We start from the raw sequence: 55,506 nt of genomic DNA on the forward strand, positions 1-55,506 counted from the left end.
CCCCCGCGCAGCTCTCATCGGCGCGATTGTCATAATATAACACAGAGATTTCTCCTGCGTCAACCCCCTTTTTTATATTTTTTGCTTTTCGTCAAAAATAACGTATGATATAATCATTCTACCACATAAACACGACAAAGGAAATATTGTCATGCATGAATACAAGCGCACTGTTACCCTCCCAACGCTTCATGTGACGCTGCCATGTGCACCATCGCAGGAGATTATCTGCATTGGCGGAGGACGTGCCCCCGAAATAGGTTGGCTCACAGGGCTGATACAACAAAGAAATATGTGCGGCTCAGGCACTCCCATCTGGGCGATTGATCGCGGTGTGAACATCTGTCACTCCGCCAACCAAGTGCCCACACATCTGATCGGCGATGGAGACAGTGCGAATCCTACAGCATGGGGTTGGGCAGAGGAACAGAACACAGAGATTCACACCTTCCCGCCCGAGAAGGATTTCACGGATACAGAGCTTGCGCTGCAAATTGCCGCAGACCAGTATACCCACCCGCTCGTCATTTTAACGGCGGCATTCGGCGGGCGGCTCGACCATCTCACGAGTACCGCCTCTGTCGCCGCACACGCGCCCATCCCCTGCGTACTTGCGGACGAGCGTGAAACACTTTTCTACCTCCATGCGGGCGAATCGCTCACCGTGACCTGTGACACGCCCCCGCGTGCCATCTCGCTCCTCCCCTTTACGGAGAAATGTACGGGCGTGACAACGCGTGGGCTGTATTGGGAGCTGCAGGATGCGTGTATCACAAATCGAGAGTCACTTGCAATCAGCAACGTACTCGCACGAGAAAACACCAAGAACACGTTTACCGTCTCCATCAAGAGTGGCGTTCTCGGTGTCTATCTCTGCCATAAAGAATAGAGGAAGTTTTCATTGAATATCAACATTCCACAGACCTATTTCAGCAAGCTCATGCGTGCCGTCGTGGAGTTCGAGCTGATCGAGCAGGGCGATCGTATCTTAATTGGGGTATCGGGCGGCAAGGACAGCATCTTTCTCACCTACGCCCTCGCCATCCTGCGCGAGCGTCTGAAAAGAGATTTTACGATCGCGGCATTCACCGTCAATCCGCAGTTTGACGATCCGTTTGATACCGATGCGATTGCAGCATTCTGCAAGCAGCTTGATGTCCCCTATGAGGTTGTGGATGTCGATATCGCAGGTGCGATTGCGGAACAGGACGACAAAAGCCCCTGCTTCACCTGCGCGTTCTTCCGTCGCGGCGCAGTCAACCGCTACGCCGCAGCGCACCAAATGAATAAGGTCGCCTACGCACATCACCATGACGATGCGGTGGAGACCTTTCTCATGAGCCTATTCTACTCGGGGCAGCTGAACACATTCCGCCCCAAGACGTATCTGGACAAGACGGACATCACTGTCATCCGCCCCCTCGTCTACTTCCGCGAGCAGGAGATCATCGACGCGATCCAGTACCACGGCTTCACGCCGATCCCCTCCCCATGCCCGCACAACGGCAACACAACGCGCCAGACAGTCAAGGAGCTGATCGCGCGTCTCGGCGCAGAAAATCCGAATCTCTACAACCACCTCGCCGCAGGAATGCGCGAGGGCGCGCTCGGCGAGCTTTGGCCTGCAAGCAAGACGCGCAAGGAGATGGAGCGCACCTACCGCACCTTTATGGCGAAGAAATAGCGCCTCTCCTCCTCAGACAACATCAAAAAAGCCGAACGATGAAGTTGTTTCACTTCGCCGTCCGGCTTTTTTCAATCACGTCCAAGCTTGTCGCGCAGGATGACATCGTGTGCGCCGCCCTCGACGATGCTGGTCGAGGAGACGAGGGTGAGTTTCGCCTTGTCGCGGAACTCGGGCAGGCTGAGTGCGCCACAGTTGCACATGGTAGAGCGGATCTTGGAGAGGGTGGTCTGGACGTTCTCCTTCAAAGGACCCGCATACGGGACGTAGGAGTCGACGCCCTCCTCAAAGGACAGCTTCTTGCTGCCGCCGAGGTCGTAGCGCTGCCAGTTGCGCGCGCGGTTCGACCCCTCGCCCCAATACTCCTTATAGTATGTGCCGTTCACCATGACGCGATCCGTCGGGCTCTCGTCGAAGCGCGAGAAGTAGCGCCCGAGCATGAGGAAGTCCGCGCCCATCGCGAGCGCGAGTGTCATGTGGTAGTCATAGACGATGCCGCCGTCGGAGCAAATGGGGATGTAGACGCCCGTTTCCTTGAAATACTTGTCGCGCTCGGCGCACACGTCGATGAGCGCCGTCGCCTGTCCGCGCCCGATGCCCTTCGTCTCACGCGTGATGCAGATGGAGCCGCCGCCGATGCCGACCTTGATAAAGTCCGCACCCGCATTCGCAAGGAAACGGAAGCCCTCTCCGTCGACGATGTTGCCCGCGCCGACCTTGACCGTATCTCCGTACTGCTCGCGGATGTGCTGAATCGTCAGGCGCTGCCACTCGGAGAATCCCTCGGAGGAGTCGATGCAGAGGACATCCACACCCGCAGCGATGAGCGCAGGCACGCGCTCGGCATAGTCGCGCGTATTGATGCCCGCGCCGACGATATAGCTCTTGTTATCATCGGTCAGTTCGAGCTCGTTCTCCTTGTTGTCGGTGTAGTCCTTGCGAAACACCATGTAGCGCAGACGCTGATTCTTGTCGATGAGCGGGAGCATATTCAGCTTGCGCTCCCAGATGAGGTCGTTCGCCTGTGTGAGGGTCGTGGAGTCCGCATCCGCCCAGATGAGCTTTTCAAACGGCGTCATAAAGGTGTGTACCTTCGTATCGAGCGACATGCGCGAGACACGATAGTCACGGCTCGTCACGATGCCGACGAGCTTGCCGTTCGCCGAGCCGTCCTCCGTGACCGCCATCGTGGAGTGCCCCGTCTTCGCGAGGAGGTCGAGTACGCCACCGAGCGTCGTGTCAGGGCTGATGTTCGAGTCGCTGCTGACAAAGCCGGATTTGTAGTTCTTCACGCGCGAGACCATCGCCGCCTCTTCCTCAATGGACTGCGAGCCATAGATGAAGGAAACGCCGCCCTGCTTGGCGAGAGCAATCGCCATTGTGTCATTCGAGACCGCCTGCATGATCGCGGAGGTCATGGGAATGTTCATCATGAGCGCCGGCTCCTCGTCGCGATGATATTTGACGAGCGGCGTCCGCAGCGTGACATTTGCAGGGAAACACTCCGCCGAGGAGTAGCCTGGGATGAGCAGATACTCTCCAAATGTGTGCGATGGCTCAGTGTAGTAATGTGCCAACGAAATCCTTCCTTTCTGTATCCGACCTGAGATGATCCGTCCTAAAATTTTTCTGTCTAATATACGCGCTTCCGCCCGCCGTGTCAACCCGTACGGAAGCAATATATGCCGATATGTTGAAATTTCCCGATTTTGCAAAAAATCCCTAAGAGTCTGTGTCCACTCTTAGGGAAATCGTCTGCTATGGTGCCGAAGGCCGGGGTCGAACCGGCACGTTGTTGCCAACGGCAGATTTTGAGTCTGCTGCGTCTGCCAATTCCGCCACTTCGGCATGGGTTGTATTATAGCACCCCTGCGGCGGATTTGTCAACGTCAGCGCAGGTCGGCTTCGAGCTTTCGGATGAGCTCCATGTCCGCCTCGAACCACGGGACGCTATAGAGATCAGCGCGTCCGAGCCAGCGCCCTGCCGAGTGGACGGAGAGCTGCGGCTCGCCCGCAATGTGGCGGCAGATGTAGAGCCGCATGTTCATATGGTACTCGGGATAGTCGTGATCCACAATCCCAAGCAGACGCTCAACGGCGATCTCGACGCCCAACTCCTCGCGAATCTCACGCACGAGCGCCGCCTCGTCCGTCTCGCCCGGCTCAACCTTACCGCCCGCGAACTCCCATGTCCCCGCGTATGCACCGTAGCCGCGGCATGCGCCGAACACCTTTCCGTCCTTCAAGATCGCCCCCGCAACGACATCGATATGCTTTCGTTCACTCATGGATTTCCTATTCCTTTTCACTCTTTGTTGCACGCAGGAAAAGCTGCATCAGCTGATCACGCGGATCGCGCCCGTGCGTGACAATCTCATAGACGGTCGCGGAGATGGGCAGGTCGACGCCGTACTCCTCTGAAAGCGCCATCAGGGCCTCGGCAGTGTAGACGCCCTCGGCTATCTTGTGGAAGTCCCCCGCCGTGCCGCGCACAACAGCCTCACCGTACCGGCGGTTGTTGCTGTGCGGGGAGAAGAGCGTCGCCTCGTAGTCGCCAAGGTGGGAGAGCCCGTAGATGGTCTCCCCGTCGCCGCCCATCGCACGCACGAGGCGCACGAGCTCACGCGTGCCGCGTGCCATGAGCGCCCCCTTGAGGCTGCTGTAGCCGAGCCCATCGAGCATCCCCGCCGCGAGTCCGACGACGTTCTTCGCCGCTGCGCCGACTTCCGTTCCGAGGAGGTCTTCGCCGTAGTAGAAGCGGATGAGCGGGCTGCCGAGCGCGTCCACGAGCTCACGCAGCGCCTCCCGCTCCTCTCCTGCGAGCACCATGCAGTTCGGAATGCCGCGCACGAAGTCTTGCACGTGACCGGGTCCGACCCAGACGACAGGATGCACAGCACTGCCCAGTTCCTCATGCACCACCGTACTGAGTCGCTTGCCCGTACCGATCTCCAGCCCCTTCATGCAGAGGATGATGCGTCTTTTGCCAAGCTCCGCCCCCAGTCCGCGCGAACAGAGATCGCGGAGGAAGGTGCGCAATGCCTGCGCGTGGATGGAGATGATGACGACCTCTGCCGCCCGAACTGCCTCCGCGAGATCGTCCGTCAGATGGATGTCCGCTGGCAGCGTCAGGAACTCATTCGTCCGCGTCACACGCAGCTCTTTCAGATGAGCAGAGCCCGCACGCCCCCAGAGCGTGACTGCATGCCCGACGCGCTGCGCATACCACGCATGAAATGAGCCCCAACGCCCGCAGCCCAGTACGGATATGTTCATGACGATACCTCCACTCGGATGTTCAAGAGATCACGCACGACTGCGCCCGCCATCATCAGCCCCGCCACAGAGGGCACAAAAGAAACGCTTGCGGGCACTGTTCGACGTCCTGCCGCCGGCGTCTCTTCTCCCGCCTCGGGTGTACGCGGGCGTTCACGCGAGCAGACGACCTTCAGATGCGGGATTCCCTTTTCCTTGAGTTTCTTGCGCAAAATGCGCGCAAGCGGATCGCCCTTCGTCCGATAGATGTCCATGACCTCGAACAGGCTCGGGTCGAGCTTGTTCGCTGCGCCCATGCTTGCGATCTGCGGAATACCGCGCCGATGGCACTGCACGGCGAGGTCGAGCTTTGCTGTCAACGTGTCCACGGCATCGAGTACATAGTCATAGCACTCAGGAAAGAACGCATCCGCATCAGCGGACTGATAGAATGCACGTATCTCACGCACATCACAGGCAGGGTTGATGGAGCGGATGCGCCGCGCCATTGTCTCCGTCTTCGGCATGCCCACGGTCTCGGTCAGTGCGTGAATCTGGCGGTTGATATTCGTCACGTCGATGACATCGTGATCAATGAGCGTCAGCCTACCTACCCCCGCACGTGCGAGTGCCTCAGCTGCATAGGAGCCGACCCCGCCGATGCCGAATACTGCTATGGATGCACTGGCAAGGCGCTCCACGCCCGCACTGCCCAGCAGCATCTCCGTCCGCGCAAAGCGCCGATCATTCATTGTCCCAACCTTTCAGAGTACATGCTAAAGAGCTGCGGCGAAAGCATACACCTCCGCTGCAGCTCCTTTCCCACCAAGTTATGATTGTGTGCCGCTCACTTGACGACGAGCACGGGGCACTTCGACTGCTCCACGACATACTGGCTGACACTGCCGAGCAGAACACCCTTCACCACGCCGAGACCACGGCTGCCCATGACGATGAGATCGATGTCGTTCGTCTCTGCAAAGTCGAGGATGACCACTGCGGGCGAGCCCGTATCCGAGAACGACTCCTTTGCAACGCCTGCAGGGACCATCTCGAGCGCACGGTCAAGGATGACATTCCCCGCCTTTGTCACGGAGTCGAGGATCGCGTCCGAAAGAACGGCGTTGATCGCGAGCTGATTGATGTTCGCGACGTAGAGGAAATTCAGCTTTGCGCCGCAGATCTCGGCGAGCATACCAGCCTTTTCAATCGCACGGTCAGCACCCTCGGAGCCATCCACCGGCACCAAAATATTTTTAATCATGGCAGTTCCTCCTCACTTCTCTATAGAAATGAACCATATAGACAAATTTATGCGCTTCCCGCGACCATGACGCTGGAGTGCGCGTGTTCCAAGACGGTCTGCGTGACGCTCCCAAGGAGAAATCCGCTCACGCGCGAAAGCTTGCGCCCACCGATGACGACGAGCTCCACGCTCATCTCATCGATGAATCGCAGGATCTCTTCCTCAGGTATTCCCGTGCGGTGGTGACGCTCACGTGCAATACACTCGGGCAGGAGCACCTCTGCCACGGCAAATATCTCCTGCGCCTCCTCTGCCGCCGGACGCACAATGCTCTTCGGGAGCCACGAGACATCGCCCTCGTCCGTGCTCGCGTCGAATGGAGACACATAGAGGAGATGCACCTCAGACGCCATCAGCGCAGCAAGCTCACCCGCCAGACAGACGGCACGCAGCGACACCTGCGACCCGTCCACGGGGACAAGGATATGCGCGTACTTTGACTGCTGCTCCATCACGCACCTCCGTCCCGCCTTGTTTGTTGTATTTATTCGCGAAATTCTGTCAAACTCCTTCTTTATTCCGACGATTATTCGCTCTGATGAAAATAAATTGACGTGCCCCACCGAAAATGATAGACTGACTCTATATATAAGGAATAAATGGAGGCAATGCGTTATGGGAGAAGAACAGAGAGTTCAGACGGATGAGGAAGTTGTCGCATCGACAGGGATTTCGGATATCTATGCCGCAGCAAAAAGACTCGAGGGCATTGTGCGAAAGACCCCGCTGGTACACAGTGAGTTCTTCTCCGACATCGCGGGCAATGCGACCTATCTGAAGCTCGAGAATCTCCAGACCACGGGTGCATTCAAGCTGCGCGGCGCATACAACCGCATCTCCATGCTTACGGAGGAGGAACGGGCGCGCGGCGTCATCACCGCCTCAGCTGGCAATCATGCGCAGGGCGTTGCCTACGCCTCGCAGAAACTCGGCGTGAAGGCTGTCATCTGCATGCCAGCGACAACGCCGATCCTAAAGGTCGAGGCGACGCGTGCACTCGGCGCAACGGTCATCCTCCACGGCAACGGCTTCGATGATGCCTATGCGCATAGCCTCGAACTACAAAAGGAGAAGGGCTACGTCTACATCCACCCGTTCAATGACCGCAATGTGATTGTCGGACAGGGCACAATCGCCCTCGAGGTGATCGACGCGCTCAAGGACGTGGATGCAATCCTCGTCCCCGTCGGCGGCGGGGGGCTTGCCTCGGGCATCGCGCTCGCGGTAAAGCTCGTCAACCCGCAGGTGAAGGTCATCGGTGTCGAGCCGGAGAACGCGGCGTGCATGAAGGCAGCGCTCTCCTGCGGACGTGCAATCACCCTCCCCTCTGCCGACACGGTTGCCGACGGCTGCGCCGTACGTACGGCAGGAAACCTGACGCTTGAATTCTGTCGCCGCTACCTCGACGAGATCATCACCGTCTCCGAGATGGAGATCATGAGCGCCCTGCTCTCCCTCATCGAAAAGCACAAATTCATCGCTGAGGGTGCGGGCGTCCTCTCCCTTGCCGCACTCGGCAAGCTGCGCATGAAGGACAAGAAGATCGCCGTGCTCGTCAGCGGCGGCAACATCGACATCTCTACCATCTCCGCACTCATCTCCAAGGCACTCATCTCGCGCGGCAGAGTATTCCGCTTCTCCGTCCAGCTCCCTGACAAACCGGGACAGCTGCTCACCGTCGCGCAGATCCTCACCGATCAGGATGCGAACGTCATCCGCCTCGACCACGATCAGACGATGGTGACGGACAGCTTTCAGAAGGTGCAGCTCACCGTCACCGTCGAGACGCACGGACAGGAGCATATCGACCGCATTGTCTGCGCACTCGCAGCAAACGGATTTGAGATCAACAAGATTTACTGACAGAAGAAAGGATATATCAGCGTATGACTGCCGCCCCAATGAAATGTATCGATCAGGATACGGCACAGCATCTCGCCGACCTCTTCAAGACGCTCGGCGATCCCACGCGCATCAAGATTCTCTCCCTACTCGCAGCAGCCGAGGAGTTGCGCGTCTACGACATTGCGGACGGGCTGGACATGGGACAGTCCGCCATCTCACATCAGCTGCGCGTGCTGCGTACCGCCCGCCTCGTGAAGTTCCGCAGAGACGGGAAAGAAGTGCTCTACTCGATTGACGACGATCACGTGCTGAAACTCCTCGGACAGGGTCTCGAGCACGTACAGCACGCATAGATCACGAAAGGATGCTCTCCATGAAACGCCGCGTCTTTCTCTCAACCGCCGTCGCCCTCCTCCTTGCAGCGGGCACGGCATTTGCCTCCCCCACCCTCCGCGAGGGCTCACACGGGCACGAGGTGCTTGTCCTGCAGCAGGCACTCCAAAAAGCGGGCTACAAGATCAAAAATGCGGACGGCGTATTCGGCAAGGATACCGAACGCGCCGTCGCCGAGTTCCAGCGCGACAACAAGATCAAGATTACAGGCGTCGTCAATAACGCGACGTGGCGCGCCCTCAAAAACTTACCCGAAAAACGCCCGTGGGGCATCGATGTCCCGCCGCCCGCAGAAAAAACACAGCCGCTTGCTCCGAACGGCAAGCCCATCCTTCCCGCGAGCAAGGTATCCGATGTCATCAAGACGGCGAAAGCCTACATGGGGACGCCCTATGTATTCGGAGGCACAACACCGAAGGGCTTTGACTGCTCGGGCTACCTCCAATACGTTTTCCAGAAACAAGGTATCTCGATTCCGCGCACGGCAGATGAGCAGTACAAACTCGGACTGCGCACAAAGAGCACGAAGGAGCTCGTACCCGGCGATCTCGTCTTTTTCGAGACGTATGAAAAGGGCGCGTCCCACTGCGGCATCTACCTCGGCAAGGACGAGTTCATCCACGCCTCCACGAGCAAGGGCGTGCGCATCGATGCGCTGTCGAACGACTATTGGAAGCCACGCTTCCTTGGCGGCAAGCATATTGTGAAATAAGTTGACTTTTCCCGTGCCGCTCATTATAATAGGGCGGTATCGGGATGTAGCGCAGTTTGGTAGCGCATCTGGTTTGGGACCAGAGGGTCGCAGGTTCGAATCCTGTCATCCCGACCATTGCACCTGTAGCTCAGTTGGATAGAGCAACGGCCTTCTAAGCCGTGGGTCGAGGGTTCGAATCCCCCCAGGCGCACCATCGAAATCTACCGTATCGTTGCGGCGGTACGGTTTTTTGTTGTCTTTTTTGAAACGCAACAAAAAAGATGTGAGATTCTGCTCTCACATCCCGTGCGGTCAATATGGTGGAGACAAGGGGGATCGAACCCCTGACCTCTTGCATGCCATGCAAGCGCTCTCCCAGCTGAGCTATGCCCCCGCGAAAGGTATTATAGCGTAAATCACCTATATGCGCAAGGGCTTCACGCAAAAACTTTTCAAAAGTGCATTACAAAACAAATCATATGTTCTATGATAAAAACAGGTGCTATCTACTCGGTGGACGGTCAATCTAACCCCGGAAGGGCGATGATTGTCTATGAACGAAACAAACATGACGCTGTTACTGTTGATCGTTCTAGTATTACTTCTCAGTAAAAAGTAATCCGCCCCCTAGCAGCAAACTATGGGCGGATTCTTTCGCAACCATAAGGGCTGACCGTTTACACGATAGCACCTTTTCTATTCCCTATTATAGGACTTTTCTTTGAAATCGTCAAGTGCCGTCACACGGACTTCAAGCCTCCGCATTGCGCTTCTCATACGCGCCGCTGAGAATATCCGCCCACCACGCTTCGTGCTCCTGATACCATGTAATTGTCGACTGGATTCCGTCGTCGAACTTCGTTGCAGGCGTCCAGCCGAGTTCGCGTCCAATCTTCGTCGGATCGATCGCATAGCGACGGTCATGTCCCTTGCGATCCGTGACATAGGAGATCTGATCCTCGCCCTTGCCGAGCGCGGAGAGGATCGTGCGGACAACCTCGATGTTCGAGCGCTCGTTGTGCCCGCCAACATTGTAGACCTCACCCACCGTGCCACGCCGCATGATTGCATCGATGGCGGAGCAGTGATCGTCAACATGCAGCCAGTCACGAACATTCAGACCGTCGCCATAGACGGGCAGCTTCTCCCCCTGCATCGCACGAATCATCATGAGGGGAATGAGCTTCTCGGGGAACTGGAACGCACCGTAGTTGTTCGAGCAGCGCGAGATCGTCACAGGTATGCCGTAGGTGCGCGCATACGCCTGCACGAGGAGGTCGGCTCCCGCCTTTGACGAAGAATATGGACTCGATGTGTGGAGCGGTGTCTCCTCAGTAAATAGAAGATCCGGGCGGTCAAGCGGCAGATCGCCATAGACCTCGTCCGTCGAGACCTGATGATAGCGCTGAATACCGTATTTGCGGCAGGCATCCATCAGTACGCTCGTCCCGATGATATTCGTACGCAGGAAAATCTCTGGATTTTCGATGGAGCGATCCACGTGGGATTCCGCTGCGAAGTTGACAACAATATCCGGCTGCTCGTGCTCAAAGAGCGCATAGACTGTTGCGCGATCCGCGATGTCACCGCGCACGAACGAGAACTGCGGATTCTCCTGCGCCGCGTCGAGCGTTGCAAGATTGCCCGCATAGGTCAGCGCATCATAGCAGATGATCTGATCCTCCGGATGCTCACACAGCTCGTAGTAGACAAAGTTCGCGCCGATGAATCCCGCCCCGCCCGTCACGATAATCTTCATAGTTTCCGCTCCTTTTTTCTTTCTTTAAATAGATGATTCGACATCTCCTTCATTATTCCTTCATTTACAAAACAAAAACATTTGTGCTATACTGTCTCATGGGAGGGATAAAGATGAAGGAGCGCACGTATATCGCCATCGATCTCAAATCGTTCTATGCCTCGGTCGAATGTATCGAGCGCGGCCTGAATCCAATGACCACGCATCTCGTTGTCGCAGACGAGAGCCGCACGAGCAAGACAATCTGCCTCGCCGTCTCCCCCGCGCTCAAGGCGCACGGCATCGGCGGACGCCCGCGCCTCTTCGAGGTCATCCGCGCCGCGGAGCAGGCAAACGCACGGCGCAAATACCGTGCGCCTGGAAAAACGCTCACGGGCGAGACACGGGATGCCGCAGAACTTGCTGCACACCCTGAGCTTGGCATTGCCTATCACATTGCGCCCCCGCGCATGGCGCTCTACATGGACTACAGCATGCGCATCTACGAGATCTACCTGCGCCACGTCTCTCCCGACGACATTCACATCTACTCCATCGATGAGGTATTTATCGACGTGACGAGCTATCTCCGCACGGAGCGCATCTCGGCACACGACTTCACCATGCGCCTCATCCGAGATGTACTGCGCGAGACGGGGATCACGGCGACAGCGGGCATCGGAACAAATCTCTACCTTGCAAAGGTTGCGATGGACATCGTGGCAAAGCATATGAAGCCGGATGCGGACGGCGTGCGCATTGCGGCACTGGACGAGATGAGCTATCGCCAGCAGCTCTGGACGCATCGTCCGCTCATGGACTTTTGGCGCGTCGGCAGAGGCTATGCGCGTAAACTTGAGGAAAATGGGCTCTATACGATGGGGGATGTTGCACGCTGCTCGCTCGGCAGGGCAAATACGAAATACAATGAGGAGCTTCTCTACCGCCTCTTCGGTGTACAGGCAGAGCTGCTGATCGACCACGCATGGGGTTTTGAGGCCGCGCGCATGGAGGATATCAAGAACTACCGCCCAAAGTCGCGCAGCACACATATGGGACAGGTGCTGCAGTATCCCTACACTGCGCAGAATGCCCGCCTCGTCGTCTGGGAGATGGCGGATGCCCTCTCCATTGAGCTGGCGGAGAAACGCCTCACGAGTGACCGCCTCGAGCTGACCGTCGGCTATGACATCGAGAACCTGACACGACCCGAGATCCGCGCCCTCTACCACGGCCGCATCCGCACGGATCGCTATGGGCGAAAGATACCGTGGCCGGCACACGGCAGAGTGCTCATCGACCGCGGTGTACTCCCGCACGCAATCATGAAGGCGCTGACCAAACTCTTCGACGAGATCGTCAATCCCGCCCTCCTCATCCGAAGACTCACACTCTCCGCACAACATTTAATGACCGAGGAGCAGCACGCCTCCGCCGCCGAGCAAATCTCCCTCTTTACGCCCGAGGAGACGGCGGCAACTGTCCTGACACCTGCGGAGATTGCTGCACAGGAAAAGGAAAAGGCGCTACAGGAAGCAATCATCGCCATCAAGAAGACCTATGGCAAGAATGCCATCCTGCGCGGATCGAATCTCATCGACGGCGCAACGGCACGTCTGCGCAACAGCCAGATTGGTGGACACAAGGCATAAATATGACAGGAGAACAATATGCAGCGACGCATTGAGGACTATACGGACATCATCCATCTGCCGCGCCCCATCTCGCGGACGCATCCGCCCATGTCGCAGCACGACCGCGCGGGACAGTTCGCCCCCTTCTCCGCGCTCACGGGACTCCATGCTGCCGCTGACCGCACGGCACAGGAAAAAGCTGCGCAATATGATAAATACACGCCGCCGGAGCATATTGCTTGACAAAAATCAAAAACATCGCTACAATACTATCCATGTCGGGATGTGGCTCAGCTTGGTAGAGCGCATCGTTCGGGACGATGAGGTCGCAGGTTCGAATCCTGTCATCCCGACCATCTTCATATGGATATGAGCCGGAGCCATTGGGCGCCGGTGTTTTTATTTCCGGAGGCAAATATGGGAGACGAACTCAAACGCTGCAGTTGGGTGAAACTGGATGATCCCATCTATGTGAAATACCACGATGAGGAATGGGGGCAGCCGCTTCACGATGACCGTGCGCTCTACGAGCTTTTCATTCTTGAGACATTTCAGGCCGGGCTGTCGTGGGCGACGATCCTCCACAAGCGCGAGAACTTCCGCCGTGCATACGAGGGTTTTATTCCCGAGCAAGTCGCGGCGTTCAATGCAGCAAAGGTCGAGGAACTAATGCGGGATGCGGGGATTGTGCGCAACCGCCGCAAGATCGAGGCGAGCATTGTGAACAGCCGCATCTTCCTCGACATCGTGCGCGAGTTTGGCTCGTTTGACCGCTATATCTGGGGCTTTACGGATGGAAAACCCGTGCGCGAGAGCTGCGAACTGCGTACAACCTCGACGCTCTCAGACAAGGTGTCAAATGACCTCAAGAAGCGCGGCATGCGATTCGTCGGCTCGACCTGCATCTACTCGACACTGCAGGCGATTGGTGTACTTGCGGCGCACACGGACACGTGTGCTTGGAGCAAGTCATGACACACATGGGCGATCCGCGCCTCGCAGCCCTGCGTGCCGCCTTCCCCTTCACCGTCCCCATCCTCGCCGGTTTTCTCTTTCTCGGACTTGCCTACGGCATCTATACGAACGTCTCGGGCTTCTCGTTCTGGTATCCGATGGCGATGAGTGCGCTGATCTTCGGCGGCTCGCTCGAATTCATCGCGACGGCACTCCTGCTGAGTCCGTTTGCCCCTCTGCAGACCTTCCTGCTCGCGCTGATGGTGCAGGGGCGACATATTTTCTACGGCATTTCCATGTTCGAGAAATATCGCGGCACGGGATGGAGGAAGCCATACCTCATCTACGGCATGTGTGATGAGTCATTCTCCATCAACTACACGACGAAGATTCCGCAGGGTATCGATGCGGGCTGGTTTATGTTCTTTGTGACCCTGCTGAACCAGATCTACTGGGTCGCGGGCGCAACCATCGGTGGACTGGTCGGCACGAGCCTCCCCATCAATACGGAGGGTATTGAATTCGCTATGACAGGACTCTTCGTCGTGATCTTTATGGAGCAGTGGATGAACGACCCGCAGCACTATACGGGAATCCTCGGACTTGCAGCTGCAGGCATCGCACTTGCCGTCTTCGGGCGTGAGGCTTTTATGCTCCCGACCATGTTCATCATTCTCGCGGGATGCCTCGCACTCCGTCCCTTCATCGAAGGGAGAGAGATGGCATGACGTTCACTGAACAGTGTATTACCATCGGGCTCTGTGCGCTTGCGAGTGTACTCACGCGCGCCCTCCCCTTTCTCCTGCTCTCGGAGAAGAAGCCAACACCGCCTATGGTCCGCTATCTCGGCAACGTCCTCCCGGCTGCCGTCTTTGGAATGCTTGTCGTCTACTGTCTCAAGGAGACAACATTGTTCAGCGGAAATCACGGTCTGCCGGAGCTTGCAGGAATTCTTGTGACGGCAGTACTGCATCTGAAATTTCGCCAGATGCTCCTCTCCATTGGAGGAGGGACGGCAGTCTATATGATACTAATTCAATGCATATTCATCCCATAAAAAAATTCCCCATAAAGGGGAATTTTTTTATGGTTACATATAGTCATCCGCCGTGCGGGTCTTTGCCTTCTTGCGGAGGCCAAGCATACGCGAGATACGGTTGACAATGACATAGAACACGGGAATGAGGAAGATACCGAGAATGGTGGCAAAGAGCATGCCGCCGACGACGGCGACGCCCATGCCGTTACGCGCCGCAGCCCCCGCACCGGATGCCATGCAGAGAGGCAGACAGCCAATGATGAACGCAAACGATGTCATGAGGATCGGACGGAGACGCAGCCCCGCCGCCTGAATCGCCGCTTTCAAGGGATCCATGCCGCGATCGGCGCGTACCTTTGCGAACTCGACAATCAGAATAGCATTCTTTGCCGCAAGACCGATGACCATGATGACACCGATCTGCATATAGACGCTGTTCTGATAGCCCGCCGCAGGAATGCCAATCGTGCCGAAGATCGTCGCGAGGATGTATTCGGAGAAGAGTGCCCCGAAGATGCCGGTCGGCACGGTGAAGAGCACGGCAAACGGTACGCTCCAACTCTCATAGAGTGCCGCAAGGCAGAGGAACACGAAGACAAGACAGAGTGCAAGCACCTGCATGGTCGAATCCGCCGACTTTTTCTCCTCGCGGCTCTGCCCCGACCATTCGATGCTGAATCCGGAGCCTGCATGCTTCTGCACGATCTCGGTGATGGCGTTCATCGCCTCGCCCGAGCTGTAGCCGCTGCCGGAACTTCCCTGGAACGTGATCGAGCGTGCGCCGTTAAAGCGGCTGATCTGTGTCGGTCCCGTTGTAAGTTTGGGTCTGAGTAGCGTATCAAGCGGCACCATGCCGCCCTGAGAGTTCTTGACAAAAACGAACTTTGCCGCCTCTGCCTCGGTGCGATAGGTCACGTCGGACTGCAGCACGACCTTGTAGGTGCGCCCGAACTGGTTGAAATCATTGACCTCATAGCCGCCGAAGTTGACCTGCAGTGCCGTGAATACATCCGAGAGCTGAACGCCGAGGTTCTTGACCTTTTCGCGGTCGATCTCATACTGATAGCTCGGCGCGTTGATCTTGAACGTCGAGCGTACACCACGCAGCTCAGGGCGTGTATTCGCCTCGGCGAGAATCGCATTCACGATGTCGTTGAGCTCGGTGTCGGAGTGCCCGCTCATATCCTGCAGCTGAAGCGACCAGCCGCCGACATTGCCGAGCCCCGGCAGTGCGGGCGGATTGATGGCAACGACAAGTGCCTCGGGTGCCTCCATCGCGCCGACGCGGAACATCGTACCGACCGCAGCAGCAACCGACTCAGCGAGCCCTGCACGCTGCGACCAGTCCTTCATACCAACGAACACGACAGCACCGTTGGAGTTCGCACCGCCCGCGAGGATGTCGAAGCCGTTGATGGACATGACGGCACTCTGCCCCTTGATCTCGCGCTGTGCCGCCTGCTGGATCTTGTCCACGGTCTTCTGTGTCTGATTCGTGGACGTGCCCGGCGGCAGCTGAATCGCGATCATCATATAGCCCTGATCTTCCTCAGGGACAAATGTGGTCGGCAGATTCCGATAGATGATCGCCGTAAGCCCGCAGACGATGAGCAGGAAGATAACGGCAACCTTCGATTTGCGGATAAACTTGCTGACGATACCAACATAGCCCTTGCGCGTCGCATCGAACCAGTTATTGAATCGGTCAAAGAAGCGGTCGAGTACGCTCTTTGTCCCATTCTCCTTCTTTGGTTTGAGCATGAGCGCGCAGAGTGCCGGCGTCAGCGACAGCGCGACAAAGGCAGAAATCGCCATCGAGATTGCAATCGTGAGCGCGAACTGCTTATAGAGCACGCCCATCATGCCGCCGAGGAAGGCAACGGGGACAAAGACCGCCGCGAGCACGAAGGCAATCGCAACAACAGGCCCCTGCACCTCTGCCATCGCACGCTCCGTTGCGTCAACGGGCGAAAGTCCGCTCTCCATATGATGCTCGACGTTCTCGATGACGACGATCGCATCGTCGACGACAAGACCGATTGCAAGCACCATTGCAAAGAGCGTCAGCGTATTGATGGAGAAATCCAACAGGACAAACGCGCCGAATGCACCGATGAGGGACACAGGCACGGCGAGCAGCGGGATCAGCGTCGCACGCCAGCTCTGCAAAAAGAGGAAGATGACGAGCACGACGAGCAGCAGTGCCTCAAGGAAGGTATGCACAACCTCCTTGATGGATGCGTTGATGTAGTCCGTGCTATCAAAGACAGACTTCATCTTGAGTCCGGGCGGGAAGGTCTTCTCCGCCTCCTCAAGAATCTTGCGCACCTCGGCGAGCGTAATCATCGCATTTGCATCGGAGGTCAGCTGTATGCCGAAACCAACGGCGGGATAGCCGTTAAATTTCGCAACAATATTATTTTGACGCTGACCGGTCTCAATACGTGCAACATCCTTCAAGCGGACGAATGTGCCGTCCTTGCCCGCAGCAATGATGACGTTGCCGAACTCCTCGGGCGTCGTAAGACGCCCCTGCACCTTGCCCGTGAACTGCTTCTCCTGCCCGTTCTGCGTCGGCATACCGCCGACCGTTCCCGCAGGAGCCTGTACGTTCTGCTCGTTGATTGCCTTTGTGATGTCCGAAACGGTCAAACCGAGCTCCGCGAGGCGATCCGGATTCATCCAGACGCGCATCGCATAGTCGGCACCGAATACCTGCACCTCGCCCACGCCGCTGACGCGCTTGATCGCATCGAGGAAGTAGAGCGTTGCATAGTTCTTCATGAAGGCGCGGTCATAGGTGCCGTCCTCGGAGTACAGCGAAACGAAGTACGCCATCTGCCCCGAGGATTTGCGCGTCGTAACGCCCGCCGACTGCACGGAGGACGGCAGGCTGGCATTTGCCCCCGCCGCATTGTTCTGCACCTTGACGGCATCCATATCTCCGTCCGTGCCGACATCGAACGTGACGGACAGGCTGTAACGCCCCGTATCATCAGAGGTGGAGCTCATGTAGTCCATCCCCTGCGTACCGTTAATCTGCTCCTCGATGACCTGCGCCACCGTCTCATTGACAACGGCAGCACTTGCACCCGTATAGTTCGCCGACACCGCAACCGTCGGCGGCGAGATCTGCGGATACTGCGCGATTGGCAGTGAGAGGCCCGCAATCGTACCGATGATGACGATCATCACCGCAATGACAATCGCAAAGATCGGTCGATGGATGAAAAATTTTGCCAAAGGATCTCCTCCTTACTTCGCGGGCGTGAGCTCACGCGTATTAAAGTTGGAGGTATCCCCCTCAAGCGAGAATCCCATGTCGCTTGCTGTCACCATCGTCACGGCTAGATCGCCGCCCTCCTGGAGCGTGGTCAGCCCCTCAACCACAACGATATCCGAACTGTCCAAACCTTCCTTAACAACGTAGTAGCTGCCAATCTTATCGCCCAGTGTCACCGTGCGTGCGACAGCCTTATTGTCCGGCCCTACGAGCATGACAAAGGACTTGCCGAGCAGCTGCTGAACAGCACGCTCAGGCACGAGAATCGCATTCGGAATCGTGTCGCCGATCAGGCTGACGCGCGCAAACATGCCCGGCAGGAGAAGTCCATCCGGATTATCAAAGAGAGCCTTTACCGTCAGCGTCCCCGTCTGAGCAGTAAGAGCGCGATCCGAGGTCACGATATGCCCGATGATCGGATACTTCGAGCCGTTGGAGAGCGTCAGCTCGACCACAACAGCAGCGATTCCGCCCTGCTGTGCCGCCTGCTCAACGAAGTTCAGGTACTCGTTCTCTGAGAGGCTGAACTGCGCAAAGATCGGGTTTGCTGTGCCCATCGAAACGAGCGTCGTCGTTCCCGCAGAGACAAATGTCCCCATCGCCACATCATCTACAGAGAGCTGCCCCGACATCGGTGCGTAGATCACCGTATCATCGAGATTCTCCTGTGCCTGACGCACGAGTGCTTCATTCGCAGCGACCGCCGCCTCATAGGCGTTCACCTGTGCCTGCTGCGTGGAGAGTGTCTGCTCAGAGACCGCTGCACTGGCATAGAGCTGCTGATAGCGTCCGAGATCCATGCGTGCATTGTTCAGCGTCGCCTCGGATTGCGCAAGCACGGCCTTCGCCTGCAGAAGCGCACTCTCATACTGGCGAGAGTCAATGCGGTAGAGCGGCTGCCCTGCCGATACAGACTGCCCACCCACGATGTATTTCTCGACAATGTTCCCGGAGACACGCGACTGAATCTTCACCTCGTCCGTGCCCACGATCTGTCCCGCATATACATGCGTGAGCGGCGTATCCTGCCGCAGTACATTCATCGCCTTGACAGACGTCGCACGCGCTCCGCCCCCCTGCTGACCGCTCCCGCAGCCGCTCAGAAGCATACCGAGCGCGAAGATCGCAGCGACGAGAACGCCCAGACCTTTTCTGTTCTCAAACAAATAAATAACCTCCTCTTTCCCATTCCCCACATCATGTGAAAGGTGTTAACATATGTATGAAGAAGGGCAGGTATCCGCACGGGAATCCCTGCCATAACAGATTCATATTAGCGAAGCACGGTGCAAAAGTCAAGAAATGATGTGTGCTTCAAGGTGAAGTTTAACCGATTTTTTAACCGAGTCCGATGCGGTCAAGAGCGGCTGCGGCAGCTTGCTGCTCCGCCTCCTTCTTGCTACGTCCCGTACCTTCCCCCATCGGCTCGTCACCAATAAGAACGCGGGTCGTAAAACGCTTGTCATGGTCGGGTCCCGTCTCACCAATCAGCTTGTAGGAAATCGACGCATGTCGCTTCTGCTGCACATGCTCCTGCAGTGTCGTCTTGTAGTCGCGCGCAACATGCGTCTTCTCTACAGAGAGGGCCTCAGCAGCAAGCTGATGTGCCACATAGTCACGCGCTGTCTCCCAGCCGCCGTCGAGATAGACGGCACCGACGACCGCCTCGAATGCGTTCTCGAGATTGTTCTGCCTATCTGCGCCCCCATTGTGCAGCTCCCCACGCCCGAGCAGGAGGTAGCTGCCAAGGTCGAGCTGCCGCGCAAGGCGCGCAAGCGTCTCACTCTGAACGAGGCTCGCGCGCATCTTCGTCAGCTCCCCCTCGGAGCACTCCGGAAAATGCGCATACAAATACGTGCTGGAGGCAAGCTCCAGCACGGCATCGCCCAGAAACTCCAGACGTTCGTTATGCGGTATATCATCCTTCGCTTCATTTGTATACGAAGGGTGGGTCAGCGCCTCATCGAGCAGCGAGAGGTCACCGAAGGAAACACCTATTTGGACAGAAAGGCGCACAAGTGCTGCGCGCCTTCCCTCTGTCATTTCGTGTGCCATTTGTTTTACTTCTGATACTTCTTGACGACGAGGCAGGCGTTGTGCCCGCCGAAGCCGAAGGAGTTCGAGATCGCCGCGCGAACTTTTTTCGCACGCGCCTTGTTCGGTACATAGTCGAGGTCGAGCCCCTCGTCCGGCGTATCGTAGTTGATCGTCGGCGGGAGCATATCGTTCTCGACTGCAAGCGCCGTTGCAATCAGCTCAACACTGCCTGCAGCACCGAGTAGATGTCCCGTCATGGACTTGATCGAGGAGACTGCAACATCCTTTGCAGCATCGCCCCAGACCGTCTTGATTGCCTCGGTCTCGCAGAGGTCATTCATATGCGTGGACGTGCCATGTGCGTTGACATAGTCGACCTCTTCCGGCTTCAGCCCCGCATCATCCAGTGCAAATTTCATGCACTTCGCCTGATACTCGCCATGCGGCGCAGGGCTCGTGATATGATAGCCGTCCGAGTTCGAGCCGTAGCCGACGAGCTCGGCGTAGATATGTGCACCACGCGCCTCTGCGTGCTCGAGCGTCTCAAGCACGACCAGACCCGCGCCCTCGCCCATGACGAAGCCCGAGCGGTTCTTGTCGAACGGACGCGAGGCATGCGCGGGATCGTCGTTGTGATCCGTGCAGAGTGCCTTCATCGCAGCAAAGCCCGCGCTTGCAGCCTCGGAGATGCTTGCCTCCGTGCCGCCCGCGATCATGATGTCTGCCTCGCCGCGCTGCATCACGCGATAGGCATCGCCGATACAGTTTGCGCCCGTCGCACACGCCGTCACAACACAGGACACAGGACCATGCAGGCCGTAGTTGATTGCGACCTGCCCCGCTGCCATGTTGGCAATCATCATGGGGATGAAGAAGGGGCTGACGCGCTCGGGACCCTTGTCAAAGAGGCGCTCATAGGTGCTATGCATCGTCTCGATGCCGCCGATGCCCGCGCCGACATAGGCGCCGATGCGATCGCGATCCTCGCTGTCCAGATTGAGCCCCGCGTCTGCAATCGCCATACCGGCGGAGACGACGGCGAACTGAGCGTAGCGATCCATGCGCTTTGCCTCTTTCTTGTCGATGTAGCCATCGACATCGAAGGCCTTGACCTCGCCTGCAATCTGCGCAGCGTAGTTCGTCGCATCGAAGCGGGTAATGCGTTCAATGCCGTTCTTGCCTGCAAGCAGCGCCTCCCAGAAGGCGTCCTTACCAATGCCGATCGGCGTGATCGGGCCAACCCCCGTAACGACAATTCTCTTCTTCAAACCAACCGACTCCTTTCCTAGAGTTCACACCCTAGTTCGCTGCCTCAAGCTGCTCTTTCAGCTCTTCAAATATCTCATGAACACTCAAAATCCGATCGATGCGCGGCATGAACTCGCCCGTAAAGACCAAGCCCGTCTCGAGATCTCCCTGCTGCGCACGCGAGAGTGCGCGGATGATGCAGAAGTGATGGTCACACTGCTTCAGGCAGCGGTCGCACACCTTCGGCGGTACTGGCCCCTCCATGATCCGTGCCGAGAACGGGGTGTGCACAGCACGCCCCGGCAGCCCCACGGGGCTGTGGATGATGACAATGTCATCCTTCTTGGATTTCAGGTAATACTGCTTCAGCGACGGCGCAGCATTGGACTCCTCACAAGCCGCAAAGCGCGAACCGAGCTGTACGCCATCTGCACCCATCTTGTGCAGATCCGCAATATCCTGCCCCGTCAGGATACCGCCGGCTGCAAAGATCGGAATCTTCACCGCCGCGCGGACATCGGAGATGATATTGCGCACGGACTGATCCGTGCCGAGATGACCGCCTGCCTCCTTGCCCTCGACAACGACCGCAGCCGCGCCGAGTTTTTCGGAGATCTTCGCCAGCTTCGCCGTGGAGACAATCGGCACAATCGGGGTGCCGGACTCCTTGCCGAGCTGGAACATATCGCGGGAGAATCCCGCACCTGCGACCACGAGGTCAATGCCCTCATCAATCGCAATTTTAACGGCATCCGCAAAGTCGCTTGCCGCGACCATCTCATTGATGCCGATGATCCCATTGGGAGATAGTGAGCGCGCGAGACGAATCTCATAGCGCAGTTCCTGCGGCTTCATGCCGGAGGCCGCGATGAGTCCGATTCCGCCCTCGTTTGCAACAGCGGCCGCGAGCCGCGCCGTTGTTATGCGGATCGCCATGCCGCCCTGAATGATGGGGATGGCGGCAACCTTATTGCCGATCCTCACCTCGGGTAGTCTCATATAAGCCCTCCAATCGGGAGAGTATGCCACACAGCAGCATCATGTTCATTGAACATTGACTCTCCACAAGAAGTTTTGGCTCCTCCTCCAACTCTCGTTCTATCGTCAGTCGGGAGGCACATGTATCACAGCAGGGTGCTTCCCACCCTGATTGTATGCAAATTCATAGATGTCTTTTGAGAAAAATCCCGTGCGCCTGAGCTGTCACGGGATTTCCCTAAAAGACCAGTTTTGTGCACGAATGCGACCAAAGGTCACTGTGTCTTACTTGTTCTGATCGATGTAGTTGACGACATCCTGAACCGTCTTAATCTTCTCAGCAGCCTCGTCGGGGATTTCAACATTGAATTCCTCCTCGAAAGCCATGATGAGCTCAACGATGTCGAGCGAATCTGCGCCAAGATCGTCAATGAAGGTGGACTCGAGGGTGACTTCATCAGCCTCCGAGCCAAGCTGTTCTACGACGATGTCGCGAACCTTGTCAAACGTTGCCATGCGTGTTCACCTCCTTTAAATAGATTGATTGTATGCTACATAACCATGCCGCCGTCTACATTAAGCGTCTGGCCGGTAATGTACGACGCTGCATCACTTACAAGGAAGAGAACAGCATCGGCAACATGCTCCGGTTTGCCAAGTGCTCCAAGCGGAATGCCCTCAGCAATCTTTTCGCGAATGCTGTCCTTGAGGACAGCTGTCATATCGGTGTCGATAAAGCCTGGCGCAACGACGTTGACCGTAATCCCGCGCGGCGCAAATTCCTTTGCCGCAGACTTCGAGAAGCCGATCACGCCCGCCTTTGCCGCAGCGTAATTCGTCTGCCCCACGTTGCCGATCTCGCCGACCACGGAGGAGAGATTGACAATGCGCCCGCTGCGCTGCTTCGTCATGAACTTTGCAGCAGCCTTCGTGCAGGCATAGATGCCTTTGAGGTTCGTGTTGATCACAGCATCGAAATCCTCATCCTTCATGCGGACGAGCAGCGTATCGCGCGTAATGCCCGCATTGTTGACGAGAATATCGAGACCGCCGAGTTCCTCATGCACGCGCGTGACCATCTCGGTCGCGGCAGCGCTGTCGGAGACATCCGCCTGAACGAGCAGTGCCGTACCGCCCTGCTCCTCGATGATCGCCTTGACCTCCTCGGCTGCAGCCTGATTGCCCGCATAGTTGACGGCAACCTTTGCGCCCTCCTGTGCAAGCCGGATGGCGATTGCGCGCCCAATACCGCGAGAACCGCCCGTAACAAGAGCAACTTTCCCCTCAAGAAGCATGGATTTCCTCCTTAATCGCACCGAATTCATTTAATCATTACTTCTTTAGTGTGTCAAGTGTTTTTTGCAGGGATTCCACATTCTCGACGTTCAGGCTCTTCAGCGTCTTGTCGATGCGCTTGTTAAAGCCCGCGAGCGTCTTGCCGGGGCCGCATTCGACATAGGTATCCGCGCCAAAGTCGCGCATCGTGTTGACGCACGCAATCCAGCGCACGGGATGATCTGCCTGTGCGACGAGGTTCGCCTTGATCTCCTCTGCCGTCTGCTGAAGTCCGCCCGTATAGTTCGAGACCACGGGGAACGCCGCATCGTGCAGCGTGACCTTGTCGAGCTCTGCCGCGAGCTTTTTCGCGGCGGGTTCCATCAGCGTCGAGTGGAACGGTGCGGAGACGGGCAGAATGACCGCCTTCTTCGCGCCCTTTTCCTGCAGCAGCTGCACAGCTGTCTCTACGCCCTTCGCCGTACCTGCGATAACAGTCTGTCCGGGGCAGTTGAAGTTGACTGCCTGCACGGCGCCTGCTGCACTCGCTTCGGCGCAGACCGCAATGATCGTATCATCGTCGAGCCCGATCACCGCAGCCATCGCCCCCTCACCCACGGGAACGGCTTCCTGCATATAGGCACCGCGCTTGTGCACGAGAACGACAGCATCCTGGAACGAGAGCACGCCCGCCGCAACGAGTGCCGCATACTCTCCGAGGCTGTGCCCCGCGGCAATCTCAGGCTCAATGCCCTCTGCGCGCAGGAGCTCCGCCGCGATCACCGCCACCGTGAGGATTGCGGGCTGCGTATGCTCGGTCAGCTGCAGCTGATCGGCAGGCCCCTCGAAGCAGAGCTTGCTGATGGAGTAGCCGAGCGCCTCATCCGCTTCGGCAAAGCGCTTCTTTGCAAGATCATAGGTATCGAAGAAGTCCTTCCCCATGCCAACGACCTGCGCCCCCTGTCCGGGGAACAAAAATGCAAGTTTTCCCATACCCCTGTACCTCAATCACAGGTCTTGCGTGCAGCGTCGAATGCGCCCGGAAGACCGTTTACAATGTCCTCGATGATCTGCTTGACAGGCTTCACGTCTGCAAGCATCCCCGAGATCTCGCCGATCATGACGGAGCCGTTGTCGACATCCCCCTCGTGGGTCGCACGGTGCAGGCTGCCGACGCCGAGCTGCTCAAGCTCCTCGTTCGAAGCGCCTGCCGCCTCCATCTCCTCATACTTGCGCGAGAGCTTGTTCTGGAGAACGCGCGCGGGATGTCCGAGCGAACGCCCCGTGACGACCGTCGAGCGATCCTTTGCCTTCAAAACAGCCTGCTTGTAGTTCGGATGCGCAATGCACTCCTCGCTGAGGACGAAGCGCGAGCCCATCTGGATCGCCTGTGCACCGAGCGCAAACGCAGCAGCCATACCGCGCGAATCGCCGATGCCGCCCGCACCGATGACGGGCACATCCACCGCGTCCACCACCTGTGGGAGCAGCGCCATCGTCGTGATCTCGCCGATGTGTCCGCCGGACTCCGTGCCCTCAGCGATCACAGCATCCACGCCCGTGCGCACGAGACGACGCGCGAGAGCGACCGACGCCACCACGGGGATGACCTTCGAGCCGATCTCCTTGAGTCCCGGCACATACTCACCGGGATTGCCCGCCCCCGTCGTGATGACAGGAACGCGCTCCTCGAGCACGACCCGCATGACTTCCTTCACAAAGGGACTCATGAGCATGACATTCACGCCGAAGGGCTTGTCCGTCCATCCCTTCACCTTGTGAATCTCATTCCTGAGCGCATCGGGCGGCATATGTCCGGCACCGATGAGTCCAAGCCCTCCGGCATTGGAGACGGCGGAGGCAAGCTCGGCTGTGCCGATCCATGCCATACCACCTTGAAAGATTGGATACTTGATGCCAAGCATCCGACAAATCGGATTGTTATCAAACATTAACCGTTTTCCTCCTTCGCCCACTTCATAATACACGATGCCCATGTAAGTCCCGCGCCGAAACCTGCGAGGGCGATGTTGTCTCCCTTTTTGAACTGCTGCGCGTGCGCCGCCTCCGCAAGGGCGACAGGGATGGATGCGGCAGACATATTGCCGTAACGATGAATATTTATAATAACCTTGTCCATCGGCATGTCAAGTCGCTTGGCTGCCGCCTGGATAATACGGATATTCGCCTGATGTGGGACGAGGTAGTCAAGATCCTCCCGCTGCATTCCTGCGCGTTCGAGAGAGGTCTCCACCGTCCGTCCCATAACCTTCGTTGCAAAGCGGAAGACCGCCTTGCCGTCCATGTGGACGAAGTTGAGACGCTGCTCAATCGTCTCTGGGGTCACGGGACGCAGACTGCCGCTCGAGGGAATGTCAAGAGCATCGCCGCCCGAGCCGTCACTGCCGAGATCAAAGGCACGGATGCCGTAGCCCTCCTCGACCGCCCCAAAGACAGCTGCACCTGCGCCGTCGCCAAAGAGGATGCAGGTATTGCGATCCTCCCAGTCCACGACCTTCGACAGCGTCTCGCCGCCAATCACAAGCACGTGGCGGTAGACGCCGCTCTCGATGAACTGCGCGGCGATGGAGGCCGCATAGACAAAGCCCGAGCACGCCGCCGAGAGGTCAAACGCCGCTGCATGTTTCGCCCCGAGGCGATCCTGCAGAACGCACGCCGTCGACGGGATGATCCTGTCCGAGGTGAGCGTCGCCATGATGATGAGATCCAGATCCGCAGCATCCACACCTGCATCCGCAAGCGCCATCTCTGCCGCACGCTGTGCGAGCACGGAGACCGGCTCTCCCTCTGCGGCAATGCGCCGCTCATGAATGCCCGTGCGCTCCACAATCCACGCATCGTTCGTCTGAACCATCTTCTCAAGGTCGAAATTCGTCAGCACCCGCTCCGGAACGTAGTAGCCCGTTCCGAGGATGCCTGCACTGATCTTAGGCACGATCCGAATCCCCCTCCTTTGCCAGAGCATCACGGATCTGATCCAGCACTTTTCCATTCACATAGTCCACAGTCACACCGATCGCACTCGCAACGGATTTCGCATCCGAGGAGCCGTGACCGATCACACAGCAACCGTTCACACCGAGGAGCGGCGCGCCGCCGTACTCCCTCACATCGAGCCGCTTGCCGAGACGCCGGAGCGTCGGCATGAGGAGGAGCGCGCCGAGCTTCGCCATCAGCCCCGCCCCACGAATCTCCTCCTGAATGAGTCCAAGAATTGTTTTCGCAAGCCCCTCTGCAAATTTTAGCACAACATTCCCGACAAATCCATCACAAATGACGACGTCGAAATTTCCCTTGGGCACATCGCGTCCCTCGGCGTTGCCGCAGAAGTGGATGTTCGGCTCGACTTTGAGCAGCTGATAGGTCTCCTTCACCTGCTCATTGCCCTTCGTCTCCTCCTCTCCAATGTTGAGGAGGCCGACGCGTGGGTGTTCGATACCGAAGACATACTGCGCGTAGAGCGAGCCCATGACCCCACTCTGGACAAGGTGCTCGGGCTTTGAGTCCACGTTCGCACCCGAGTCGAGCATGAGCGTCACACCGTCCGGGGTCGGCATCGGCGTTGCAATGGCGGGGCGTCCAACGCCGCGGATGCGGTGCAGGATGAGCTGTGCCGCCGCAACAGCAGCGCCCGTTGAGCCTGCGGAGAAGACCGCGTCGCAGCTGCCGTCCTTCACAAGACGCGTTGCAACCACAACAGAGGAGTCCTTCTTCGAGCGCACCGCCTCTGCGGGATGCTCGTTCATGCCGATCACCTCGGAGGCGTGTACGATGGAGATGCGCAACGACGCAGGATCTTCGCCGTGCAGCTCTGCACGAATCTGCTTCTCATCGCCGACCAGTACGATCTCGCAGTCGTATTTCTTCGCTGCTTCCACCGCACCGCGTACAATCTCCTTCGGGGCGAAATCACCGCCCATCGCATCGACCGCTATACGCATCCTGCGCTCCCTTCTCCCTTGCTGCTATTCCCTCACCGCTGGAGGGATACTACAATAAATTTTGCGCGAAAGACCTCTTTGTCCTCGCGGTACGTCTTGACCCAGACAAAGATCTTATTGCCGCGCACCTTTACGATCTCCGCATGTGCGATGACCGTATCGCCCTTCTTGATCGGCGTCTTGTATTTCACATTGGCGACACCCGTCATCGCGACAGGAGCGTCGATGATGGCGAGTGCGAGCGAGTTTGCCTGAGAGAAGAGTGCCGTCCCGCGCGCAATCTCCGAGTCCGCAAAGATGAGATCGTCCGTCACGCGCAGCGCCGATGTTCCCCGTACGCCCAGTTCGAGTGAGAGGAGATCGCCGATCACCTCGGTGTGCGGAATGGCGCGCACCTTCTCGCGCGCATTCTCTGCAAGCGTGCGCACGCGGGCGCGCAGTTCCGGAATCCCGAGCTCCGTGCGGTCAAGGCGCACCGTCTGCACGCTCACGGCAAGTTTCTTCGCCAGTGCCTCATCTGTCAGGAACGGTTCCTTCCGCACTGCCATGACGAGCGTCTCCTGCCGCCGTCGCTTCTTCTCCGTCATCACACCACTCCTCTCCCCGAACTTATGCGCAAGCTCCCGCATTCATAAATTCGTTATTTTTAGCACCTGCTGCTATCAGCATGAACGCATTATACTAGGTACTAAAAAAAATTGCAAGAGGAAATGATTAAAAAATAAAAGAGCTGCCGCAAAAAGTCCACAGACTTCTTGCAACAGCTCCGCATGGTTCTCATTCAGCCGCCTCGGCCACAGGCTTTCCGTCATAATAGCCGCATTCCATGCACACATGGTGCGGGAGCTTCGGCTCATGACACTGCGGGCACGATACATAGTGCGGCGCTTCGAGCTTCCAGTTTGCACGACGACGGTCGCGGCGCGCTTTCGATGTCTTTCTCTTTGGTACTGCCACTTTGGATACACCTCCTTAATCATTTTTCAATAGGCTCTCTAAAGCCGCCAGTCGGGGGTCTGGTACGAACGTATCACAGTCGCACTGTCCCTCGTTCAGGTTCTGCCCGCAGACCGGACAGAGCCCCTTGCAATCAGACTTACACAGCTCACGCAGCGGCTCAGCCACAAGGAGGGTGTCACGTACGAGGTCGTCCAAAACAATGGTCTCGCCATCGTAGAGTACCGCCTCATCCGTTTCTCCCGGAGTCTTCGCATAGTCCTCAGAAAAGTCAAGCGCAATCTCCCGCTCCCCCTCGGCGAGGCAGCGGTCACAGACGAAAGCTCGATGCGCGCGAACCGTTCCCGCTGCGCGCAGGGACGAGCCCGTATTCATCAGCGTGCCGTCCACGCGGATCTCTCCGCGAAAACGCCGATCTTCATCCCCCAGTTCGAGGGATTCCGGCGTTACTGCAAACGAGAAAGTACGGCTCTCCCCGAGGGGAAATGTCGCCTCCGCGATATCCAGCTTCATCATGACGCATGACCTTTCACATTATAGCGGCGGTTATCGGCATTGTCAAGGAGCGTTTTCAGAGTTCCGACACCTCATCCTGCGGCGCATTCATCTGTGCCTTTGCCGTACGGAGGACATTCATCGCCTGATTCAGCCCCATCTCCGCCTGCTGAACGCCCTTGAACGTGCTGCCGACATGGGCGATCAGCTGCTCGAACACCTGATTTGCATAGGCATCCGCATCACTCTGGAGACGTGCGGCACCTGTCTGCGCCTGCTCCATGATCTCACGCGCCTGATCCTGTGTCTGTTGCATGATCGCACGCGCGCGCTCCTTCGCCTGAATGACGATCTCGCTGTCCTCGAGCATCTGGTTTGCACGCGCCTGCGCAGAATCGACGATATCCTTCGCTTCCTCGCGCGCACGCGTGATGATGCTCTCCTGCTCCTGCATGATCTCCGCCGCGCGGTTCAGCTCCTTCGGGAGATCCATGCGCAGCTCCTCCACGAGGTGCACAATTTCATCGTCATTCACAAGAGCCTTGTCGCTGAAGGGGAGGTGAGATGCATCCGCGACCAGATCTTCGAGCTTTTTCAGCGTATCCACAACTGCCATAAATCTATCTCCTTTTCCTTCGCAGCCTCGAGAGTATTATCCCCGAGGAGGCTTTCCATACAGCTTCAATATCGCCCGCTCCACCGACGGCGGCACAATCCCCTGCACCGGCCCGCGGAAGCGGATCAGCTCACGCACGCCCGAGGAACTGACAAAGGTCAGGTCGGGGCGCGTCAGCAAAAAAATCGTATCGCTCTCCGGCATGAGGTGGCGCACCATTGACGCGTGATTCTCCTCATACTCGAAGTCCTTCACCGAGCGCAGACCTCGCACAACAACGCGCGCATTCTGCTGCTTCATATAGTCCGTCAGGAGACCCGAGAACACATCCACGCGCGCATTCGGCACGTGGGAGGTCGCCTCCCGCAGAAACTGAATGCGGTCATCCAGAGGGAAACAGCCCTCCTTCTGGACATTGTGAAAAATGCAGACAATGAGCTCGTCAAACATCGCGGCGGCGCGCTCTACAATATCGATATGTCCCGTGGTTACGGGGTCAAAGCTGCCGGCAAACACCGCACGTCTCATTCCTGCACCTCCTGCGTATAAAAACAGATGCGTGCTGCGCCATAGCACCGCTCACGCATGAGCGAGAGGCTGCCGCTCCGCTCGACGATCTGCTCCCCTGCGCCCTGCTCGAGCACGAAGAGCCCGTCTGCAGCGAGCAACGCGCCCGCATCCAGCGCAGCAAGCACGCGCGCATTATCTCCGCGTGCATACGGCGGATCGGCGAAGATAAGATCGAACGTGCGCCCCTCTCGTGCGAGCGCCGCGACCTGCCCATAGACATCGCCGCGACGAAGCTGCACGCGTGCCGCGAGCTTCGTCCGCTGTGCATTCTCCACGAGAATCGCATGTGTCGTGCGATCCACGAGCACGGCGTGCGCCGCCCCGCGCGAGAGTGATTCGAGTGAGAGCGCCCCCGTCCCCGCGAAGAGATCGAGCACGCGCGCATCATAGACGCGTGCACCCAGCATACTGAAGAGCGCCTCGCGCGTGCGGTCAGCCGTCGGACGCGTGCCATCCCCTGCAGGGGCTTTCAGACGTACGCCGCGCGCACTGCCCGTAATGATCCGCATTGCATTCCTCCCGTTATTCTACTGTAGGCTTTCCTATTTTACCACAATTTGCATTCGTATTTCAACCTATGGCAATGCAGGGAACGGAAAATGCTTTGCCGACAAAAGAAAAATCCCCATCCGTCAAGATGGGGACAGGCTCGGGCACGAATCCTCATGAACGCCCTTGCGCAGCTTCTGCGCAAACGACGCAACAAAGGCATCAATCCACATCCTCCTCGAGCGGCTTACCGTGCATCCACACAGCCTGCTCGCAGGCACGGCAGAGTGGAGCGATGAGGAGCAGCGGCACATTCGCCGTGCGCAGAAGGCGGAGAAGTTCGGTGCGCATCTCCTCCATCTGTACCGCCGATGCCCGGCAGGTAAACACGCTGTACTGCACGCGAAGTGCCCGTGCTTCGAGATACTTCACAACACGGGCACGGGCGCGATCTTCCTTGATGTCGTAGCAAATAATTTATTTCATTGGAAAATACCGTATATGGCATGAATGTGGTGCAATGGGAAAGCTTATGCCCCTCTCGGTAAAGACTTTTACGTTTCAATGCCGCACGCAGCATTATATGTGGTGCAACTCCGTCGCTCGCAGCCCTTGTCCCGCGCGGGGCGAGAGGGTGTTTTGGAAAGTCGTCGATTTTTTGTGCCGTTTCCCCCTTATGGGGCGGCATTTTCACCGAAAAATCGCGGCGTCAATCGGCGTCTTCCCTTGTGCGGCGCAGGGTTGCGCCAAAATGGAAAATCGCGACGGTAGAATGCGGCTTCGCGGCATCGCCGTCGCATTTTCCACTTTTTTGCACCATGTCTGTATCATAGCAGAGAATCCGTGATCTTGCAATCCGTTTTCACAGATTCTTTTTATTTTTTACGTCTCCTTCACCTCCAGTGCATTTGGCAAAATCCAACGATTTTGAAAGGGGTGATCGGGGTCGTCGGTGGTCATTGTCCGTGTTTTCTTCTCCCAATCGGGGATCGTGGTCGTCTTCCAGTCGAGCATGTGGGAGAGCTCCGCCATAGCGTTCCGATACCGATTGTGGACACCCGCATCCAGTCGCTCGCCCAGTTCCCGATCAAAGGCTGCGATGTAGGCATCCATCGGCTCCTCGCGCTCGGCTCTGTTCCAAACGCCCGTGCTGTCAAAGGCGTGACGATAGGAATCCTCCGTGTCGGTGCGGATCAGCCGTGCGGTGATGCGAACGCTGCCAAGCCCGATGGATTTCCCCTTGCCAATTTTACAGCAGAGGTCATTGCCGCCGATGCGCAGCACTTTCAGCAGGGCGCCAAGCTCGTCCTCGGACAGGCGCTCAAATCGAATACTCCCGTGGAACACGGAGCCTGCCTGAACGGGGGGTGATGCGCGTCTTTGAGACCTTGGTCGCTTGCTGCACGTCATTCTGCCACTTCGTTTTGTTCTTCTGATGCCAGTAGAGTTTATAGCCTCGGATGCAGGCATTGGGAGTGTCCCAATGGGCGAGCTGCGTGCCGTTCTCCTGTTCGAGATAGAGCTGCATGGAGGTCGGCTTCGGCTCACCGAGCACCTTCGGATAGGCGGCGGATTCTGAGCGCACCTCTCCTGCCGGCAGCGCATCGCTGAATGCAAGGCGTCCCGCCCAGAGTTCTTTGCGTCCGAAGAGTGCGTCGGTGTAGTCGATCTTCACTGTCCCCATGCCGATCACATGATCGCCGACACTCTGCCGATAGGGAATACGGTAGAACCGCCCGAAGCCAAAGTGCTGTACCCGTCCGTTTTCCTCCTGATAGAAACATGGTACGACGAGGTCGATCGCCGAGTCTCCTGTAAAGGCAGCGGCAGCGGCATCCACTTTTGCCACGGACGAGCCAAGGATGTTCACCCCGGCGCGGCTGATGTCATCACGATAGTCCTGTATGATGTTTGCGGGGACGGGGATGCGCTCCTGCCAGTTTGGTGCATGATGAATCGTGTAATGCGCTTTTCTCTGCATTTTTCCGGTGTAGCAGGTTACCTGTCCCTTGCGCGGCTCATCCCAGAATATGCAGCCGGCATTTCTTTTAACACTGTCCGCATCCTGCACTGTGTCGTATTCTGCAGGGCAGATATAATACTGCTGCTCCTCCTCCACACGGATGAGATAGCCCGCCTCGGTATACTCCTTCGGCGCGCGCTTCTCGTAGACTTTTCTCATAATAGCAGCGTTGTCTTTACCCCCCAGTGCACGAAAATAGAGATGCCGATCTTCGTAGTCCTCCCCGTCTCCACGCATGGCGCTGCAGGTGACGATCTTGAAGAGGTTCTTGATCGTGCCGCGGATGGTGCTGCCTGGGATCATGGGAACGCCGGTCGGCGAGAAGAATGTCTCCGTTTCAACGTCTGCGCCGACGAATACGGAGGTCAGCGTTTCGATTGTGAGGTCGATGCGCCCGCTGAGGCGGTTGGGCGCGAGAACGTGCTGCCGATAGTTCTCGATGCGCTCTTCGTCGCTCGCTGCATCGTTGTCGATGGGCGATGTGAGCACGCCCTTCGGCAGGGATACGAAGTTGTACGGCGCGGTTGCAATCCTGTTCGCCATGTTATTCCTCCCCTTTCATGTCCGCCGGCACGATGGCAAGGAAGCGGTCATCGATGTAGCCTGCCTGGGCGGTCTTTTCGTGGATGCCGATGTAGCTGCGCGTGACGAGTCCGACGTAACGACAGGACTCCGTCAGCGCAGGCATTGTGAGCTTGAGTTTGCGTTCGCGGTCACGCAGGGTCATCCATGCGCCCTGATCTTCGCGCTCTCCCATGAGCCGCGCCATGCTGTCGACGTATTCGACGGGCTCGCCTGTGCCGTCCTGCCGAAACCGCCCAAGGAGTTCGCTGTCCTCGCGGCGCAGACGAAGTTCACACGCGGAATCGAAGACGCGCAGTTCGACGAGCAGCGCCGCATCCAAGGGACGCTCATCCGCAAAGTGGAATGCGCCATTGCGCCACGTCCCACAGCGGATCTGATCGACCTGCCAGAGGATGACGGTTGCGTCCTGTATGCCGCGACGCACAAGTTCGCCCACAATGTCCTCCACCGAGATGCGGAGTGCACAGCTGTCCGATCTGCTCGTCCCCGCACAGATGCGCAGGGGGTTCAATGCAAGTTCCGCACTCATACGCCCGCCTCCTCGCTCAATGCTGTTACAAATGTCTGCAATTCCCGCGCCGCATTTTCATCGAGCGGCTGCCCCGGGGTCAGTTCCCATGTCCGTCCACAGTAGTGAATGGAGGCGCACAGTCCCTCGAGGGTGCCGCGCCCGATGGATTTCTCCCCGCCGATCGCCGTGCGCCCGAGCCAGAGGTCTTTGAGCAGGAGGAGGCAGAGTCCCGCCTCCCATTCGCTCGCACGGCGTGCGCCGAACCGCAGGGTAACGGCGCGCGCGCCACGCGTCTCCTGCCATACGGGCATGCTCGAGAAGAGCGCCGCAGAGATGGTGCCGCCTGTGAAGCGATTGCCTCGGATGCGCATTTGCCGATGGGTGTTCCCCTCAACGACCGCCTCCTCGACGATGAAGCGACTGCGCCGTTTCGTCTCGCCGCTCACGGTTCCCATCAGCTCGTCCAGTGGATGCGGGTCTTTGCCGAGCGCATGGAGGATGTATTCTGCACGGTGACGGAGCACGCCCTTGAGGCTCGTGCCGGGGATGATGTACTGCCCCGCCGAGTTCTTCTTCATGAGGGCATCGGGGGTCTTCTCGTTGCTATCCTCCACCATTTTATTTGCGTCCTCGTAGTCGCGCACGATGAGCGATCCCGCGAGGGCAAAGTCCGCCTCGATCATGAAGTCCTGCGGGATATAGACGGAGTGCGACGCTTCTTCATCGGGGAGCGTCACCAAGTGCTGCAATGCACAGCCGCGCTCTGGTCTCAGCCACGCTATGACGTCCTCTGGTTTGGAAAAATCGTAGCAGTGCACTGCCATGCCCTCAAGGCGCATTCTGCCAAAGCCCTTGGTGGTGAGTGCGCCGACGTGGAAGCCTCCGATGAGCCGCTCGCGCAGTCGTGCGAGTACGCTCCGCAGTGCCGACTCCTCGCTTTCATGCACGGCGCGCTGAACGATCTCGGCGTAGAATATGCCGGTCGCTCCGCTCTCTACGATCTCGTAGTCGTATTTGCCATGCGGAACGGTCGTACCCGTGATGCCGTCGATGCGGACGCCGTCGCGGATGCCGAGTTTCGCTCCCGTGAGCTCGACATCGTAGAGGGAGACGGCGCTCTGCAGTTCATCGATGCCCTTCGCATCATGCTCTGTGCCAAAGAGAAGCTGTGCAACACGCGGCGCATCCTCCTCAACGAGGCTGCGCAGTGCGCCCGCGAGCGATGTGCCGGGGATGAATGGCGTTCCATCCTTGCTGCGGAGCACATGGATGTCCCGATCGCCACGCTCCTCCCCGCTCTCTCCCTCGCCGATGAGGAGGGGAGTCTCGAGACGGAGTTTTCCCTTCACCGTGATGCGTTTCAAGATTCGTGCCGGATTCGCGTTCGTACTCATACCTCTGTTCCTCCTTCCTCAGTCTGCCCCGCCCGCTTGCGTGCAAAGCGGAAGAATGCGTGCCAGTATGCGTAAAACACCTGATCTGCACGCAGGATGCCCTCGATCCCATGCGCTATGCCAAGCTCGTCTGCGATATCTCCCACTTCGCTGCGCAGGAGCTCCTTTCCTCTGAGGAAATATGGCATGTCTGCGATGTTTTTCTCATGGAAGTAAGCAAGCAGCGATATCCCGTTCACCCGAATACCCGTCATCATCTTTCCGAGGGGCGTCTTTTTCCCCTGCATCGAGGCCGCAAACTCCTGCATGCGGCTGATCGCCCCATCCGATCTCGTGCCGAGCTCCTGCTCCAAACGCGAGAGCGCGTGCCGCGCACCGCTCGAAATGCGCGCTGTTTCGACATCCATGGAGGCAAACACGCGGATCTGCTCGACAATGTGTGCGGTGAGGATTGCTGCTGCGATCTTCTTCGCCTCTGCGCCAAGTTCACGCGGCTTTACGGCGTTGCGCTCCATCTTCTCCGCGCGGCGGATATCTCTGCCGTCCCACAAGCGCAGCTGACCGAATCCCTCTGCGCGACGGCGTCCGACGCCCTCATAGAGGACGGTGCACAGCGCCTCTGCATCGCCGTCCTGCCAGCCGCCCGCCTTCTCAAGCGCAAAAACGGTACCTGCGGCAAGCCCTGTCTCACGCGGACGCTTCATGCACCACTGGCCGACAAAGTTGTCGATCTCCGCTTCTTTTGCAAAGATGCTGCGCGGCTCTTCGAACAGGGAGAAGCCGCCGCTCGTCTTTTCGTTGAGGGCTGTGACGATCTCTGCGAGCATGGACGCGGCATCGCCTGGGATTCCTGTGCTCGGGAGGAGGGGGGTCTCGAGACGGATGCAGAGACGTTCGCCCTGCGGTGCATCCTCCTCAGGAATGTCCTGCGGCTGCGTGAGCGTGACCTCGCATTGCCCGTACTGGGTGTACTTTGACCGTCCCGCGTAGCAGGTGAACTGCGTCCCGAGCACATCGCGGAGCTGCGCGAGCAGCTCTGATGCTCCATAGATAACCCCCTCGAAACGCTGTCCTGCCGCAATGGATTCGTAGTTGTAGATGCCGCTGCTCCGGCTCTTTCCCGCGAGGCGTTCCATCCCGCTGTCATCCTTCAGGTCGGTGCGGCTCATGTGGAGGGTGATGTTCTTTCGCACCTTAACGGGACGGAGCACGCCGTCCGCTGCGGCAGCAAAGCCCTTCATCCCCTTGAAGCCGGGCGCGAGTTCCGTGCCCTTCTGCAGGAGGTCTCTGATCTCCCGCTCGTCTTTGCTGCGCTGCACTGAGAACGGCAATACGATCGCACGCGCTCCCGTCTCGGGATCAACGGGATAGGCATCGACAAAGCGCAGGTCACCGTAAAAGAGCCGCATGAAGTCCGCATCCGTATGCGCCATTTTGTCGAGTTTCTGCTTCTCTATGAATCGTGCCGCGAGGATGCCGCGCAGAACAGAGCCGCTGAAAAAGTCGTGCGTCGCAGTCATGACGGACGCATGACCGAGTGCGGAGAGGATGACGGGCGACAGTGTCTTGATTCGGATGTTCATTGCCTGCATCATCGTTTGCCCCCTTTCTGTCCGCTGTTTTTCAGCGCGCGTTCCACCAGCGGGGCGAGGATGTCCCTGCCCCCCTGTCTGAGCGTACAGCCAATCCTGCCGAAGCCGCGCGTGCGCTTTCCTCCGCACTGCGAAAGGTTGCGCGCAGCGAGCGCGAGGATGCTCAGCTCCGCTATGGTCCCGTCAAGGAGACGGAGCTCCCCGCGGAATGTCTTCCCCTTCTCGATGACGCGCATATTGTGCAGCGAGGTCGTCTTTGCCGTGCCTGTCTCACGATCGATCGCGGTCTGCCAGCGCAGCCCCGCATAGTGATTGAGGATGTCCGCCGGACGAAAGATGGACGGATAGCGCTCCTCAAGGTATTGAAGATCATCATGAATCCGCTCGTATTCGCTCAAACGGAGATTCGAGACAACGAGCTGCACCTTTCTTTCGCACCCACGCTGAAAGAGACAATCGAGCGCCACCCGATCAAAGAGCACGAGTCCCGATGCCTCTGCCATCTCGGCGACCTCGCGTCCGCTCTCGTAGAGCAATCCCTTGAACCGCTTCGCCGGAAAATACGGGAGTCCGACATCGTCCTGCACGACGTCCGCGTCAACATGGATGTCGGCGCGTCCTGCTCCGAGATGCAGGGGCGAAAACGTCTCGATGACGACCTCGATCGGCGCTTTTGCGTCTATGTCCCTGATCTGTGCGGCAGGTTCGTACTGGATAGCAGGAATGCGTATGGATTCATCCCATTGTCTGCGCTCTTCCGCTCTCTCGTCCGCCTTGTTTTTCTCCGCAGTCAGGATGCGATTCTGCTCACGTCTCTGATTCATTTCGCGTCGTCTGTCTGCCGCTTTTTTCTTCGCCATGCTCACACCTCCTCATCCACAAGGGTATAATCCATGAGTTCGATCGCGTCGACGTAGGGCGTCCTGCCTTCCGCCCAGAGCGTCTCCTCGTATGGCTGCCATGCAGACACGCTTGGCAGCCGCATCCCTGGGTCGCTCTTGCGGAGATGCGCAAGCTGCGCCATGAACTGTCGCTGCTCATGCTCTCCGTAGGCGAGAACGCGGCGAAGTTCCTTGACCTTGCTGCGCGGGAGCGCACGCATGCCCCGCACGCAGGAGAGCAGTGCGTCCAGACTCTCCTGTGCATCTGCCGATGCGTCGACACGATAGGGACCGAAATGCAGGTCGCCGCGCGCGCCGCGATACTCCTCGGCACGGAACTGATCGAGCGTCGGTGCCTGTTCACCGTGCAGGATGGCATAGTCGAGCCAGCAGGAATCTGTCTCCTGTCCCGCCGCTGCCTCGAGAGCGCGCATGCACTTCTTTGCCGCGCCGCAGAGTTCCTCCGCCATCTGGTAGCCGCGGAAGAAAGGATAGTTTGTATTCATGATGGTGATGCCGCCGCAGCTTGCAATGCCGCTGTCCCGCAGGCGATCCATGATGAATCACGTATAGCTTACGGCGACCTTTGCGGTACAGACAAAGGTCATGTCATCGCCGCCCAGTACGAGCGGACGAATGGGAAGGAATCGTCGCAGCTCTTTGTCGTATCTAATGGAGAGTTCGTCCTCATATACGTCAATGTTCGCAATGATATTCTGAACGAGTTCGGTGAACGCGGCAATGGTCTTGCTGCGGATCGCGCGCGACATATTCTTGCGCGCGGTCAGCGTGCGGCAGTCCTGGAATTTGCGCCCCATATTGTTGCCGTCGATGTGGACGACGGCAATGTCGTTCTCCGTCTGTCGCTGTCCGAGATCGGCAAACTCCATCGGGAAGACATAACCGTTTAGAAAGCCATCCCGATCGGCGGCAGGAAGGACGGATGAGAGCTTTTTCATCAGTTCCGCCTCTGCGGGCGCCTCTCTGCCGTCTCTGCGGTCAGCGCGCAGTTTCATCTCGACTTCCCATGCATAGAATCTGCGCTCGGTCTCATCCCATGCGTTCGCCGTCTCACCGCTCTCCTGACAGGTGAGGGTCAGCCCTGTGCTGGGGACGTTGACCAACGGGAAGATGGTGTTCTGTCCGTCCTTGAGCGCATGGACAAGCGCCGTGAGATTCTTCTCCCCCACAAAGCTGCCGTCCGCCGCAAGTTCGAGTTCCCCGATCGCTGCGCCTGTATGCAGTCCCGGCATACGGACGAGCAGCTGTTTCGTAAATGTGGCGACAACGGTGCGCAGTGTCTCCTCAGCCGTGTCCGCGCGGAAGAGGAGCAGGGCGTTACCGCCACCGATGTAGCCGACGCGCGCCGCAGTGGACATCTCGTCCCAACGTGGCTCTTCAACGCTCATCCATGTCTCGGCATCGAGAGCATCCTCGCCGAGCACGCTCCGCAGTGCTGGCAGAAGTACGTCGTCAAAGACACGCTCAACGAGATATGATGCGCCGATGTTCGTCTTGAGCTGATTGCCTGAGAAGATGTAGCTCTGTATGGAACGTGTATCAAAAAGTATTGCCTTATACCGCATTGCACAGCCTCCTTTGCAGCGCAAATCCATTTCTATGAGATAGATACATACGTCTCCCCCATTCCCTGTGCTGTCATGCGCCCCGTTCCGCAGAAGGGAGCAAACTGCGTGAGAAGCAGGATGATCTCCCGCTCCTCCTCCGAAAGTTCCGCGAGGCTGAACGAAAAATCCCCGACAAATGCAGGAACCCTCTTCTGATTGGTCAGCCGTACCCGCAGACTCTCTCCACGCCACGCGAGCGGAACAAGTTTTGCAGCGGCTATGCGCGCCGCGTCTTTGTAAATCACAGCAGGAAGTTCCTGCTGTGTCCACTTGTCGGCAAGTGAGGCAAAGATGCGTTCGGGCTGCGGGAATGCGTAATCATACCCGTCCGCACGGAATAGTGTCGGTGATCGGAAGTGGAGCCGGACGCTCCGCGCGCGCTCCATAGACAGTGCCGCCGCCGCGAGTTCGTCAGGCGCTGCCGCGCCGGTCTCCATGCGTCCGTCGGCGAGAACCTCCTCAAGGCTGAACGCAAGTTTACCTACCTGCAGTCTCGTTCCACGCGGCATAGCGGCAAGCGCCATAAGAGCCGCATCGTCGAGCGCCGTGACGCGCAGGAACACACTCTCTCCCTCAGTAAAAGCTGGTTCGTTGAAGGTCTTTTCTGTATTTGCGGAAGGTGCACGCCGGCGGTCGGCTCTTTGCAGACAGCCAATCGTAAACGGCTTGATCTGCCGCGCATGGAAGTCGGCAGAAAGCTCTGCCGAACGCTCTGAAAGATAGTGAAAGAGCGCCCCGTGGAGGAGTCTGCCCGGGAACATGGTAAAATGCCCGCCCGTCTCCACGCGCAGCCGATAAACAAGAACTCCTAACATATCCTTCTCCCCGAACGAATGCACCGCCCTCAGTAGGCGCGGAAACGACAAAATGCGAAGCGGGACTCGCGGACGGTCTCCCCCGCCTCGTTCACGCGCTCGCTCACATGGCGCTCGCTGCACGCGGAGAGGACAGGAGTGCCCGCTGCTTTCAGCAGATTGATAAGCGCATAGGTATAGGTGAACTCGCCCTGCACAAGGATGGCCGCAGGACTGCGTGCGAGGATCGCCCGCGCGTTCTCCTCCGCCAGACGCCGCACGACATCCTCACCCCAGTCAGCGGGGATCTGCGGAAAGGGCACGTCCGATATCGTGCCGTATGCCTCGGCTGCACGCCGCTGCGCCTCCTCCCAGCGGGCGGAGGGATGGTTGGTATGGTTGATGAACTCATGCATTGCCATATACCTCCCCTCCGCATGCGCGGCGAATATCCGTAAGCGCACTCCGCATCAGCGCGGTCAGCTCCTCTATGCCGGGGCGCCCCGTTTCTGCGCGCGCGTGGCTGGTGTGGTTGCGCTCGTCCTTGACGGCAAAATACTGCCGCAGGATACGCTCTGCCAGTGCATTGTCCCGCACAGTGAAGCCTCCCTCACCCATTCTGCGCACAACGGGCATCCATGCGATGTCGGAAAAAATTTGGTCGAGATCCGTTTCCAGAGCGTTTTTCCCAAGGAATTTGCCAAGCTTCATAACGACGCTTCTGTTGTTCTGTGCCATCAGCGTGTCCCAGACCTCGCTCTGCTCTGCGGTCTCCTGCCCCGTCTTGCTCTTCTTGGGGCGGCGCGCATTGATATAAGGCGTACGAACACGCTCCAAAAAAGCCTTGCCAATCGGCGTATCGCGCAGGGCAAGATTATCTTCTTCACGAAGCATCTGACTCAGCCACGTAAAGACATCGCACATGCGCTGGGCATCACCAAGACGGAATTGCGGTGTGTCACGCATTGCGCCGTCAGCAAAGGCAAAGATTTCATCTGCTGTCGTCTCCGCGCGGAATGCACACAGGAATTTCCGCCGGGTATCTCTCCATGCGGTCTGCACCTTGTGGAACTCCTCACTCGGAAGTTTTTCCCCTCGATATTCGTTGACGAGATAGAATCCGGCGTTTCGATGCATGGGGTCCTTTTCAAGACAGGCTAAGAAATTTTCCTGATGCTCTGGTTTTAGGCAGAGGAAGCCGGAATTCACGAGCAGTTCCGGCACACGCTCGGTGAAGAAGGTAATCGACTGCTGCAGGAAGCCGCGATCAATGCGCCACCCGATGAGAGCGATGTCGTCTACCTCCTCCGTGAGGATGGTGCTGTAATCTTCACGGATGCGCACAAGCATCTGCCGCATGAGATTGTCACTCTGCACCGCCTCTGCCGATATCGATGCCGAAGACTCATCGGGAAATGCCTCTATCCTGCGCCGAAGCTCGTCAATCGCAGTGCGCAGTTCGCCATAATGGCAGAGTGTCAATTCCTCGGCAAATCCATGCATCGCTGCCAGCAGCCGCTCCAATGCGGGACTCTTCTCCCGCGCGCGGAAATAATCCCGCAGCACCGACACCTCGCCATGACGTACGAATTCCTCCGCGCCCGCAACGAGGTCGAAGAATGCGTAGAGCGGCTTGACCTCCTCGACACGATGCGCATGATAGTTCGAGTAGATCACCTTGCCGATGGCAATGCGCTCGTACTGTACGAGCCGCATGAGTGCAATGAGGATCATCGACGCATTGCGCAGCCCGCCCGTGCAGTCAACGTGGAGAACAATCTCCGCAGTCGGATCATCTCTTCTGACATCCTGTGCATAGCGACGCACAGAGGAGGCAACCTCGATGAGGGTGTCCATATTCTCCTCGATCGGTGCCTGCTCGTCAAAGTCGATGGATTCCGCGATATCCTCCACATTGGGTACGATATCCGAGATTCGATGCAGGAAATAGCCGTAATGCGTCCACCCACGCCCCTCCGTATCCTCGTATCCGACAATCGGCCCTGCGACCATCTGCGTCCGCACGAGGAAGAGATGCGACAAACTGTCCACCTGTGCATGTCCTCCGCATAGGAGGTAACGGACGGCGGACTCATTTGTCGTGTGGCAGTCCTTTTTCGCGCCGATGTTCTGATACTCTGCCACCGAAATGCCGCCCTCACGGTTGCGCTTGACATCGCTCAGAAAGCACAGCATAATGTCTTTTTTCATATGATCCCTCTTTCTCGTGCCGTACAAAGGTCTCCACATAACTGTTTTTTTCATAAAATTTCGTCTCTCCTAAGCTGTCTCTTATTTTATCGTTAATCATGTCTAAAAGCAAGTAGCATGAAGCGTGCAGATGATCTTTCAACGCTTCTCCTCATCGGACGATTGCTGCAAAAAACGGATTGCACAGGCGGGTTCCATACAGTAAAATGATGACGCAGGAACGTGAGGAACGGAAGGAGGGCGCGGCATGAAGCAGGAACTATCCATCACCACTATCTTCCTAATCGTCGCGCTGCTCCTCTTTCACTTCGTATTTCATTCCACATATGTGGGAGATTGGCGCACGCTGTCCACTATGGCGATAGATGCAGGAGGGCGGCGCATCCTGCTTGTGCCGCTCGACTCGCGCCCGCCGTGCCGGGAGTTCGTCGTAAACGGCGGCAAGATTGTCGGATGGAATGTCATAACGCCGCCGATGGAGTATATGGACTACTATTCGAAGGCGGGCGATACACGCGCGCTGAGAGATTGGCTCGCGCACGAGGCGGGCGCCGCGGATGCCGTCATCCTCTCGGTGGATCAGCTGCTCTCGGGGGGACTCCTCGCGGCGCGCGAGGCGCATATTGCGCCGTCGGATATTGCGGAGCTGGCAAACGATCTGCGCACCCTGCACGCGGCGCATCCCTCTATTCCCCTGTACGCATTCTACATCCTGCCGCGCGCGATTCCACAGGACGGGCTCGAGGGCTGGCGCGAGCGCCGCGCCCTGCTCGCCTATGCGCGCCTCCTCGGACGCGCGGGCGAGGGTCTGCCCGTCGATGCGGCAGAGATGGAGCGTCTGCGCGGTGAGTTTCCGCCCGACTATCTGCAACGATATCTCGCACACTTCGAGGAGAGTACGGCACTCGCCTCCATGCTCATCGAACTCACGGAGGAGGGCGTGCTCGCGCGCCTCGTCCTCGGACAGGATGACGGCGAGGAGTATTCGGTCGGCAATCTGAAAAAGGCAGAGCTTGCCGCCCTGCTCGCGCAAAAAAATATCGCCCCCGAGCGGGCGATGATTGTGCACGGCGCGGATGAGATTGCGCTCTCCATGCTCACGCGGATTGCCGTGGATGAACTGCGAGCAAGTGGCAAAGATGCGCCGCGTATCTCCCTGCGCTATGCAGACGAAGCAATGGGGGCGATGGTCTTCCCCTTTATGGCGGTCTCGAACGACGCGACGGCGCGCGAGAAGATCACCATGCTTGGTGCCGTGCGCGCAGAGGATACGGAAAACAATGATTTGACGCTCTACATCTCTGCGGGTGACAGCAACGCAGATACGCTCGGCACGCGCGCCCCTGCTGCCGCTGCAATACGGAATATGATGGCGCGCGGAGTGCCCGTCGCGCTCGTCGATCTCTCCCGTCATTTTCACGCCGAGGAGATGCTGTTGCCCATACTGATCGAAAAGAACGTGCCCGTGAACGCGCTCACGGCGTATGCTGGCTGGAACACGGCAAGTAACGCCATCGGCACGGCGCTCTCAGAGGCGCTGCTCTATCACTGTGCCATGCAGCGCGCAGCGAGTAACGAGGAGCGGGAGGCATACACGTACGCGAATCTCGCATTCCTCACGGGACGCATTGCCGAGGATGAGTTCTATCTCAAGGAGACAATCGACCGCGTCAACAACACGCTCCGCATTGCGGGCTATCGGAATACCGCCGATCTCGACCTCACGCGCAACTGGCGCTGGGCGAACGACCTCCTTATGCACGACCTTGATCGCCGCATACGCAGCTATGAGAGTACAGCTGCATTCCGCGCACCATTTCAGCAGGGCAATATGCAGCTACGCCTTGTGCGGAGCAATATCACGGCATACTACCCGTGGCCGCGAACCTTCGAGATACGGTTGGAAACGCAGCCGATAATCGAACTATACCAGTAACGCAAAGAACGGAGCCCGACGGACTCCGTTCTTTCTGTTACACTGTATTCACTGTGCCGCAAGCCCGAAGCGCGTAATGCCTTCCTTGCGGAATTTGTCCAGCAGCTCCATAACGCCGCTGTAGTTGATGTCCCCGTCCGCGCGCACAACGACGGCAAATCGCGGGTTCTTCTGACTCTCCGCACGCGCACGGCGCAGGAGGGTCGCCTCGTCGATCTGCTGATCCTCGAGCCAGAGCGAGCCGTCCTGACGAATGGTGACGAGATAGGTCACGTTCAGCTGCGTCTGCGCTGTCTGCGCCTTTGGCAGGTTCACATCGACCGTCTTCAGGTTCACCATGTAGAGCGTGCTCATAATGAAGAAGACGAGCAGAAAGAACATGATGTCGATCATGGGGATAATCATGACCTCGGGCTTTTCAAACGCCCTTCTGTCGCGTAGCCTCATGCCTCATCACCTTCCGCCGCTTCTCCCGCATGCAGAGAAGTCTCGATCACGCCCTTGACACCCGCCGCACGCGCAAGCTCGATGCGGCTGTTCTCGGCAGCGGAGAAGCACATCTCCATATCCGTGACGATGTTCTCGATGCGCTGTGAGAAATACGCGTGCACGGTGAGCGCGATGATAGCGACGCAGAGACCCATCGCCGTCGCGATCAGCGCCTCGCCGACACCGCCCGTAATCGCGCTCGGCTCGCCCGCCTCGATGTTGAACACGCTGAACGTCGAGATCATGCCGCTGATCGTGCCGAGCAGTCCAAGGAGCGGCGCCATCGTGACAATCACGCTCAGATAGTACATGCGGTTGCGCAGCTTCGAGAGCGCAATGCCGGACTGAATCTCCATATAGGAAGTCATCTTGCGCGAGTTCTTGCTGTTCTTCGAGATCGCGCTGAACAGGATGTCCGCAATCGCGCCGCGATGCGTCTCGGTCAGCTGTGCTGCCTCCTTGAAGCGTCCGTTGGCAATATCCAGCATGAAGGCATGTGCAAACGCCCGCCCCGCATCCGCACGTGCAAAATAGAACGCACGCTCAATGCCGATAAAGACGACAAAGATCGATGCCGCGAGCAGGAAGTACATGACAATGCCGCCATGCCTGAAAAAATCAATCCCCTGTGCAATAAAATCCATCGTATAACCGTTCCTTTCCCAATAAACTACAATGACCCACCGCATCCCATGATAAGCGAGATTATTCTACTACATATTTGTGCCTGCGTCAACGATAACAAATATCATTATATTATTCTGATTGTTGTCTGATACCTTGCAGACCTTGTGAAAAAATACTATAATAAAGGCCGTTATCTCATCGAAGGAGGATACAGTTTGAAGTTCCCTCTCGCACGCGGCTTCTGGCAGCTGTTCAAAGGATATTGGAGTTCCCCCGAAAAATGGAAGGCGCGCGGGCTGCTTATTTCGGTCATTGCGCTCAATCTCATCATGGTCTATCTGCTCGTGCGGATAAACGACTGGTACCGCGTTTTCTACGACGCGCTGCAAGCGTATGACTGGGCATCGTTCTGGCCGCTTGTCGGCGAGTTCTCCGTGCTCGCATTCCTCTACATTGTGATCGCAGTCTATGCCGTCTATCTGAGGCAAATGCTGACGATCAACTGGCGTACGTGGATGACGGAGCAGTATCTCACGCGCTGGATGCACGGGCAGGTCTACTACCGTCTGCAGGTGCTGCGCAGCGATACAGACAACCCCGATCAGCGTATCAGCGAGGATATCAACCAATTCGTCACCCTGACGCTGACGCTGCTCGTCGGCATCCTCAAGCAGCTCGCGACACTCAGCGCATTCGCCGTCGTCCTCTGGAACCTCTCGGGCGTCATCACCGTCCCCGTCGGCGGCACAGAGTTCACCGTCTACGGCTATATGTTCTGGCTGTCCCTTCTCTACTCGGGACTCGGCACATACTTCGTCCACGTCGTCGGAAAGAAGCTCATCCGCCTGAACTTCGACCAGCAGCGCTATGAGGCGGACTTCCGTTTCAGCATGATGCGCGTGCGCGAGAACAGCGAGAGCATCGCATTCTATCGCGGCGAGATGGCGGAGACGGTCGGCTTCAAGGAGCGGTTCGCCAGCGTCATCAAAAACTACTGGGGACTCATGCGCCGCACGAAGCTACTGAACTTCTACGTCAATGGATACTCACAGCTCGCGATCATATTCCCGCTCGTCATGGCAGCACCGCGCTACTATGCGGGCGAGATGGCGCTCGGTGGGCTCATGCAGACGCTCTCGGCATTCGGACGCGTGCAGGATGCACTCTCCTTCTTCGTCGATTCCTATAGCTCCATCGCCGAGCTCGCCGCCGTGATCCAGCGACTCTCGGGCTTCACGGAGCATATGGAGGAGTCCGCACGGGTCACGAGCGATATTGTACGCAGCGAGGGCAGCGACAAGGCGCTCGTGCTGCAAGACCTCTCGATCGATCTGCCGGACGGCACACCGCTTCTCTCCGCCTGCACACTCTCCCTGCCCGCAGGCAGCCACGTCCTCGTGACAGGTGCCTCGGGCACGGGCAAGAGCACGCTGCTCCGTGCGCTTGCAGGCATTTGGCCGTACGGCAGCGGCAGGATTGAGCTGCCGCAGGGCGCAAAGAGGCTTTTTCTCCCGCAGCGCCCCTATCTCGTTCTCGGCTCGCTGCGCCGCGCGCTCTCCTATCCACGCACAGCGGCGGCATCCGATGACGAGATCGCACGCATTCTAAAACTCGTTGGGATGGATCATTTCGCCGCACGTCTCGATGACGTGGACGATTGGAGCCGCATTCTCTCGCTTGGCGAGCAGCAGCGCCTTGCGTTTGCACGTATCCTGCTCATCCGCCCCGACTGGATTTTCCTCGACGAGGCAACATCCGCCCTCGACGAACCGCGCGAACGCGCATTGTATGAACTGCTGCATCAGGAACTCCCCGCCGCGAGCATCATCAGCGTTGGGCATCGCTCGACTCTTTTTGTCCTTCATGACACGGAGCTCCGCCTCAAAGACCAATCGTATACCTATCAGGAGATCCCACATGAATCGTAGAGAATTCCTGCGCCGCCTCGCCCTCTTCGGCATCGGCGCCGCCGCACTCCCCTTCTTCCCCTCTGCTGTGGAGGCATCATGGTACATCCCGTCGGCACTGCCCGGCGTTACCGTGCGTCCGACGCATCTGCGGTTCGGCCCACTCGAGAACCGCTATGTCACAGACTGTATCGTCGTTCATCACATCGGCATGGCAAACAATGATGATGTCTCGGCGGAGACCGTGCATCAGTGGCATTTGAACAACGGATGGTCGGGCATCGGCTATCATTTCATCATTCGCAAGGACGGCACGATCGAAGAAGGACGTCCGCTCGGCACAGTCGGCGCACACGTCTACGGCGAGAACCGCCATACGGTCGGCATCAACCTCGTCGGCAACTTCGAGAACGCCGTTCCCACGGAGCCTCAGAAGGCATCTGCTGCTCGACTGATCGCGTCGCTCTGCACCGTCTATCAGCTTGACCCCATGTGGCAGAGCACGGTGAAGGGGCATCGCGATCTCAATGCAACCGCCTGCCCCGGCCGCCATCTCTACGCGCAGCTCCCCGACATCGTCCAACAGGCACGCATCTTCTACGCCTCTGAGGAACTGCAGACAGAACGTCTGCGCATCGTACAGCGTGAACGCGAGGAACAGGAGGCGCAGCGCGCACGCATTCGACAGCAGATGGAGGAAGCGCAGCAGAGAAACGGCATGACGCGTCCCGCACACCCGACACCGAGCACGCCGAATCCGCCCGTACAGCCGCCGCCCGAAAAACCGTCTCTCAAGCCGAACAAGCGTCCCGATCTGCCAAAGCCGAATCCGGCTCCCGCACAGCGGCGCATTGCAACCTGATATCAACGGAGGTGAGGAGTCATGGGATTCCACTATCGCTTTTTCGACCGCGATCAGGAAAAGACCGATGAGATGGGCATTCCTCTGACGCGTGCCGATATTGACGCACGCGAACGCTCGAAGGAGCCGGAGCGCATCTTTTCGCGCGGCGAGCAGACCGGCATCGTCCTCTCCTCGCTGATCTTTGCCTACGGCTGGACGGAGGGCGATCTCCCGCTCATCTTCTTCTGCCTTTCCTTCCTGATCTTCGAGCTGCGAAAGATTGTCGCACATTACTCCCGAACCTATGGAAAGAACATTGCAAACGCCATGCAGGGCTTCAGCTTTGCGCTCATACTTGGCGCACTCGCTCTGGTTCTCACTACCTAGGAGGAATCTACATGAAACAGCAAATGGGTATGGGTGTTGTGAAGGTCTGTGCCGCGCTGGCAATCGTTCTGCTCTTCGTCATCATCCACCTCCTCGCACCGGACTTCCTGCCCGAGCTCTTTACACTGCTCGCGAGCGGCGACATCCCGCGAACAGTGGAATACATCCGTTCCTTCGGCGACGGGGCTATTGTCTTTGCGTTTCTGCTCACACTCTTTACAAACACACTTGGCTTCCCTCCCGCCGTCATCTTCTCGACGGCAAATGTCATTCTCTTCGGCATCGTCCCAGGCATTGTCCTTGCCTGCGTCGCAGAGACCGTTGGTGCAACGATTGCCTTCATCCTCATTCGTTTCTACTTTCGTGAGTCGGCGAAAAAAGCAATCGCAAAAAGCCCCTTCCTCTCAAAAATCGACCAGTACAGCGGCACCAAAGGCTTTATTGTCATGCTCATTGGGCGCATGATCCCCTATCTGCCCTCCGCGCTTCTGAATGCGGTCGGTGCCCTCTCCTCAATCAAGCTGCGCGAGTATGTCATAGCTTCCTTCGTCGGCAAATTCCCCTCAACAGGGATCGAGGCCATCATTGGTCACGACCTCATCATGAAGCAGGAGGACAATACGCGCCTTGTTGTCGTCATCATCGCCGCCGGCATTCTCATCTATGCGGCGATTCGCTACGAAAAGCGTCTCATGCGTGAGGAAGCCGTATCACAGGAAATGGAGAAAAAAGAATGACCCGCCGCTCATTTTTACAGGCTGCCGCCAAGACCATTCTCGCGATGGGCTTCGGCGGTCTCTTTTCGTCCCGCAGCGCACATGCTGCCACGGACGGCATATATCATATGCGCCAGATTATAACAACAGATCCCGCACACACGCGCATGATTGAGTGGGACAGCCCGCAGCTGCTCGAAAACGTGTGCGTTGAGCTGCGCCGCGCTGACGGGAAGGCGGAGCAATACATTCCTGCCTATCGGTATCTCTCAATGGACGGCGAGACACAGTTTATCTATCATGCAGAGATTCCCGTATCCGACGGCGCATCGTACCGCGTGATAGAGCCGAATGGCGCAACGGCATGGATTCCGCTCACACGCAGCGCAAGTGAGATGACGCGCGCCCTCCTCTTCTCAGACAGCCAATGCGGCGAAAGCTACGATGTGTGGCGGGAGGTCTATCATGCGGCGTGGCAGCGTCATCCAAATGCAGACTTTGCCGCCATTGTCGGCGATCTCACGGACAACGGCGAATCTGCATGGCATTGGCGCTCGTTCTTTGATGTGATGGAGGGCGCGGATGCTCCTCTCGCCCGCCATGTCCACGTCCCCGTGCTCGGCAACCACGAATACTACGGGCTGAGTTGGACAGCCGTTCCTCCTGTGCGCTACCTATCTACATTCGCTCTACCCGACAACGGGAGCACGGATTTTCGAGGACACTACTACTCCTTCGACATCGGCAGCGTGCACTGCATCGTGCTTGACACGCAGTTCCTCGAACTCGAGGGGCGCGGCGAGGCACTGAAACGCGAGCAGATGGACTGGCTTATGCGCGACGCATCGGCAAGCACAGCACCGTGGAAGATTGTGCTTATGCACAAGGATATTCTGTCCTATGGGGAGTATCAGACAGAGCAAGAGACGCAGCACGGCATCAGCGACGTGGGGCAGGTCTTCTTGGACACATTCGACACGCTCGGTATCGACCTCGTCGTCTCGGGTCACGTCCACGCCTATCGCCGCCGACAGCTCCGCACGCGACAGACGGATGCACACGGTACGCTCTACCTCCTCGCTGGGCCTGCGGGAAATGAGTATTTCGATGTTCCCGCCGAAGACTATGACCTCGCGGCAGGGCCAAATCCAGTGCCGTCCAACTACCTCTATATGGAGGCGGATGCACAGCATCTCCACATCCGCTGTGAAACAGTGCGCGGCACAATACTTGATACTGCAGAACTGCATAAATAAAACGGGGACTTCCTACAAAATTTTCGTAGGAAATCCCCATTTTTGATTTTCGTATCTTCTTGCCCTACACTGTGACGATGCCCAGCACAATGGCAAAGAACAGCGAGATGATCGAGAGACCCCAGAGCCATGGCGCACAGAAACGCAGCAGCTCCTTGATGGAGACACCCGCAAGTCCGCAGCAGAGGAATGTGGTCGCCGCGTGCGGCGTGACGAGGACGGCGAAGTTCTTGCCGACGAGCATCGCGTTCGACATATTCTCCGGTGAAATGCCGTATTGCTCACCGACGCCGATCGCAAGCGGCAGCAGTCCAAAGAAATATGGGCTCGTGCCGAGCATCATGCCGATCGGCACGGCAAAGATTCCCATGATAATGTGGAAGTAGGGGCCGAGGACGCTCGGAATGAGCATGACGAGTGTCTCCGCCATCGCATCCATCATCTTCGTCCCCGTCAGAACGCCGAGGAAGACGCCCGAGGCGAGCAGGATCATGGGCACGCCCAGTGCCTCGCCCGCATGCGCCTTAATGCGCTTGCCCTGCATCTTCGGGTCTGGGAAGTTCACAATGAGGGCGAGCGATAGTCCGATCATGAATGCGGCGTACAGCTGGATCTTCGTGAAGCAGAGGAGGGCGATGACACCGACCGTGAGGAGCAGGTTGAACCAGAAGAGTTTCGGACGCTTCAGCGCAGCGGCTTCCTCATCGGAAATCTGATGCGCCGAGGACGCATCCTCATCCAGCTCCGCAGCCTTGCCTGTCGGATGCAGACCCGCGCCGCGCCGTTTTTCCAGAACGCCCATGAATGCCGCAAAGATGAGCACCATGATGATACCGACAATCTGCAGCGGAATGAGCGTATGCCAGAGTGCGTTGACATCGGTGTTCAGAATGACGCCGACGCGTGCGACCGGGCCGCCCCATGGCAGGAGGTTCATGATACTCATGGCAGCGCCGATGATGACGCAGAGGACGACGGGACGGATGTGCAGCTTCTTGTAGATCGGCAACATCGCGGGAATCGTCACAAGCAGAGTTGCGGCGAGCGCGCCGTCGAGATGAGCAATCGTTGCAATACAGGCGGTTGCCACTGTGACCAGAATGACGTTCGATCCCGCATGCTTCACGAGGAAATCGACGAGCGGATCGAATAGTCCGACCTCCGACATGATCGAGAAGTAGACGATGGAGAAGATAAAGAGCACGGCGACCGGCATGGTCGTTGTAACGCCTGTCTTCATAAACTCCGCAATCTGGGTGAAGTCAAATCCGCAGGCAACGGCGCAGAGGATCGGCACGATGACGAAGATCGGCGTCGGATGTGCCTTGGACTGCAGCAGCAGATAGATGATCAAGAAGATCATCACAAAGCCTGTGATGGCTAATAACATGAAAAACCCTCCATTCCAAAAGTTGTTTCACGTTTCCTTGAGCAGTTCGGACTGCTCTATTTCGTAGAGAAAATGTGTGAGTGCAACGAGATCCGCCGAACCGCCGGGGCTGACCCACGCGGCGATCAACTGCGCGTCAAATGCCTCGACTGCTGCGCTTCCCGCCACCGTCCCCATGCCCCCCAGCGTGAGGATGCGGGCGGCCTCCGCCTGCACGCGATGAAGCATCGCAAGATCGTGACGACCGAGGATATTCGTGTCCATATTGTGCGCCATAAGGACGAGGAGCACGTCAACGAGCACATCGTTCAGCGGTATATGCGCCGTCCTGCGCGTGCGGTAGAGCGGCAAGGCATACTCCCGTACGAGTGGGAAGCCCGCCTCCGCCTCGCCGCGCACACCCGTCAGACCGTAGGTGAGATATGCCGCCTGTCCCTTCGTCTCGGGCACGGCGTTCTTTGCGAGCGCGCCGTAGTCCGCGCGGCAGAGTCCCGCGCAGATCGTCCGTGCGGCATTGAGCAAGCGCTCCGCTGTCAGCCGTTCCCCATGTACGCCGAGCCAGCCCGCCGCACCGAGCAGGATGCCGAAGCTGAAGACCGCGCCCTTGTGCGTGTTCACGCCCCCCGTGCGTGCATACATCGCGGATTCTGCCGCTCGTCCGAGCGGGCGCAGGACAAAGAGCAGCGTCTCCAAACTGCCCCCATGCTCCGCACCTGCACGCACAAACGCCGTGAAGTACGGAGCAAGTACCGCCGCCGAGCGTTGAAAGGTGAAGAAGTCCATGTCGGCGTGCGCCCCATTATTCGCACGGTCGACAAGCCCCGGCTTCGGTGTTGCCGCCACCTCGACAAGCAGCGACTCAACGGCATAGGATGCTATGCGCTCCGCATCGCACCTGCGCCCTTCCAAGACCGTACTCAAAGCACGAGCGGCTTGATCTTGCGCACAACGTCGAGGATTGTTCCGTCACGCGCCTCGAGAACGGCGATGACCTGATCCTCCCATTCGAGCTCGTCCGGCTCGCCCACGAGGCTGTATGCCTTCTCCTGCAGCGCCTCGATGGTTGTATGCGCGATGCCTGCCTCATCCAGACATTCGATGAGCTCCGCGCGCGCGGGATTGACGGCGATGCCGTAGTCCGTCACAAGCACATCCACGCAGTCCCCCGGCGTGGTGACAGTGACGACCTTCTTGCAGACCGTTGCCATGCGCCCGCGCACGAGCGGCGTAACAATGATACAGCACTTGCTCCCCGCCGCCGTGTCCGGATGCCCGCCCGGCGCACCGCGCAGCACGCCGTCCGAGCCGGTCAGCACGTTGACGTTGAAATCCGTGTCGATTTCGAGCGCCGCAAGCACAACGAAGTCGAGTTTGTTCACATATGCGCCCTTGTTCGCGGGGTTCGCGTACTCGCTCGTGGAGATCTCGAGATGCTTGTCGGGATGCGTCGCAAGATGCGCAATCGCCTTCGTATCGAAATCCTGCGTGTCGAGGAGCTTGCGCACGAGCCCCTTGTCCATGAGGTCGCAGATGTTGCCGCCCATGCCGCCGAGCGCAAAGCCCATCTCGATATTGCGCTCGCGCATATAGTCCTCGAGATAGCGGTTGACCGCGAGCGAGGGGCCTCCGACGCCCGTCTGGAAGGAGAACCCGTCCTTGAAATACGGTGTCGCCGCCATGATCTTTGCGCAGTTCTCTGCCATCATCAAGTTGCGTGGATCCTCCGTCACGCGCGCTTCCTTCGTGCCGATCTTCTTCGGGTCGCCGATCTCGTCCACCACGACAACATAGTCCACGTCGATGGATTGAATTGAAACTGGTGAGTTCGGGAACGGTACGAGCGTGTCCGTCACAACGACAACGTGATCTGCACAGCGCGAATCTGCAACGGCATAACCGAGTGTTCCGCAATTGTTCTTCCCGCCCGTGCCGTTCGCGTTGCCGTAATCATCCGACGCCGATGCCGCAATGAACGTGATGTCGATGTGGAGTTCCCCCGTCTCAATCGCGCGCGGGCGTCCACCGTGACTGCGGATGATCGCAGGTGTCTTCAGCTTTCCTGCAGAGATGACCTCGCCGATTCGTCCGCGTACACCCGAGGACTGGATGCCGATGATCTTACCTTCCTCGATGTAATCCGCAAGCAGATCCTGCGCACTGCCGAGGGAGGTGGTCGCAACCGTCAGATCCTTCAGCCCCATCTCCTCCACGAGCACCTTCATGACCATGCTCGTCACATAGTCGCCGTTGCGGAAGGCGTGGTGAAAGGACACGGTCATGCCGTCATGCGCGCCGCATTTCTCACACGCCTCGCGGATGGAGGCGAGCATCTTGGATGCCTGCGGTTTCTCCGCGCGGCGCACGTTCGGCCCCGCCTTGTGGAAGGTCTTGCCGTCCATGTAGTATTTTCCCTGATAGACCTCCTTGCCGCCGACAAGAAGCTCCTCGGGTATCTCTCTGCCCACTGCGTTTTTCATCACTGCCCCCCCTTATAAATCCCCGTGATAGACGCCGCACGCCTTTGCAAGCGCAATCACGCGCTGCGCGTCCTCGATGAAGGGGATGTCGACCATCTTGCCGCCCACCGTATACACGCCGACGCCCTGCTTCGACTGCTCCTCGAAGCTGCGCACATAGAGCTCCGCCGTCGCGATTTCCTTCTCCGTAGGTGCGAAGGTCTTGTGCACATAGGCAATCTGACGCGGGTTGATGAGGCTCTTGCCGTCAAAGCCCATCGCGCGATCAAGCTCCACCTCCGCGCGGAAGCCCTCCTCGTCGTCGAGCGCCGTGAATACGGTGTCAAAGCACTGGATGCCCGCCTCGCGCGCCGCGAGCAGCATGAGGCTGCGCGCCGTATTGATCTCGATGCCGCTGCGCTCGGGACGGACGTGCATACTCTTGCGGAAATCGCCGCCCGAGATGGCGACGCCGAGCATGCGCTCCGACGCCTGGCAGATCTCGCGCGCATTGAGGATGCCCTTCGGGCTTTCGAGCGCCGCCATGAGCAGCGTCCGCCCCTCCTCAACGCCGAATTCCCTCTCTGCCGCAAGGACGTGTTCCTCGATCTGTCTCACATCGTCCGCACTCTCGCATTTGGCGATGCGCACGCCGTCCGCGCCGCCCGCGACGCAGACGCGGACATCCTCCTGCCAGTGCGGCGTCTCGAGTCCGTTCATGCGGACGAGCACCTCGGTCTCGCCGTAGTCGATGCTCTTCAGCGCGTGATAGAGTGAGAAGCGCGCCGCATCCTTCTGGTTCTCCGCGACGGCATCCTCGAGGTCGAGGATGATGCTGTCCACACCGTAGATGTAGGCATCCTTGATGAGTCCCGGACGCTGCGCATTCATGAACATCATCGTGCGGCGCAGACGGAACCGCTCCGGCCTTGGTCTTGGAATCATTGAATCACACCTCCCCACGGAACATTCTCGTCGGATACGCCGGCGCTGCGGAAGACCGCACACTCTACGCGCGCGCGAATCGTGCAGTCAAGCGCCCCCTTGTCCACGACCTGAACGCGCGCGGACGTTACATCGAGACGCTGCAGCGTTTCGAGTACGGTCTGCCGAATGGCGCGCCCGTACTGGTTCATCACGCTGCTCTCCAGATGAAGTTCGATTTCGCCCGTGCTCGGCTCGACGGTGACCTGCACATCGCTGGATTCTAGCGTCCCCGCCATCGCGGGTTTTTCAATCTGCATAGAGACTCCTCCTTGTTTATTTATGGTATCATAATAACAGGAAGAACGATTCTCTGTAAACGTACCCATTTTTCAATCCGTGCCATGCAAAAAAGGAATGCTTCTCTCACATTTTTCAATCGCAAAAGCGATGATTGTCATGATATAATAAACGCAAAGTATGTCTCTCGCACCACAGGAAGG

At 58.2% G+C, this 55,506-nt stretch carries 59 protein-coding genes and 5 tRNA genes; 19 read left to right on the top strand and 45 right to left on the bottom strand.

Features of this window, described 5'->3' with window-relative positions; all coding sequences use genetic code 11:
* Nucleotides 1-151: 151 nt before the first annotated feature.
* The gene (locus HMPREF9163_RS09905) at nt 152-889 is read left to right on the top strand and encodes a thiamine diphosphokinase (RefSeq protein ID WP_037346979.1); all 738 of its coding nucleotides are present in this window, start codon (nt 152-154) and stop codon (nt 887-889) included.
* A gap of 12 nt (nt 890-901) precedes the next feature.
* Nucleotides 902-1,684, top strand: a complete 783-nt coding sequence (locus HMPREF9163_RS09910; RefSeq protein ID WP_009441650.1) for a tRNA 2-thiocytidine biosynthesis TtcA family protein — start codon at nt 902-904, stop codon at nt 1,682-1,684.
* 71 nt (nt 1,685-1,755) lie between these two features.
* On the opposite strand, the gene HMPREF9163_RS09915 is transcribed toward HMPREF9163_RS09910, so the two are convergent.
* The 7 genes from HMPREF9163_RS09915 to HMPREF9163_RS09945 all read right to left on the bottom strand — a co-directional run bounded on the left by HMPREF9163_RS09915 (nt 1,756) and on the right by HMPREF9163_RS09945 (nt 6,697).
* On the bottom strand, nt 1,756-3,261 hold the full coding sequence (locus HMPREF9163_RS09915; RefSeq protein WP_009441651.1) for an IMP dehydrogenase: 1,506 nt from the start codon (nt 3,259-3,261) through the stop codon (nt 1,756-1,758).
* Nucleotides 3,262-3,445: 184 nt separating this feature from the next.
* Nucleotides 3,446-3,532, bottom strand: a tRNA-Leu gene (locus HMPREF9163_RS09920).
* 41 nt (nt 3,533-3,573) lie between these two features.
* On the bottom strand, nt 3,574-3,972 hold the full coding sequence (locus HMPREF9163_RS09925; RefSeq protein ID WP_009441652.1) for a (deoxy)nucleoside triphosphate pyrophosphohydrolase: 399 nt from the start codon (nt 3,970-3,972) through the stop codon (nt 3,574-3,576).
* A 7-nt stretch (nt 3,973-3,979) separates the two neighbouring features.
* Complete coding sequence (locus HMPREF9163_RS09930) at nt 3,980-4,960, bottom strand: NAD(P)H-dependent glycerol-3-phosphate dehydrogenase (RefSeq protein WP_009441653.1); 981 nt, start codon at nt 4,958-4,960, stop codon at nt 3,980-3,982.
* Nucleotides 4,957-5,691, bottom strand: a complete 735-nt coding sequence (locus tag HMPREF9163_RS09935) for a ThiF family adenylyltransferase (protein ID WP_009441654.1) — start codon at nt 5,689-5,691, stop codon at nt 4,957-4,959. The genes HMPREF9163_RS09930 and HMPREF9163_RS09935 overlap by 4 nt, the downstream gene beginning before the upstream one ends.
* Nucleotides 5,692-5,786: 95 nt before the next feature.
* Nucleotides 5,787-6,203 carry a universal stress protein gene (locus tag HMPREF9163_RS09940; RefSeq protein WP_009441655.1) on the bottom strand — a complete coding sequence of 139 codons (417 nt, stop codon included), beginning with the start codon at nt 6,201-6,203 and terminating at the stop codon, nt 5,787-5,789.
* A 47-nt stretch (nt 6,204-6,250) separates the two neighbouring features.
* Complete coding sequence (locus HMPREF9163_RS09945; protein ID WP_009441656.1) at nt 6,251-6,697, bottom strand: universal stress protein; 447 nt, start codon at nt 6,695-6,697, stop codon at nt 6,251-6,253.
* 163 nt (nt 6,698-6,860) lie between these two features.
* On the opposite strand from HMPREF9163_RS09945, the gene ilvA reads away from it, so the two are divergent.
* The 5 genes from ilvA to HMPREF9163_RS09970 all read left to right on the top strand — a co-directional run bounded on the left by ilvA (nt 6,861) and on the right by HMPREF9163_RS09970 (nt 9,391).
* A complete protein-coding gene (gene ilvA, locus HMPREF9163_RS09950; protein WP_009441657.1) occupies nt 6,861-8,108 on the top strand; it encodes a threonine ammonia-lyase in 1,248 nt (415 codons plus the stop codon).
* A 23-nt stretch (nt 8,109-8,131) separates the two neighbouring features.
* A complete protein-coding gene (locus HMPREF9163_RS09955) occupies nt 8,132-8,443 on the top strand; it encodes a helix-turn-helix transcriptional regulator (protein ID WP_009441658.1) in 312 nt (103 codons plus the stop codon).
* Nucleotides 8,444-8,463: 20 nt separating this feature from the next.
* Nucleotides 8,464-9,195 carry an NlpC/P60 family protein gene (locus HMPREF9163_RS09960; RefSeq protein WP_037346983.1) on the top strand — a complete coding sequence of 244 codons (732 nt, stop codon included), beginning with the start codon at nt 8,464-8,466 and terminating at the stop codon, nt 9,193-9,195.
* A gap of 40 nt (nt 9,196-9,235) precedes the next feature.
* Nucleotides 9,236-9,312, top strand: a tRNA-Pro gene (locus HMPREF9163_RS09965).
* A gap of 2 nt (nt 9,313-9,314) precedes the next feature.
* Nucleotides 9,315-9,391, top strand: a tRNA-Arg gene (locus HMPREF9163_RS09970).
* 104 nt (nt 9,392-9,495) lie between these two features.
* Here HMPREF9163_RS09970 and HMPREF9163_RS09975 read toward each other — a convergent pair.
* Nucleotides 9,496-9,571 (bottom strand) — tRNA-Ala (locus tag HMPREF9163_RS09975).
* A 357-nt stretch (nt 9,572-9,928) separates the two neighbouring features.
* A complete protein-coding gene (gene rfbB / locus HMPREF9163_RS09980) occupies nt 9,929-10,936 on the bottom strand; it encodes a dTDP-glucose 4,6-dehydratase (RefSeq protein WP_009441660.1) in 1,008 nt (335 codons plus the stop codon).
* A 113-nt stretch (nt 10,937-11,049) separates the two neighbouring features.
* Between rfbB and HMPREF9163_RS09985 the strand changes: the two genes are divergently transcribed.
* From HMPREF9163_RS09985 to HMPREF9163_RS10010, 6 genes are all read left to right on the top strand, one after another.
* Nucleotides 11,050-12,567, top strand: a complete 1,518-nt coding sequence (locus HMPREF9163_RS09985; protein WP_037346985.1) for a type VI secretion protein ImpB — start codon at nt 11,050-11,052, stop codon at nt 12,565-12,567.
* An 18-nt stretch (nt 12,568-12,585) separates the two neighbouring features.
* On the top strand, nt 12,586-12,792 hold the full coding sequence (locus tag HMPREF9163_RS09990) for a hypothetical protein (protein WP_009441662.1): 207 nt from the start codon (nt 12,586-12,588) through the stop codon (nt 12,790-12,792).
* A gap of 36 nt (nt 12,793-12,828) precedes the next feature.
* A tRNA-Pro gene (locus tag HMPREF9163_RS09995) sits at nt 12,829-12,905 on the top strand.
* A gap of 61 nt (nt 12,906-12,966) precedes the next feature.
* Nucleotides 12,967-13,524 carry a DNA-3-methyladenine glycosylase I gene (locus HMPREF9163_RS10000; RefSeq protein WP_037346988.1) on the top strand — a complete coding sequence of 186 codons (558 nt, stop codon included), beginning with the start codon at nt 12,967-12,969 and terminating at the stop codon, nt 13,522-13,524.
* Entirely contained in the window at nt 13,521-14,231 is a 711-nt protein-coding gene (locus HMPREF9163_RS10005) for an AzlC family ABC transporter permease (RefSeq protein ID WP_009441664.1), read from the top strand. Before HMPREF9163_RS10000 ends, HMPREF9163_RS10005 begins: the two co-directional genes overlap by 4 nt.
* On the top strand, nt 14,228-14,560 hold the full coding sequence (locus HMPREF9163_RS10010; RefSeq protein WP_009441665.1) for a branched-chain amino acid transporter permease: 333 nt from the start codon (nt 14,228-14,230) through the stop codon (nt 14,558-14,560). Before HMPREF9163_RS10005 ends, HMPREF9163_RS10010 begins: the two co-directional genes overlap by 4 nt.
* Nucleotides 14,561-14,593: 33 nt before the next feature.
* Here HMPREF9163_RS10010 and HMPREF9163_RS10015 read toward each other — a convergent pair whose 3' ends face one another.
* From HMPREF9163_RS10015 to HMPREF9163_RS10145, 29 genes are all read right to left on the bottom strand, one after another.
* Nucleotides 14,594-17,785: an efflux RND transporter permease subunit gene (locus HMPREF9163_RS10015; RefSeq protein ID WP_009441666.1), complete on the bottom strand. Its 3,192-nt coding sequence runs from the start codon at nt 17,783-17,785 to the stop codon at nt 14,594-14,596.
* Nucleotides 17,786-17,797: 12 nt separating this feature from the next.
* On the bottom strand, nt 17,798-18,934 hold the full coding sequence (locus tag HMPREF9163_RS10020) for an efflux RND transporter periplasmic adaptor subunit (RefSeq protein WP_157049447.1): 1,137 nt from the start codon (nt 18,932-18,934) through the stop codon (nt 17,798-17,800).
* Nucleotides 18,935-19,163: 229 nt separating this feature from the next.
* The gene (rnc, locus tag HMPREF9163_RS10025; RefSeq protein ID WP_009441668.1) at nt 19,164-19,880 is read right to left on the bottom strand and encodes a ribonuclease III; all 717 of its coding nucleotides are present in this window, start codon (nt 19,878-19,880) and stop codon (nt 19,164-19,166) included.
* Nucleotides 19,881-19,885: 5 nt separating this feature from the next.
* Nucleotides 19,886-21,130 carry a beta-ketoacyl-ACP synthase II gene (gene fabF / locus HMPREF9163_RS10030; protein WP_009441669.1) on the bottom strand — a complete coding sequence of 415 codons (1,245 nt, stop codon included), beginning with the start codon at nt 21,128-21,130 and terminating at the stop codon, nt 19,886-19,888.
* Nucleotides 21,131-21,161: 31 nt separating this feature from the next.
* Nucleotides 21,162-22,109: a nitronate monooxygenase family protein gene (locus HMPREF9163_RS10035; protein ID WP_009441670.1), complete on the bottom strand. Its 948-nt coding sequence runs from the start codon at nt 22,107-22,109 to the stop codon at nt 21,162-21,164.
* A 264-nt stretch (nt 22,110-22,373) separates the two neighbouring features.
* A complete protein-coding gene (locus HMPREF9163_RS10040) occupies nt 22,374-22,604 on the bottom strand; it encodes an acyl carrier protein (protein ID WP_006689543.1) in 231 nt (76 codons plus the stop codon).
* A gap of 35 nt (nt 22,605-22,639) precedes the next feature.
* Nucleotides 22,640-23,383 (bottom strand): 3-oxoacyl-[acyl-carrier-protein] reductase, encoded by a 744-nt coding sequence (gene fabG, locus HMPREF9163_RS10045; RefSeq protein WP_009441671.1) that lies wholly within the window; start codon nt 23,381-23,383, stop codon nt 22,640-22,642.
* Between the two features lie 37 nt (nt 23,384-23,420).
* Nucleotides 23,421-24,356 carry an ACP S-malonyltransferase gene (fabD, locus tag HMPREF9163_RS10050; RefSeq protein WP_009441672.1) on the bottom strand — a complete coding sequence of 312 codons (936 nt, stop codon included), beginning with the start codon at nt 24,354-24,356 and terminating at the stop codon, nt 23,421-23,423.
* A gap of 11 nt (nt 24,357-24,367) precedes the next feature.
* Nucleotides 24,368-25,315 carry an enoyl-[acyl-carrier-protein] reductase FabK gene (fabK, locus tag HMPREF9163_RS10055; RefSeq protein ID WP_009441673.1) on the bottom strand — a complete coding sequence of 316 codons (948 nt, stop codon included), beginning with the start codon at nt 25,313-25,315 and terminating at the stop codon, nt 24,368-24,370.
* A complete protein-coding gene (locus tag HMPREF9163_RS10060; protein WP_037346995.1) occupies nt 25,315-26,319 on the bottom strand; it encodes a beta-ketoacyl-ACP synthase III in 1,005 nt (334 codons plus the stop codon). The genes fabK and HMPREF9163_RS10060 overlap by 1 nt, the downstream gene beginning before the upstream one ends.
* Nucleotides 26,312-27,325, bottom strand: a complete 1,014-nt coding sequence (gene plsX, locus HMPREF9163_RS10065) for a phosphate acyltransferase PlsX (RefSeq protein ID WP_009441675.1) — start codon at nt 27,323-27,325, stop codon at nt 26,312-26,314. The genes HMPREF9163_RS10060 and plsX overlap by 8 nt, the downstream gene beginning before the upstream one ends.
* Nucleotides 27,326-27,357: 32 nt before the next feature.
* Nucleotides 27,358-27,912, bottom strand: a complete 555-nt coding sequence (gene fapR / locus HMPREF9163_RS10070) for a transcription factor FapR (protein ID WP_037346998.1) — start codon at nt 27,910-27,912, stop codon at nt 27,358-27,360.
* Nucleotides 27,913-28,102: 190 nt separating this feature from the next.
* Entirely contained in the window at nt 28,103-28,282 is a 180-nt protein-coding gene (gene rpmF, locus HMPREF9163_RS10075) for a 50S ribosomal protein L32 (RefSeq protein ID WP_006306287.1), read from the bottom strand.
* 15 nt (nt 28,283-28,297) lie between these two features.
* A complete protein-coding gene (locus HMPREF9163_RS10080) occupies nt 28,298-28,798 on the bottom strand; it encodes a DUF177 domain-containing protein (RefSeq protein ID WP_009441677.1) in 501 nt (166 codons plus the stop codon).
* A gap of 55 nt (nt 28,799-28,853) precedes the next feature.
* Nucleotides 28,854-29,393, bottom strand: coding sequence for a hypothetical protein (locus tag HMPREF9163_RS10085; protein WP_009441678.1), 540 nt, complete (start codon nt 29,391-29,393; stop codon nt 28,854-28,856).
* A gap of 36 nt (nt 29,394-29,429) precedes the next feature.
* Complete coding sequence (coaD, locus tag HMPREF9163_RS10090) at nt 29,430-29,921, bottom strand: pantetheine-phosphate adenylyltransferase (RefSeq protein ID WP_009441679.1); 492 nt, start codon at nt 29,919-29,921, stop codon at nt 29,430-29,432.
* Complete coding sequence (gene rsmD / locus HMPREF9163_RS10095; protein WP_009441680.1) at nt 29,918-30,472, bottom strand: 16S rRNA (guanine(966)-N(2))-methyltransferase RsmD; 555 nt, start codon at nt 30,470-30,472, stop codon at nt 29,918-29,920. Before rsmD ends, coaD begins: the two co-directional genes overlap by 4 nt.
* Nucleotides 30,473-30,674: 202 nt before the next feature.
* Nucleotides 30,675-30,929 carry a CRISPR-associated endonuclease Cas2 gene (gene cas2, locus HMPREF9163_RS10100; protein WP_083475875.1) on the bottom strand — a complete coding sequence of 85 codons (255 nt, stop codon included), beginning with the start codon at nt 30,927-30,929 and terminating at the stop codon, nt 30,675-30,677.
* A 405-nt stretch (nt 30,930-31,334) separates the two neighbouring features.
* Nucleotides 31,335-31,799 carry a hypothetical protein gene (locus tag HMPREF9163_RS12215; protein ID WP_009441684.1) on the bottom strand — a complete coding sequence of 155 codons (465 nt, stop codon included), beginning with the start codon at nt 31,797-31,799 and terminating at the stop codon, nt 31,335-31,337.
* Nucleotides 31,774-33,018 (bottom strand): RAMP superfamily CRISPR-associated protein, encoded by a 1,245-nt coding sequence (locus HMPREF9163_RS10105; protein ID WP_009441685.1) that lies wholly within the window; start codon nt 33,016-33,018, stop codon nt 31,774-31,776. The genes HMPREF9163_RS12215 and HMPREF9163_RS10105 overlap by 26 nt, the downstream gene beginning before the upstream one ends.
* A 1-nt stretch (nt 33,019) precedes the next feature.
* The gene (csx19, locus tag HMPREF9163_RS10110; RefSeq protein WP_009441686.1) at nt 33,020-33,589 is read right to left on the bottom strand and encodes a CRISPR-associated protein Csx19; all 570 of its coding nucleotides are present in this window, start codon (nt 33,587-33,589) and stop codon (nt 33,020-33,022) included.
* The gene (locus HMPREF9163_RS10115; RefSeq protein WP_009441687.1) at nt 33,586-34,965 is read right to left on the bottom strand and encodes an RAMP superfamily CRISPR-associated protein; all 1,380 of its coding nucleotides are present in this window, start codon (nt 34,963-34,965) and stop codon (nt 33,586-33,588) included. Before HMPREF9163_RS10115 ends, csx19 begins: the two co-directional genes overlap by 4 nt.
* The gene (locus HMPREF9163_RS10120; protein ID WP_009441688.1) at nt 34,962-36,560 is read right to left on the bottom strand and encodes a hypothetical protein; all 1,599 of its coding nucleotides are present in this window, start codon (nt 36,558-36,560) and stop codon (nt 34,962-34,964) included. Before HMPREF9163_RS10120 ends, HMPREF9163_RS10115 begins: the two co-directional genes overlap by 4 nt.
* The gene (locus HMPREF9163_RS10125; RefSeq protein WP_009441689.1) at nt 36,557-37,417 is read right to left on the bottom strand and encodes an RAMP superfamily CRISPR-associated protein; all 861 of its coding nucleotides are present in this window, start codon (nt 37,415-37,417) and stop codon (nt 36,557-36,559) included. The genes HMPREF9163_RS10120 and HMPREF9163_RS10125 overlap by 4 nt, the downstream gene beginning before the upstream one ends.
* Nucleotides 37,418-37,419: 2 nt before the next feature.
* Entirely contained in the window at nt 37,420-37,995 is a 576-nt protein-coding gene (locus tag HMPREF9163_RS12605; protein ID WP_009441690.1) for a hypothetical protein, read from the bottom strand.
* Nucleotides 37,996-38,001: 6 nt separating this feature from the next.
* The gene (locus HMPREF9163_RS12610) at nt 38,002-39,024 is read right to left on the bottom strand and encodes a hypothetical protein (protein ID WP_009441691.1); all 1,023 of its coding nucleotides are present in this window, start codon (nt 39,022-39,024) and stop codon (nt 38,002-38,004) included.
* Nucleotides 39,025-39,056: 32 nt separating this feature from the next.
* Nucleotides 39,057-39,881, bottom strand: a complete 825-nt coding sequence (gene cas6 / locus HMPREF9163_RS10135) for a CRISPR system precrRNA processing endoribonuclease RAMP protein Cas6 (protein ID WP_037347002.1) — start codon at nt 39,879-39,881, stop codon at nt 39,057-39,059.
* A gap of 29 nt (nt 39,882-39,910) precedes the next feature.
* Nucleotides 39,911-40,282 carry a hypothetical protein gene (locus HMPREF9163_RS10140; RefSeq protein ID WP_009441693.1) on the bottom strand — a complete coding sequence of 124 codons (372 nt, stop codon included), beginning with the start codon at nt 40,280-40,282 and terminating at the stop codon, nt 39,911-39,913.
* A complete protein-coding gene (locus HMPREF9163_RS10145) occupies nt 40,269-42,071 on the bottom strand; it encodes a TM1812 family CRISPR-associated protein (protein ID WP_051038612.1) in 1,803 nt (600 codons plus the stop codon). The genes HMPREF9163_RS10140 and HMPREF9163_RS10145 overlap by 14 nt, the downstream gene beginning before the upstream one ends.
* A 247-nt stretch (nt 42,072-42,318) precedes the next feature.
* Here HMPREF9163_RS10145 and HMPREF9163_RS10150 point away from each other — a divergent pair, with 247 nt between their 5' ends.
* Nucleotides 42,319-44,007: a DUF4127 family protein gene (locus tag HMPREF9163_RS10150; RefSeq protein WP_009441695.1), complete on the top strand. Its 1,689-nt coding sequence runs from the start codon at nt 42,319-42,321 to the stop codon at nt 44,005-44,007.
* A 48-nt stretch (nt 44,008-44,055) separates the two neighbouring features.
* On the opposite strand, the gene HMPREF9163_RS10155 is transcribed toward HMPREF9163_RS10150, so the two are convergent.
* Together HMPREF9163_RS10155 and HMPREF9163_RS10160 are read right to left on the bottom strand one after the other, a co-directional pair.
* Entirely contained in the window at nt 44,056-44,454 is a 399-nt protein-coding gene (locus tag HMPREF9163_RS10155; protein WP_009441696.1) for a biopolymer transporter ExbD, read from the bottom strand.
* Nucleotides 44,451-45,140 (bottom strand): MotA/TolQ/ExbB proton channel family protein, encoded by a 690-nt coding sequence (locus HMPREF9163_RS10160; protein WP_037347005.1) that lies wholly within the window; start codon nt 45,138-45,140, stop codon nt 44,451-44,453. The genes HMPREF9163_RS10155 and HMPREF9163_RS10160 overlap by 4 nt, the downstream gene beginning before the upstream one ends.
* A 198-nt stretch (nt 45,141-45,338) precedes the next feature.
* Between HMPREF9163_RS10160 and HMPREF9163_RS10165 the strand changes: the two genes are divergently transcribed.
* The 5 genes from HMPREF9163_RS10165 to HMPREF9163_RS10185 are packed head-to-tail and all read left to right on the top strand — an operon-like array spanning nt 45,339 to nt 50,233.
* Complete coding sequence (locus HMPREF9163_RS10165; protein WP_037347007.1) at nt 45,339-47,051, top strand: ABC transporter ATP-binding protein/permease; 1,713 nt, start codon at nt 45,339-45,341, stop codon at nt 47,049-47,051.
* Complete coding sequence (locus tag HMPREF9163_RS10170; protein WP_009441699.1) at nt 47,041-47,892, top strand: N-acetylmuramoyl-L-alanine amidase; 852 nt, start codon at nt 47,041-47,043, stop codon at nt 47,890-47,892. The genes HMPREF9163_RS10165 and HMPREF9163_RS10170 overlap by 11 nt, the downstream gene beginning before the upstream one ends.
* A gap of 21 nt (nt 47,893-47,913) precedes the next feature.
* Nucleotides 47,914-48,261 carry a hypothetical protein gene (locus HMPREF9163_RS10175; protein WP_009441700.1) on the top strand — a complete coding sequence of 116 codons (348 nt, stop codon included), beginning with the start codon at nt 47,914-47,916 and terminating at the stop codon, nt 48,259-48,261.
* An 11-nt stretch (nt 48,262-48,272) separates the two neighbouring features.
* The gene (locus HMPREF9163_RS10180; RefSeq protein ID WP_009441701.1) at nt 48,273-48,998 is read left to right on the top strand and encodes a TVP38/TMEM64 family protein; all 726 of its coding nucleotides are present in this window, start codon (nt 48,273-48,275) and stop codon (nt 48,996-48,998) included.
* Nucleotides 48,995-50,233 (top strand): metallophosphoesterase, encoded by a 1,239-nt coding sequence (locus HMPREF9163_RS10185; protein ID WP_009441702.1) that lies wholly within the window; start codon nt 48,995-48,997, stop codon nt 50,231-50,233. The genes HMPREF9163_RS10180 and HMPREF9163_RS10185 overlap by 4 nt, the downstream gene beginning before the upstream one ends.
* A 64-nt stretch (nt 50,234-50,297) precedes the next feature.
* Here the strand turns inward: HMPREF9163_RS10185 and HMPREF9163_RS10190 are convergent, their stop codons facing one another.
* Genes HMPREF9163_RS10190 through citD form a run of 5 tightly spaced genes read right to left on the bottom strand, consistent with a single transcriptional unit; the run spans nt 50,298 to nt 55,323 of the window.
* Nucleotides 50,298-51,623 carry a CitMHS family transporter gene (locus tag HMPREF9163_RS10190; RefSeq protein WP_009441703.1) on the bottom strand — a complete coding sequence of 442 codons (1,326 nt, stop codon included), beginning with the start codon at nt 51,621-51,623 and terminating at the stop codon, nt 50,298-50,300.
* A 27-nt stretch (nt 51,624-51,650) separates the two neighbouring features.
* Complete coding sequence (citG, locus tag HMPREF9163_RS10195; protein WP_009441704.1) at nt 51,651-52,544, bottom strand: triphosphoribosyl-dephospho-CoA synthase CitG; 894 nt, start codon at nt 52,542-52,544, stop codon at nt 51,651-51,653.
* Nucleotides 52,541-54,100, bottom strand: coding sequence for a citrate lyase subunit alpha (gene citF / locus HMPREF9163_RS10200; protein WP_009441705.1), 1,560 nt, complete (start codon nt 54,098-54,100; stop codon nt 52,541-52,543). The genes citG and citF overlap by 4 nt, the downstream gene beginning before the upstream one ends.
* Nucleotides 54,101-54,112: 12 nt before the next feature.
* The gene (locus HMPREF9163_RS10205) at nt 54,113-55,024 is read right to left on the bottom strand and encodes an aldolase/citrate lyase family protein (RefSeq protein ID WP_037347011.1); all 912 of its coding nucleotides are present in this window, start codon (nt 55,022-55,024) and stop codon (nt 54,113-54,115) included.
* The gene (gene citD / locus HMPREF9163_RS10210; protein WP_009441707.1) at nt 55,021-55,323 is read right to left on the bottom strand and encodes a citrate lyase acyl carrier protein; all 303 of its coding nucleotides are present in this window, start codon (nt 55,321-55,323) and stop codon (nt 55,021-55,023) included. The genes HMPREF9163_RS10205 and citD overlap by 4 nt, the downstream gene beginning before the upstream one ends.
* Nucleotides 55,324-55,506: the final 183 nt, after the last annotated feature.

The organism is Selenomonas sp. oral taxon 138 str. F0429 (assembly GCF_000318175.2).
Lineage (GTDB): Bacteria > Bacillota > Negativicutes > Selenomonadales > Selenomonadaceae > Centipeda > Centipeda timonae.

Coding starts and splice junctions, on each gene's coding strand:
- HMPREF9163_RS09905 (WP_037346979.1), top strand. CDS start 152: ATGCATGAATACAAGCGCACTGTTACCCTCCCAACGCTTCATGTGACG.
- HMPREF9163_RS09925 (WP_009441652.1), bottom strand. CDS start 3,972: ATGAGTGAACGAAAGCATATCGATGTCGTTGCGGGGGCGATCTTGAAG.
- HMPREF9163_RS09930 (WP_009441653.1), bottom strand. CDS start 4,960: ATGAACATATCCGTACTGGGCTGCGGGCGTTGGGGCTCATTTCATGCG.
- HMPREF9163_RS09935 (WP_009441654.1), bottom strand. CDS start 5,691: ATGAATGATCGGCGCTTTGCGCGGACGGAGATGCTGCTGGGCAGTGCG.
- HMPREF9163_RS09940 (WP_009441655.1), bottom strand. CDS start 6,203: ATGATTAAAAATATTTTGGTGCCGGTGGATGGCTCCGAGGGTGCTGAC.
- HMPREF9163_RS09945 (WP_009441656.1), bottom strand. CDS start 6,697: ATGGAGCAGCAGTCAAAGTACGCGCATATCCTTGTCCCCGTGGACGGG.
- ilvA (WP_009441657.1), top strand. CDS start 6,861: ATGGGAGAAGAACAGAGAGTTCAGACGGATGAGGAAGTTGTCGCATCG.
- HMPREF9163_RS09955 (WP_009441658.1), top strand. CDS start 8,132: ATGACTGCCGCCCCAATGAAATGTATCGATCAGGATACGGCACAGCAT.
- HMPREF9163_RS09960 (WP_037346983.1), top strand. CDS start 8,464: ATGAAACGCCGCGTCTTTCTCTCAACCGCCGTCGCCCTCCTCCTTGCA.
- rfbB (WP_009441660.1), bottom strand. CDS start 10,936: ATGAAGATTATCGTGACGGGCGGGGCGGGATTCATCGGCGCGAACTTT.
- HMPREF9163_RS09985 (WP_037346985.1), top strand. CDS start 11,050: ATGAAGGAGCGCACGTATATCGCCATCGATCTCAAATCGTTCTATGCC.
- HMPREF9163_RS09990 (WP_009441662.1), top strand. CDS start 12,586: ATGCAGCGACGCATTGAGGACTATACGGACATCATCCATCTGCCGCGC.
- HMPREF9163_RS10000 (WP_037346988.1), top strand. CDS start 12,967: ATGGGAGACGAACTCAAACGCTGCAGTTGGGTGAAACTGGATGATCCC.
- HMPREF9163_RS10005 (WP_009441664.1), top strand. CDS start 13,521: ATGACACACATGGGCGATCCGCGCCTCGCAGCCCTGCGTGCCGCCTTC.
- HMPREF9163_RS10010 (WP_009441665.1), top strand. CDS start 14,228: ATGACGTTCACTGAACAGTGTATTACCATCGGGCTCTGTGCGCTTGCG.
- HMPREF9163_RS10020 (WP_157049447.1), bottom strand. CDS start 18,934: ATGCTTCTGAGCGGCTGCGGGAGCGGTCAGCAGGGGGGCGGAGCGCGT.
- rnc (WP_009441668.1), bottom strand. CDS start 19,880: ATGGCACACGAAATGACAGAGGGAAGGCGCGCAGCACTTGTGCGCCTT.
- HMPREF9163_RS10035 (WP_009441670.1), bottom strand. CDS start 22,109: ATGAGACTACCCGAGGTGAGGATCGGCAATAAGGTTGCCGCCATCCCC.
- HMPREF9163_RS10040 (WP_006689543.1), bottom strand. CDS start 22,604: ATGGCAACGTTTGACAAGGTTCGCGACATCGTCGTAGAACAGCTTGGC.
- fabG (WP_009441671.1), bottom strand. CDS start 23,383: ATGCTTCTTGAGGGGAAAGTTGCTCTTGTTACGGGCGGTTCTCGCGGT.
- fabD (WP_009441672.1), bottom strand. CDS start 24,356: ATGGGAAAACTTGCATTTTTGTTCCCCGGACAGGGGGCGCAGGTCGTT.
- fabK (WP_009441673.1), bottom strand. CDS start 25,315: ATGTTTGATAACAATCCGATTTGTCGGATGCTTGGCATCAAGTATCCA.
- plsX (WP_009441675.1), bottom strand. CDS start 27,325: ATGCGTATAGCGGTCGATGCGATGGGCGGTGATTTCGCCCCGAAGGAG.
- fapR (WP_037346998.1), bottom strand. CDS start 27,912: ATGACGGAGAAGAAGCGACGGCGGCAGGAGACGCTCGTCATGGCAGTG.
- HMPREF9163_RS10080 (WP_009441677.1), bottom strand. CDS start 28,798: ATGATGAAGCTGGATATCGCGGAGGCGACATTTCCCCTCGGGGAGAGC.
- HMPREF9163_RS10085 (WP_009441678.1), bottom strand. CDS start 29,393: ATGGCAGTTGTGGATACGCTGAAAAAGCTCGAAGATCTGGTCGCGGAT.
- coaD (WP_009441679.1), bottom strand. CDS start 29,921: ATGAGACGTGCGGTGTTTGCCGGCAGCTTTGACCCCGTAACCACGGGA.
- rsmD (WP_009441680.1), bottom strand. CDS start 30,472: ATGCGGATCATTACGGGCAGTGCGCGCGGCGTACGTCTGAAAGCCCCT.
- HMPREF9163_RS10105 (WP_009441685.1), bottom strand. CDS start 33,018: ATGGCGAACAGGATTGCAACCGCGCCGTACAACTTCGTATCCCTGCCG.
- csx19 (WP_009441686.1), bottom strand. CDS start 33,589: ATGAGTGCGGAACTTGCATTGAACCCCCTGCGCATCTGTGCGGGGACG.
- HMPREF9163_RS10115 (WP_009441687.1), bottom strand. CDS start 34,965: ATGAGTACGAACGCGAATCCGGCACGAATCTTGAAACGCATCACGGTG.
- HMPREF9163_RS10120 (WP_009441688.1), bottom strand. CDS start 36,560: ATGATGCAGGCAATGAACATCCGAATCAAGACACTGTCGCCCGTCATC.
- HMPREF9163_RS10125 (WP_009441689.1), bottom strand. CDS start 37,417: ATGGCGAAGAAAAAAGCGGCAGACAGACGACGCGAAATGAATCAGAGA.
- HMPREF9163_RS12605 (WP_009441690.1), bottom strand. CDS start 37,995: ATGGATCGCCTGCGGGACAGCGGCATTGCAAGCTGCGGCGGCATCACC.
- HMPREF9163_RS12610 (WP_009441691.1), bottom strand. CDS start 39,024: ATGCGGTATAAGGCAATACTTTTTGATACACGTTCCATACAGAGCTAC.
- cas6 (WP_037347002.1), bottom strand. CDS start 39,881: ATGTTAGGAGTTCTTGTTTATCGGCTGCGCGTGGAGACGGGCGGGCAT.
- HMPREF9163_RS10140 (WP_009441693.1), bottom strand. CDS start 40,282: ATGGCAATGCATGAGTTCATCAACCATACCAACCATCCCTCCGCCCGC.
- HMPREF9163_RS10145 (WP_051038612.1), bottom strand. CDS start 42,071: ATGAAAAAAGACATTATGCTGTGCTTTCTGAGCGATGTCAAGCGCAAC.
- HMPREF9163_RS10150 (WP_009441695.1), top strand. CDS start 42,319: ATGAAGCAGGAACTATCCATCACCACTATCTTCCTAATCGTCGCGCTG.
- HMPREF9163_RS10155 (WP_009441696.1), bottom strand. CDS start 44,454: ATGAGGCTACGCGACAGAAGGGCGTTTGAAAAGCCCGAGGTCATGATT.
- HMPREF9163_RS10160 (WP_037347005.1), bottom strand. CDS start 45,140: ATGGATTTTATTGCACAGGGGATTGATTTTTTCAGGCATGGCGGCATT.
- HMPREF9163_RS10170 (WP_009441699.1), top strand. CDS start 47,041: ATGAATCGTAGAGAATTCCTGCGCCGCCTCGCCCTCTTCGGCATCGGC.
- HMPREF9163_RS10175 (WP_009441700.1), top strand. CDS start 47,914: ATGGGATTCCACTATCGCTTTTTCGACCGCGATCAGGAAAAGACCGAT.
- HMPREF9163_RS10180 (WP_009441701.1), top strand. CDS start 48,273: ATGAAACAGCAAATGGGTATGGGTGTTGTGAAGGTCTGTGCCGCGCTG.
- HMPREF9163_RS10185 (WP_009441702.1), top strand. CDS start 48,995: ATGACCCGCCGCTCATTTTTACAGGCTGCCGCCAAGACCATTCTCGCG.
- HMPREF9163_RS10190 (WP_009441703.1), bottom strand. CDS start 51,623: ATGTTATTAGCCATCACAGGCTTTGTGATGATCTTCTTGATCATCTAT.
- citF (WP_009441705.1), bottom strand. CDS start 54,100: ATGAAAAACGCAGTGGGCAGAGAGATACCCGAGGAGCTTCTTGTCGGC.
- HMPREF9163_RS10205 (WP_037347011.1), bottom strand. CDS start 55,024: ATGATTCCAAGACCAAGGCCGGAGCGGTTCCGTCTGCGCCGCACGATG.
- citD (WP_009441707.1), bottom strand. CDS start 55,323: ATGCAGATTGAAAAACCCGCGATGGCGGGGACGCTAGAATCCAGCGAT.